At 60.9% G+C, this 56,752-nt stretch carries 59 protein-coding genes (1 of these 59 cut by a window edge); 20 read left to right on the top strand and 39 right to left on the bottom strand.

The window, feature by feature from the left end; translation table 11 throughout:
* Positions 1-403: the 3' portion of a PepSY domain-containing protein gene (locus KP701_RS00300; RefSeq protein ID WP_215745204.1), read on the top strand. It extends 1,190 nt beyond the left edge of the window; 403 of the gene's 1,593 nt are visible here — the last part of the coding sequence; its start codon lies off the left edge, out of view; its stop codon occupies positions 401-403.
* Here the strand turns inward: KP701_RS00300 and KP701_RS00295 are convergent.
* Both KP701_RS00295 and queF read right to left on the bottom strand, forming a co-directional pair.
* Complete coding sequence (locus KP701_RS00295) at positions 393-1,202, bottom strand: aminoglycoside N(3)-acetyltransferase (RefSeq protein WP_215745203.1); 810 nt, start codon at positions 1,200-1,202, stop codon at positions 393-395. The two genes, KP701_RS00300 and KP701_RS00295, sit on opposite strands and share 11 nt — an antisense overlap.
* An 8-nt stretch (positions 1,203-1,210) precedes the next feature.
* Positions 1,211-1,699, bottom strand: coding sequence for a preQ(1) synthase (gene queF / locus KP701_RS00290; protein WP_215745202.1), 489 nt, complete (start codon positions 1,697-1,699; stop codon positions 1,211-1,213).
* Positions 1,700-1,868: 169 nt separating this feature from the next.
* Between queF and typA the strand changes: the two genes are divergently transcribed.
* The 3 genes from typA to KP701_RS00275 all read left to right on the top strand — a co-directional run bounded on the left by typA (position 1,869) and on the right by KP701_RS00275 (position 6,512).
* A complete protein-coding gene (gene typA, locus KP701_RS00285; protein ID WP_215745201.1) occupies positions 1,869-3,689 on the top strand; it encodes a translational GTPase TypA in 1,821 nt (606 codons plus the stop codon).
* A 252-nt stretch (positions 3,690-3,941) separates the two neighbouring features.
* A complete protein-coding gene (locus KP701_RS00280; RefSeq protein ID WP_252345302.1) occupies positions 3,942-4,241 on the top strand; it encodes a hypothetical protein in 300 nt (99 codons plus the stop codon).
* A gap of 147 nt (positions 4,242-4,388) precedes the next feature.
* Positions 4,389-6,512: a hypothetical protein gene (locus KP701_RS00275; protein WP_215745200.1), complete on the top strand. Its 2,124-nt coding sequence runs from the start codon at positions 4,389-4,391 to the stop codon at positions 6,510-6,512.
* Between the two features lie 21 nt (positions 6,513-6,533).
* Here the strand turns inward: KP701_RS00275 and KP701_RS00270 are convergent, their stop codons facing one another.
* Positions 6,534-7,790 (bottom strand): D-amino acid dehydrogenase, encoded by a 1,257-nt coding sequence (locus KP701_RS00270; RefSeq protein WP_215745199.1) that lies wholly within the window; start codon positions 7,788-7,790, stop codon positions 6,534-6,536.
* Positions 7,791-7,880: 90 nt separating this feature from the next.
* The gene (locus KP701_RS00265; RefSeq protein WP_215745198.1) at positions 7,881-8,903 is read right to left on the bottom strand and encodes an NAD(P)/FAD-dependent oxidoreductase; all 1,023 of its coding nucleotides are present in this window, start codon (positions 8,901-8,903) and stop codon (positions 7,881-7,883) included.
* A 41-nt stretch (positions 8,904-8,944) separates the two neighbouring features.
* Between KP701_RS00265 and KP701_RS00260 the strand changes: the two genes are divergently transcribed.
* The 10 genes from KP701_RS00260 (at position 8,945) to KP701_RS00215 (ending at position 22,859) form a co-directional block, all read left to right on the top strand.
* Positions 8,945-10,024 carry a glycosyltransferase family 4 protein gene (locus KP701_RS00260; protein WP_215745197.1) on the top strand — a complete coding sequence of 360 codons (1,080 nt, stop codon included), beginning with the start codon at positions 8,945-8,947 and terminating at the stop codon, positions 10,022-10,024.
* Between the two features lie 63 nt (positions 10,025-10,087).
* Complete coding sequence (tsaE, locus tag KP701_RS00255) at positions 10,088-10,537, top strand: tRNA (adenosine(37)-N6)-threonylcarbamoyltransferase complex ATPase subunit type 1 TsaE (protein ID WP_215745196.1); 450 nt, start codon at positions 10,088-10,090, stop codon at positions 10,535-10,537.
* The gene (gene addB, locus KP701_RS00250) at positions 10,534-13,584 is read left to right on the top strand and encodes a double-strand break repair protein AddB (RefSeq protein WP_215745195.1); all 3,051 of its coding nucleotides are present in this window, start codon (positions 10,534-10,536) and stop codon (positions 13,582-13,584) included. Before tsaE ends, addB begins: the two co-directional genes overlap by 4 nt.
* Entirely contained in the window at positions 13,581-17,168 is a 3,588-nt protein-coding gene (gene addA, locus KP701_RS00245) for a double-strand break repair helicase AddA (protein WP_252345301.1), read from the top strand. Before addB ends, addA begins: the two co-directional genes overlap by 4 nt.
* 84 nt (positions 17,169-17,252) lie before the next feature.
* Entirely contained in the window at positions 17,253-17,579 is a 327-nt protein-coding gene (trxA, locus tag KP701_RS00240) for a thioredoxin TrxA (RefSeq protein ID WP_062029874.1), read from the top strand.
* Positions 17,580-17,654: 75 nt separating this feature from the next.
* A complete protein-coding gene (gene rnd, locus KP701_RS00235; RefSeq protein ID WP_215745194.1) occupies positions 17,655-18,845 on the top strand; it encodes a ribonuclease D in 1,191 nt (396 codons plus the stop codon).
* Positions 18,846-18,980: 135 nt separating this feature from the next.
* Positions 18,981-19,673 carry a GcrA family cell cycle regulator gene (locus tag KP701_RS00230; protein ID WP_215745193.1) on the top strand — a complete coding sequence of 231 codons (693 nt, stop codon included), beginning with the start codon at positions 18,981-18,983 and terminating at the stop codon, positions 19,671-19,673.
* 522 nt (positions 19,674-20,195) lie between these two features.
* Positions 20,196-20,576: a LexA family transcriptional regulator gene (locus KP701_RS00225; protein WP_215745192.1), complete on the top strand. Its 381-nt coding sequence runs from the start codon at positions 20,196-20,198 to the stop codon at positions 20,574-20,576.
* Positions 20,576-21,835 carry a Y-family DNA polymerase gene (locus KP701_RS00220; protein ID WP_215745191.1) on the top strand — a complete coding sequence of 420 codons (1,260 nt, stop codon included), beginning with the start codon at positions 20,576-20,578 and terminating at the stop codon, positions 21,833-21,835. The genes KP701_RS00225 and KP701_RS00220 overlap by 1 nt, the downstream gene beginning before the upstream one ends.
* A gap of 136 nt (positions 21,836-21,971) precedes the next feature.
* On the top strand, positions 21,972-22,859 hold the full coding sequence (locus tag KP701_RS00215) for a hypothetical protein (RefSeq protein WP_215745190.1): 888 nt from the start codon (positions 21,972-21,974) through the stop codon (positions 22,857-22,859).
* A gap of 84 nt (positions 22,860-22,943) precedes the next feature.
* Here the strand turns inward: KP701_RS00215 and KP701_RS00210 are convergent, their stop codons facing one another.
* The 34 genes from KP701_RS00210 to KP701_RS00045 form a co-directional block, all read right to left on the bottom strand.
* Positions 22,944-23,540 (bottom strand): hypothetical protein, encoded by a 597-nt coding sequence (locus KP701_RS00210; protein WP_215745189.1) that lies wholly within the window; start codon positions 23,538-23,540, stop codon positions 22,944-22,946.
* The gene (locus tag KP701_RS00205; protein WP_215745188.1) at positions 23,537-24,289 is read right to left on the bottom strand and encodes a hypothetical protein; all 753 of its coding nucleotides are present in this window, start codon (positions 24,287-24,289) and stop codon (positions 23,537-23,539) included. The genes KP701_RS00210 and KP701_RS00205 overlap by 4 nt, the downstream gene beginning before the upstream one ends.
* Before the next feature lie 52 nt (positions 24,290-24,341).
* Positions 24,342-24,593: a hypothetical protein gene (locus tag KP701_RS00200; RefSeq protein WP_215745187.1), complete on the bottom strand. Its 252-nt coding sequence runs from the start codon at positions 24,591-24,593 to the stop codon at positions 24,342-24,344.
* A 2-nt stretch (positions 24,594-24,595) separates the two neighbouring features.
* Entirely contained in the window at positions 24,596-25,132 is a 537-nt protein-coding gene (locus KP701_RS00195) for a hypothetical protein (protein WP_215745186.1), read from the bottom strand.
* 84 nt (positions 25,133-25,216) lie between these two features.
* Complete coding sequence (locus KP701_RS00190; protein WP_215745185.1) at positions 25,217-25,552, bottom strand: hypothetical protein; 336 nt, start codon at positions 25,550-25,552, stop codon at positions 25,217-25,219.
* Positions 25,553-25,579: 27 nt separating this feature from the next.
* A complete protein-coding gene (locus tag KP701_RS00185) occupies positions 25,580-26,059 on the bottom strand; it encodes a hypothetical protein (RefSeq protein ID WP_215745184.1) in 480 nt (159 codons plus the stop codon).
* Positions 26,056-26,394 (bottom strand): hypothetical protein, encoded by a 339-nt coding sequence (locus tag KP701_RS00180; protein ID WP_215745183.1) that lies wholly within the window; start codon positions 26,392-26,394, stop codon positions 26,056-26,058. Before KP701_RS00180 ends, KP701_RS00185 begins: the two co-directional genes overlap by 4 nt.
* Positions 26,395-26,460: 66 nt before the next feature.
* On the bottom strand, positions 26,461-29,130 hold the full coding sequence (locus KP701_RS00175) for a hypothetical protein (RefSeq protein ID WP_215745182.1): 2,670 nt from the start codon (positions 29,128-29,130) through the stop codon (positions 26,461-26,463).
* 18 nt (positions 29,131-29,148) lie between these two features.
* On the bottom strand, positions 29,149-30,321 hold the full coding sequence (locus KP701_RS00170; RefSeq protein WP_215745181.1) for a hypothetical protein: 1,173 nt from the start codon (positions 30,319-30,321) through the stop codon (positions 29,149-29,151).
* Entirely contained in the window at positions 30,321-31,082 is a 762-nt protein-coding gene (locus KP701_RS00165; protein WP_215745180.1) for a hypothetical protein, read from the bottom strand. The genes KP701_RS00170 and KP701_RS00165 overlap by 1 nt, the downstream gene beginning before the upstream one ends.
* A gap of 4 nt (positions 31,083-31,086) precedes the next feature.
* Positions 31,087-32,709 carry a hypothetical protein gene (locus KP701_RS00160; protein WP_215745179.1) on the bottom strand — a complete coding sequence of 541 codons (1,623 nt, stop codon included), beginning with the start codon at positions 32,707-32,709 and terminating at the stop codon, positions 31,087-31,089.
* A 17-nt stretch (positions 32,710-32,726) separates the two neighbouring features.
* Positions 32,727-37,379 (bottom strand): phage tail length tape measure family protein, encoded by a 4,653-nt coding sequence (locus tag KP701_RS00155; protein WP_215745178.1) that lies wholly within the window; start codon positions 37,377-37,379, stop codon positions 32,727-32,729.
* Positions 37,380-37,391: 12 nt separating this feature from the next.
* Positions 37,392-38,036: a hypothetical protein gene (locus tag KP701_RS00150; RefSeq protein WP_215745177.1), complete on the bottom strand. Its 645-nt coding sequence runs from the start codon at positions 38,034-38,036 to the stop codon at positions 37,392-37,394.
* A 1-nt stretch (position 38,037) separates the two neighbouring features.
* Entirely contained in the window at positions 38,038-38,232 is a 195-nt protein-coding gene (locus tag KP701_RS00145) for a hypothetical protein (protein WP_215745176.1), read from the bottom strand.
* A gap of 182 nt (positions 38,233-38,414) precedes the next feature.
* Entirely contained in the window at positions 38,415-38,852 is a 438-nt protein-coding gene (locus tag KP701_RS00140; RefSeq protein ID WP_215745175.1) for a hypothetical protein, read from the bottom strand.
* Between the two features lie 51 nt (positions 38,853-38,903).
* Positions 38,904-39,872, bottom strand: coding sequence for a phage tail tube protein (locus tag KP701_RS00135; protein WP_252345300.1), 969 nt, complete (start codon positions 39,870-39,872; stop codon positions 38,904-38,906).
* Positions 39,873-39,920: 48 nt separating this feature from the next.
* Entirely contained in the window at positions 39,921-40,343 is a 423-nt protein-coding gene (locus tag KP701_RS00130; RefSeq protein ID WP_215745174.1) for a hypothetical protein, read from the bottom strand.
* Complete coding sequence (locus KP701_RS00125; protein WP_371818852.1) at positions 40,340-40,612, bottom strand: hypothetical protein; 273 nt, start codon at positions 40,610-40,612, stop codon at positions 40,340-40,342. The genes KP701_RS00130 and KP701_RS00125 overlap by 4 nt, the downstream gene beginning before the upstream one ends.
* Before the next feature lie 53 nt (positions 40,613-40,665).
* Positions 40,666-41,316: a phage head-tail connector protein gene (locus tag KP701_RS00120; protein ID WP_215745172.1), complete on the bottom strand. Its 651-nt coding sequence runs from the start codon at positions 41,314-41,316 to the stop codon at positions 40,666-40,668.
* 21 nt (positions 41,317-41,337) lie between these two features.
* Positions 41,338-42,576 carry a phage major capsid protein gene (locus KP701_RS00115; RefSeq protein WP_252345299.1) on the bottom strand — a complete coding sequence of 413 codons (1,239 nt, stop codon included), beginning with the start codon at positions 42,574-42,576 and terminating at the stop codon, positions 41,338-41,340.
* A 108-nt stretch (positions 42,577-42,684) separates the two neighbouring features.
* Positions 42,685-43,419, bottom strand: a complete 735-nt coding sequence (locus KP701_RS00110) for a head maturation protease, ClpP-related (RefSeq protein ID WP_215745170.1) — start codon at positions 43,417-43,419, stop codon at positions 42,685-42,687.
* The gene (locus tag KP701_RS00105) at positions 43,416-44,741 is read right to left on the bottom strand and encodes a phage portal protein (protein WP_215745169.1); all 1,326 of its coding nucleotides are present in this window, start codon (positions 44,739-44,741) and stop codon (positions 43,416-43,418) included. The genes KP701_RS00110 and KP701_RS00105 overlap by 4 nt, the downstream gene beginning before the upstream one ends.
* Positions 44,729-46,303: a terminase large subunit gene (locus KP701_RS00100; protein WP_252345298.1), complete on the bottom strand. Its 1,575-nt coding sequence runs from the start codon at positions 46,301-46,303 to the stop codon at positions 44,729-44,731. Before KP701_RS00100 ends, KP701_RS00105 begins: the two co-directional genes overlap by 13 nt.
* A 208-nt stretch (positions 46,304-46,511) precedes the next feature.
* Complete coding sequence (locus KP701_RS00095; RefSeq protein WP_215745167.1) at positions 46,512-47,099, bottom strand: terminase; 588 nt, start codon at positions 47,097-47,099, stop codon at positions 46,512-46,514.
* 188 nt (positions 47,100-47,287) lie between these two features.
* Positions 47,288-47,602, bottom strand: coding sequence for an HNH endonuclease signature motif containing protein (locus tag KP701_RS00090; protein WP_215745166.1), 315 nt, complete (start codon positions 47,600-47,602; stop codon positions 47,288-47,290).
* Positions 47,603-47,622: 20 nt separating this feature from the next.
* Positions 47,623-48,426: a DNA adenine methylase gene (locus tag KP701_RS00085; RefSeq protein WP_215745165.1), complete on the bottom strand. Its 804-nt coding sequence runs from the start codon at positions 48,424-48,426 to the stop codon at positions 47,623-47,625.
* 140 nt (positions 48,427-48,566) lie between these two features.
* A complete protein-coding gene (locus KP701_RS00080; protein WP_215745164.1) occupies positions 48,567-49,178 on the bottom strand; it encodes a DUF3164 family protein in 612 nt (203 codons plus the stop codon).
* Complete coding sequence (locus tag KP701_RS00075; RefSeq protein ID WP_211506242.1) at positions 49,175-49,372, bottom strand: hypothetical protein; 198 nt, start codon at positions 49,370-49,372, stop codon at positions 49,175-49,177. Before KP701_RS00075 ends, KP701_RS00080 begins: the two co-directional genes overlap by 4 nt.
* Before the next feature lie 42 nt (positions 49,373-49,414).
* Positions 49,415-50,266, bottom strand: coding sequence for a tyrosine-type recombinase/integrase (locus KP701_RS00070; RefSeq protein WP_215745163.1), 852 nt, complete (start codon positions 50,264-50,266; stop codon positions 49,415-49,417).
* A 182-nt stretch (positions 50,267-50,448) separates the two neighbouring features.
* Positions 50,449-50,862 carry a hypothetical protein gene (locus KP701_RS00065; RefSeq protein ID WP_252345296.1) on the bottom strand — a complete coding sequence of 138 codons (414 nt, stop codon included), beginning with the start codon at positions 50,860-50,862 and terminating at the stop codon, positions 50,449-50,451.
* 123 nt (positions 50,863-50,985) lie between these two features.
* Positions 50,986-51,489: a hypothetical protein gene (locus tag KP701_RS00060; RefSeq protein WP_215745161.1), complete on the bottom strand. Its 504-nt coding sequence runs from the start codon at positions 51,487-51,489 to the stop codon at positions 50,986-50,988.
* A gap of 225 nt (positions 51,490-51,714) precedes the next feature.
* Positions 51,715-52,272 (bottom strand): hypothetical protein, encoded by a 558-nt coding sequence (locus KP701_RS00055; protein ID WP_215745160.1) that lies wholly within the window; start codon positions 52,270-52,272, stop codon positions 51,715-51,717.
* Positions 52,269-53,477 carry a hypothetical protein gene (locus KP701_RS00050; RefSeq protein WP_215745159.1) on the bottom strand — a complete coding sequence of 403 codons (1,209 nt, stop codon included), beginning with the start codon at positions 53,475-53,477 and terminating at the stop codon, positions 52,269-52,271. Before KP701_RS00050 ends, KP701_RS00055 begins: the two co-directional genes overlap by 4 nt.
* On the bottom strand, positions 53,474-53,923 hold the full coding sequence (locus tag KP701_RS00045; RefSeq protein WP_215745158.1) for a hypothetical protein: 450 nt from the start codon (positions 53,921-53,923) through the stop codon (positions 53,474-53,476). The genes KP701_RS00050 and KP701_RS00045 overlap by 4 nt, the downstream gene beginning before the upstream one ends.
* A gap of 91 nt (positions 53,924-54,014) precedes the next feature.
* Between KP701_RS00045 and KP701_RS00040 the strand changes: the two genes are divergently transcribed.
* From KP701_RS00040 to KP701_RS00010, 6 genes are all read left to right on the top strand, one after another.
* A complete protein-coding gene (locus tag KP701_RS00040; RefSeq protein ID WP_215745157.1) occupies positions 54,015-54,299 on the top strand; it encodes a hypothetical protein in 285 nt (94 codons plus the stop codon).
* Between the two features lie 395 nt (positions 54,300-54,694).
* Positions 54,695-55,060, top strand: coding sequence for a helix-turn-helix domain-containing protein (locus KP701_RS00030; RefSeq protein ID WP_063904155.1), 366 nt, complete (start codon positions 54,695-54,697; stop codon positions 55,058-55,060).
* Between the two features lie 83 nt (positions 55,061-55,143).
* Positions 55,144-55,482, top strand: coding sequence for a hypothetical protein (locus tag KP701_RS00025; RefSeq protein WP_215745155.1), 339 nt, complete (start codon positions 55,144-55,146; stop codon positions 55,480-55,482).
* On the top strand, positions 55,479-55,871 hold the full coding sequence (locus tag KP701_RS00020; protein ID WP_215745154.1) for a hypothetical protein: 393 nt from the start codon (positions 55,479-55,481) through the stop codon (positions 55,869-55,871). Before KP701_RS00025 ends, KP701_RS00020 begins: the two co-directional genes overlap by 4 nt.
* Positions 55,861-55,998 (top strand): hypothetical protein, encoded by a 138-nt coding sequence (locus KP701_RS00015; RefSeq protein ID WP_215745153.1) that lies wholly within the window; start codon positions 55,861-55,863, stop codon positions 55,996-55,998. Before KP701_RS00020 ends, KP701_RS00015 begins: the two co-directional genes overlap by 11 nt.
* Positions 55,995-56,243, top strand: a complete 249-nt coding sequence (locus tag KP701_RS00010) for a hypothetical protein (RefSeq protein ID WP_215745152.1) — start codon at positions 55,995-55,997, stop codon at positions 56,241-56,243. Before KP701_RS00015 ends, KP701_RS00010 begins: the two co-directional genes overlap by 4 nt.
* 335 nt (positions 56,244-56,578) lie before the next feature.
* On the opposite strand, the gene KP701_RS00005 is transcribed toward KP701_RS00010, so the two are convergent.
* Positions 56,579-56,752 (bottom strand): integrase core domain-containing protein (locus tag KP701_RS00005; RefSeq protein ID WP_215745429.1); only part of this gene is annotated, 174 nt, incomplete at its 5' end.

The raw sequence follows: 56,752 nt of genomic DNA, 5'->3' as shown, positions 1-56,752 counted from the left end.
CGGCACACGTCTGCTTTCGGTGCTCACGGCGGGAGGGATGCTCGGATGCGTCTGTGGTGTTTCAGCCGTTTTTGCGGCTGTTCCCCTGCTGCCGGAAGGGGGGCATTATCAGAACATCGAGGCCCTGTTTTACGCTGTCCTGTTCGGATGTGTGGTTATGGCGGTCTGGCTGGGGGGCGAGCGCAGCACGCGTCCGCTTGTGGGGCTGGCGGGTGTCCTGACCCTGCTGATCCCCGTAACTGATGGTCTGTCGCGACTGCTGCTGCTGGCACGGCCGATCACGGGAAACGTGATCGGCGTGGATATTGTCGCCCTGGTTTATGGTCTGGCGCTGGTTCTGACGGCCATGCGGGCAACGCGTGCACTGGCAGGCAGCAGTATGGAGGAGAGGGTCAGGGCCTGAAAGACGTCCAGACCGAAGCAATCTGCCGGATTGCTTCGCCGAGCGGGAAAAGCCGGGACGGGGCTGACCCCACATGCCCATGCCGGAGCATGACATGCCCATCCAGTGCGGCGCCCGCCGGGAGGAAACGTTCGGGCGTGGTGCTGGGTGTGTGGAAGCGGACCCAGCGCCGCTCCCCATCCACCATAATGGCAGTTCCATCTTCCTGCGTCGGGCCATCGGGCTCGGCGAGGCGCTCGGCCAGATGGAACGCCGTACAGCTTTCCCATCCCGTTCCGATCATCAGGACATGGGCGTCCCTGTCCGCCAGGACCGCCAGCGGAGAAGCCACACCAAACGGATCTTCAAGCGGTTGTCGGGAGAGGATGTCCGTGGCCAGCGGGCCAAGCGCCGTGAACGAGACCTGCGGATGCGCACTGCGCCGCACGCCGGGCCATGTCCTGAAGGTTTCGGCGATCTGCCCCATGCCGCGCGTGGCGGTCAGGCGCGGATCATAAGGCGGCATGGTCGCACGGATCGTTTCCCACCAGCTTTCCGGCACCGGCGGATCGCACCAGCCTGACGGATCGCTCAGTTCGCAAGACTGCGCGGGCATGACGATGGTGCCCTCCGGGCCGACCGCCAGGAGCAGGCTTTCGATCACGGTCCGCGCGCCGCCGCAGACCCACCCGATCCGGCTTAGCGACGCATGGACCAGCAGCGTCATGCCGGGCGTGATCCCGAGACGCTGGAAGTCCACCACAAGCCGTGCCTGCGTGACGGGACCGCTGGAGCGGGCAATGGCGGCAGCTTCGGTCATGGTCCGGTTCAGCCGCGACCGCGATAGCCGGGCACGTCCTGCGCGGGAATCCACACGCCCTTCGGCGGCTCGCCTGTCTGCCAGAACACGTCGATCGGGATGCCGCCGCGTGGATACCAGTATGCGCCGATGCGCAGCCACTGCGGATCGAGGAGCGCGACCAGACGCTCGGCGATGGCGATGGAACAGTCTTCATGGAAGGCGCCATGATTGCGGAAGCTGGTCAGGAAGAGCTTGAGAGACTTGCTCTCTACGATCCATTTGCCGGGGATGTAGTCGATGACGATATGCGCGAAATCCGGCTGGCCGGTGACCGGGCAGAGCGAGGTGAACTCTGGCGCCGTGAAGCGCACGACATACTGCCGGCCCTGATGGGGAGAGGGGACGCGTTCGAGGACGGCTTCCTCGGGACTCTGCGGCGTGGTGGTGGCGCGGCCGAGCTGGCTGAGGGCGTCGGTGCCGGGTGCGGAAGGACCAGTGGGCTGGTGGTCGGGCATGGTCTGAGTTCCTCAAAGGGGCGGTGTTTTGTGAGATGTGGCCCAGCTTTCCCGCTGGCTCAAGGCATCTTCAGGACGAAAAGACAGTGACAGAGTTTGCATATTGGCGGGATTCAGTGCAGAAGACGGCGCAAATCCTCTCTTCGATGCCTCCCGTCTGGAAGACCACATGGAACTCCGTAATATCGCCATCATCGCGCACGTCGATCATGGCAAAACCACGCTGGTTGACGCGCTTCTCAAACAGTCCGGCTCTTTCCGTGACAATCAGCATGTTGCTGATCGCGCCATGGACAGCAACGACCTCGAACGCGAGCGTGGCATCACCATTCTCGCCAAGTGCACGTCCGTTGTGTGGAAAGAAACCCGCATCAACATTATCGATACGCCGGGCCACGCCGATTTCGGCGGTGAGGTCGAGCGTATCCTGAGCATGGTGGATGGCGCGATCATCCTCGTCGATGCCGCTGAAGGCGCGCTGCCGCAGACCAAGTTCGTGCTTGGCAAGGCGCTGGCCCGTGGCATCCGTCCGATCGTGGTCGTCAACAAGATCGACCGTTCCGACGCCCGTCCGGACGAAGTGCACGAAGAGATCTTCGATCTGTTCGCCTCCCTCGGCGCCGACGAGCACCAGCTCGACTTCCCGATGCTTTACGCTTCGGGCCGTCAGGGCTGGGCCGATCTGGAGCTGGACGGACCGAAGAAGGATCTGGCCCCGCTGTTCGACCTGGTGCTGCGCCATGTGCCGACGCCGAACGTGGACAAGGACGCGCCGTTCGGAATGGTCTCCACCATTCTCGAGAGCGACAACTTCCTGGGCCGTATCCTGACAGGTCGTATCGACCAGGGCCGTGCGAAGGTGAACATGCCGGTGCGCGTGCTGCGTCCGGATGGCACGGTTGTCGAGACCGGCCGTCTGACGAAGCTGCTGTCTTTCCGTGGCCTGGACCGCGTGCCCGTGGACGAAGCCGAAGCCGGTGACATCGTCGCCGTGGCCGGTCTGTCCGAAGCCACGATTCCCGACACAATCGCCGATCCGTCTGTCGAGGCTCCCCTGCCGTCGCGTCCGGTTGATCCGCCGACCCTGTCCATGACCTTCCGCATCAACGATGGCCCGCTGGGCGGTCGTGAAGGCAAGAAGGTGACGTCGCGCCAGATCCGTGACCGTCTCTTCAAGGAAACCGAAGGCAACGTGGCCATCAAGGTTACGGAAAGCCCGGAAAGCGAAGCGTTCGAAGTCGCTGGTCGTGGCGAACTTCAGCTTGGCGTTCTCATCGAGACGATGCGTCGTGAAGGCTTCGAGCTGACGATCGGCCGTCCGCGCGTGCTGTTCCGCAACAACGAAGAAACAGGCGAGCGCGAAGAGCCGTTCGAAGAAGTCCTGGTTGACGTGGACGAGCCGTATTCCGGTGTCGTCGTTGAGAAGATGTCCCTGCGTAAGGGCGTCATGCAGGACATGCGTCCGTCCGGTGGCGGAAAGGTCCGTCTGACGTTCCTGATCCCGTCGCGTGGCCTGATCGGCTATCACGGCGAGTTCCTGACCGACACGCGCGGTACGGGCCTGATGAACCGTCTGTTCCATGGCTACCTGCCGTATGTCGGCCCGATCGAAGGCCGTCGTAACGGTTCGCTGATCTCGGCTGAAGATGGTCAGACGACGCAGTATGCGCTGTTTGCCCTTCAGGACCGCGGCACGATGTTCGTCGATGCCGGCGAGAAGATCTACACGGGCATGATCCTTGGCGAGCATTCCCGCGAGAACGACCTCGACATCAACGCGGTCCGCGAAAAGAAGCTGACCAACATGCGTGCATCCGGCAAGGATGAAGCTCTGCTTCTGACGCCGCCGCGCCGCATGAGTCTCGAGCAGGCCATTGCCTACATTGAGGACGATGAACTGGTCGAAGTCACGCCGTCTGCCATCCGGATCCGCAAGCGTTATCTGGATCCGCACGAGCGCAAGCGTGCATCCAAGTCCCGCGAGGGCTGATCCGTCCTTTTCAGGACTGGTTTCATGGAAAAGGCGTGTCCCGGAACTTCCGGGGCACGCCTTTTTTCATGAGTGCATAATGGAGTTTGTCTGAATTGAGGCGTCTTTGTGTATTGCACGGAAGCGGGACTGAAATTTCATAAAGTTAATGCGCGACCGTGCCCGACAGGAATGATAATGTTGCGGCCAAGGCCACTTCGGGAAAACTGAAAGCTGGCTTGTCTTTATTCTGTTGTGGAGCTCCGTTTCCAGATGCGTCTTTTCAACCGTTCCCTGATCGCTGCCGTTTCCGCCCTGGCCCTGACGGCTGCTCCGGCGTTCGCCGATCCCGCCACGACGGCTACTCCTGCTGCGCCTGCCGCTGAAGCTCCTGCCGCCCCGGCTGCCGAAGCCACGCCTGCTGCACCTGCCGCCGAGTCCGATGCTGCCACGGAGACGGGCACGAAGAAGCATCACGGCAAGGGCAAGAAGCACCACCACAAGCACAAGCACCACAAGAAGACCTCCGCTGCCACGGACGCCGCTCCGACCGAAGCTGCTCCGTCCAACTGAGGACATGTCTTCCGGCCTATCGCAGGGCCATAGGACACGGAACGGGGTCTGCTCAGGCAGGCCCCGTTTTTTTTATGACTCCGTCACATGCTGGCAGGGTGTGTGCAGGCATTTGCATGCGCCCGCAGCCCTCACTACGCTGCTCGCATGACTTCCTGTCTTCTGAGTTGGCATGGCTCGATTGTCGCGCAGCGTGGTTTCTCGCTGTCTCTGGCGTCCCTGTCCGATGTGATCGCAGGGATGGCGGACCCTGTCTCGCTGAGCGGGGGCGGCGGTCTCGTGGAACTCCAGCCGATCGATCCGTCCGGGGGACGTCCCCTGTACGCGGTACGGGCTGGTAATGTCTTTCTGACAGCGGCACCCGGCCATGGATGTGGGACCGCATCGCAGATCCAGGGCTGGGAGCAGTTCCTTGCCCTGCCGGTCGCGGGTCTGCCGGCACTGCAGCGGCTGGTATCGCGTCACTGGCATGTTGCTGCTGAACCCTTTCCGGCCCTGCGCCCTGCGATACAGGATTTCCAACTCCGGGTCGGGGACTGGGCGGCTCCTCTGGAAACGCTCAGTGTGCAGGTGAAGGAAGACGGCTCCGTCCTTCTGAGGGGCGAAAATGTGCCTCTCCTGCGGCTGGAGCCCTGTCCGTCGCCCGCAGTGGTGGCTCTTCTGGAAGATGTGCGGGATGTCGTGCGGCGCGGAGATCAGGCGCCCTGGACCCGTATCCGGGATTCGTTTGCGAGCCTTCAGTCCGAGGCCTTCAAGGTTGCCCTGTATCCCGAGGATCTGTCCCGCCTGCGATATCTGGCGCTGATCTGTGTGGATTGTGGCGAACTGGTGCTGGCGGAGCGTGCGCTGGAACTGGCGCGTCGGGCCGATGATGGCGCGGACATGCTGTATTTCTCAGCCCTTCTGGCAATGCGCTGCGGTCATCATATCCGGGCGGCTGAGCTGCTGCAGGCGGCCCTGCTGAAGCGCTTCCCGGAGGGCAGTATTCCGCAGCGGATGCAGGATCTCGACGCACGCTTACGTCAGGGTGAAAACGCCCTGTTCCTGGTGCCGGATCGCCTGCGGCATCTCCGTCTGACGCCCTTTGACGAACTGTTCGAACGGGTTCTGACGCCCATGCCGCTTTCGGAACGCGATGGGCGGGACGTCCGGCAGGCTTATGGACATCGCTTCGAGGAGACGTCCCTGCGTCTTGGGGAAAAACCCCGGCAGGCCCTGCTGGAACTGGACCGGCGTTTTAACGGGGACAGTTACTGGAGTGCTCTTTGCAGTGGGCATCAGTTCTGGCTTGCGGGCAATGTGGATGCCGCTGACGAGCAGTATGCGGCCGCCAAGGCCCTGACCATTCGGACCGGGCTCATGCCGATCCATTATAACTGTGGCGTGCTGTCCTGGCTGGGCGGGGCTGCGCGTGAGGGTATGGAGCAGCCGGTTCCTGATCGTCTGGGCATGGGAGGATGGGACTGGGAGGCCAGTATTGCTCCGGGGCCTGTTCCGGGTGCGCAGTTGCCCGCGCTCTGTCTCGTTTTCGGATGCGATTCCGGATATTTCCGTTTCCTGCCCAAGCTGCTGCTGTCGTTGCTCAGGGTCTGTGCCAGCCGCCCGGACCCGGCGTTCCGGATCCGGCTGTGTCTGGGGATCGATACGCCGACGCCGGAGCAGCTTGCTTTCATGCGCGAACTGATGGACGCCGTCTCGAAAAGGGATTTCGGCCTCGATGTTACTCTGGCTCATGGCCGGCTGACATGGCGTGATGCTGCGACCTACACGGCGATCCGGTATCTGATGCTGCCCGAAGTGGTGCGCCGTTATCCGTGCCCGGTCATTACCGCCGATTGTGACGGTTATTTCCCGAAAGACTTCCTGACGCTGTTCGATGACCTCAGGAATACCGCTGATTATGGCTTCCGGCTTTATGCCTACAATCATGAAGGGCGTCAGACGTTTGGCGAGCCGTGGGGTTTTGGGGCCGGGATTTCATGGTTCGGGGAAACGGACAGGCTGCCGGAGATTGCGGCCTTCCTGCACGATTATCTTCAGGTCGCGTATGATCCGGCCAATCCAACGAACTGGTGCATCGATCAGTGCGCGCTCGTTCAGTCGTTCCGGCGGTTCGTGGCGCCGCGCTGGAACGATCTGCGGATCCGCTTCATGGATGAAGGCACGCCGCTGATGGTCATGCCGCACCATGTGGGCGGCAAGGAGGAACTCCTGCGCCGGGACGGAACCGTCTCGATGCAGGATGTCCGGGCGTTCCTCTCCCGTCCGTAGATTTACGGACGGGAACGGACTTCAGACGCCGTAGCGGTCGAGCGACAGGTCGAGCGACGGAATGGCGGTCTGGCGGTCGGAGATCTGGTCTGCGACAATCTGGCCGGAGCCTGCCGCCATCGTCCAGCCCAGCGTGCCGTGGCCGGTGTTGAGCCACAGATTGCCGTAGCGCGGGGAGGGGCCGACGATCGGCGTGCCGTCCGGCGTGCAGGGGCGCAGGCCCGTCCAGTATTTCGCGGACGACAGGTCGCCGCCGCCATACATTTCGCTGAAGGACAGTTCCAGCGTCTCGCGACGATCCGGGCTGAGGCGCAGATTGAAGCCGTTCAGCTCCGCCGTGCCGCCGATGCGGATGCGGTCGCCAAGGCGCGTGATGGCGACCTTGTACGTCTCGTCATTGACGGTCGAGACAGGGGCACGGCTTTCATCCGTGATCGGCATGGTCAGGGAGTAACCCTTGACCGGATAGATCGGCAGACGCAGTTCCAGCGGCTTGAGGAAGCGCGGGGAGTAGCTGCCGAGGGCCAGCACATAGCGGTCGGCGGTCATGCGGCCGGCGCTTGTACGGATGCTGACGATGGCATCGCTGGCGGCTTCCAGAGCCTCGATATTGACGCCGAGATGGAACTTCACGCCCTTCTCCTCGGCCATCTTGGCCAGACGGCGCGTGAAGAGATGCGCATCGCCCGTCTGGTCGCCCGGCAGCAGCAGGCCACCCTTAAGCAGGTGCCGCGCATGGGCAAGGCCGGGCTCGCGGGCGAGGATTTCGTCCACAGTCAGCAGCTTGTGCTCGACGCCGCTTTCAGCCAGCAGGCGCATGTCTTCGGCAGCGTATTCGATCTGGCTGTCGGTGCGGAACAGCTGGATCAGACCCTTCTGGGCGCCGTCATAAGTGATGCCGGTCTCCGCACGCAGCGTGTCCAGACGGTCACGCGCATATTCCGCGATCCGCAGCATCCGGCCCTTGTTGATGTCATAGGCTTTTTCCGTGCAGTTCATGAGCAGTTCGCCCATGAAGCGGAACATGGCCGTATCGAGACGCGGACGGATCACGAGCGGGCTGTGCTTCTCGAACATCCACTTCGCGGCCTTGAACGGCAGTCCCGGCATGGCCCAGGGAGTCGAATAGCCCGGAGAGACCTGACCCGCATTGGCAAAGGACGTTTCCAGACCCACACCCGGCTGGCGGTCGATGACTTCGACTTCGTGTCCTTCCTGAGCGAGATACCAGGCCGTTGTCACGCCGATGACGCCGGCGCCCATAACGATGACTTTCATATCTGTCCTGCTGTGTTGTCGTTCGTGAAACCGCCCTGAAGCCATGAAAGCCAGCTCAGCGCTGAGAAAAAACCTGTCTGCCCCGCTCCGTCAGCCCGGCACGCCCTTGCTGGTCGAATATTCGAAATGCAGGGCCGTGTCGGGATGGACGATGGCATGGATGGCATGGGCCGCCATGGCGCCTTCGGAGAAGCCCTGAAGGATCAGTTTCAGCTTGCCCGGATAGGTCGCTACGTCTCCGATCGCGAAAATGCCCGGCGTGCTGCTCTCGAGCGTGGCCGGGGTGACGGGGACGGTGTTGCGATGCGTGTCCAGACCCCAGAGCGCAATCGGCCCCAGATCGGTGGACAGGCCATAGAACGGCAGAAGCGCATCAGCCTCGATATGCCGGGACGTGCCTTCAAGTGTCGTGACTTCCACGGTCGAGAGCACGCCGTCCGTGCCATGCAGGGCATGGAGCTGATAGGGCACGACCTTCTCGATCTTGCCGGCTGCAATCTGCTGCTCGATGCGCGAGAGCGTCTCGGGGGCGCCGCGGAAGCGGTCCCGGCGGTGCAGGAGATAGACCTGCGCGGCCACTTCGGAGAGGGACAGGGCCCAGTCCAGCGCGGAATCTCCGCCACCTGCGACCACGACGCGCTTGCCGGCAAAATCGGCGCGTTTCTTGACGTAATACTGCACGGCCCCCGTGCGCTCATAGGCTTCAAGTTCGTCGAGCGGCGGACGGTTCGGCCCGAATGCACCGGCACCGGCTGCGATGATGGCGGCCTTCGCGGTGATGACGTCGCCCCGTGCGGTTTTCAGCGTGAACGCCCCGCGCTGGCCTTCCAGTGTCTCGACCCGCGAGCCCAGCAGGCGCGGTACGTCGAAGGGTGCGATCTGCTGTTCGAGCGCCTCGATCAGCGCGCCGCCTTCGATGGCGGGATGGGCCGGGATGTCGTAGATCGGTTTTTCCGGGTAGAGCGCCGCACATTGTCCGCCTACGCTGTCGAGCGCGTCGATCAGGACGCAGGACAGTTTGAGCATGCCACATTCGAATGCGGCGAAGAGGGCGGTCGGACCGGCGCCGACAATCGCGACATCGGTGTTGAGGGTTTGAGGTGCAGTCGTCATGACCTGTTTCATAATCGGTTTGAAGGGGTTGGGGTAGGGCATTGAAGGCACGATATGCGTTTGTAATTCAGGACCTCAAGGGCCTTGGCGGGACGGAACGCTCGGCCTGCGCCGTCATGAACGGGCTGGTCCGTCAGGGCTGTGACGTGCGGCTGGTGGAGCTCGTGGGTGCGGGTGCGCCGGCCTTTCCGCTGTCGCCCGAAATCGCCGTCTCGTCTCTGTTCGACCGGCCGGTGAAGATCTTCAACTCCTGGTTCCGCATCGTCTGGCGGCTGTCGCGTCTGCTGAAACGGGAGCGGATCGACACGCTGGTCGTCGTGGAGTCCACCCACGCGCTTTACGGCGTGGCGGCCGCACGGCTTGCGGGTGTGCGCTGCATTGTGTGGGAGCATTTCAACTTCAACGTGACGCTGAACCGCCGCAAGCGTGTCTGGGGGCGGCAGATCGCCGGGCGCTGGGCTGATGATGTCGTTGTCCTGACGCAGCGGGATACGGTTCTGTGGCGTGAGGGGACAGGAGTACGGACGCGGCTGACCGCCATTCCGAACATGGCTCCACCTGTGACGGACAGGCCTTATCCGGAAGCGTCCCGTCTGGTTCTGGCGGCGGGACGGCTGACGGAGCAGAAGGGTTACGACCTGCTGCTCCGGGCCTGGGGGATTGTGGAGCAGGACCCGCGGAGTGTCGGGTGGGAGCTTCTGATCCGCGGGGACGGCCCCGATCGCGCGGCCCTGCTGCAACAGGCGGAAGGCCTGCGTCATGTGACGATCGCGCCCGCAACCGGGGGCATCGACGCCGACTACGCCCGTGCCGCGCTGTTCGTGGCGTCCTCGCGTTATGAAGGCCTGCCGATGGTACTGCTCGAAGCCATGGCGGCGGGCGTACCGGTCGTGGCGTTCGACTGCGAGACCGGGCCAGCGGAAATCGTGTGCGATGGCGAGACCGGATTTCTGGTTCCGCCCGAAGAGCCTGAGGCCCTAGCCGTCGCTTTGCTGGAGCTGATGGGCGCTCCTGAACAGCGTCAGCGTATGTCGGTCAGATCCCGTCAGCGGGCGGCGGAGTTTCAGGAAAGCCCCGTCATGGCGCGGTGGAAGACACTTCTTCAGCACACATCCGGCTGAACGGGCACGGATGTTCCCCAAACGTGCTTGCTGGCTCCGGGCAGTCGGGCCACATTGGGGTTTATGCAGATACGCCTCGATGACCAGCTTGCAACCGAAACTCTGGCGGCCCTGATCGCCGATTGCTGCGCGCCCGGAGACTGTCTCGCGCTTTCGGGGGGACTGGGCGCCGGGAAAAGCACGTTCGCCCGGGCGTTCCTGCGTCATCTGGCTCAGGACCCGCAGATGGAAGTGCCCAGCCCCAGCTTCGCGCTCGTCCAGCCTTACGAGACCCCCAAAGGGGCGGTGCATCATTATGATTTATGGCGTCTGGACGGGGCGGATGCGCTGTATGAACTGGCCTGGGACGAGGCCTGCGAAGGTATCATGCTGGTCGAATGGCCGGAACGGGCCGGGGATCTGCTGCCGGAAGGCGCGCTGCATCTTACATTCACCCCCGGAGACACTGAAGACGCTCGGGTCGTGGAACTGACGGGCTGGCCCGAAGAGCGCCTGACGGGACTGAACCCATGAGCGGCGTTGTCACCATTGCAGGCACGGAGCCGTTTTTGGACCGTGTGGCGCAGGAATGGCTTGAGCAGGACCCGGCAGCTGGCACAGATGGCCCCGGCCTGATCCTCGTCCCCAGCCGCCGTGCTGGCCGTGCGTTGATGGAAGCCTTCCTGCGGGTTCTGGACACACAGGCCGCCCTTCTGCCGCGGATTGTCGCGATCAATGACGTGGACGAGGATGCGCTGGCGTCCATCGGGATCGACGTTGTCCTGCCGCCTGCCGTGGAGCCGCAGCGTCGTCTGGCCGTGCTGTCGATGCTGATCCTCCAGACGCCGCTCGTGAGCGTTGGGGTGGACAGCACCAAGGGGATCGACCGCGCCTGGCCGCTCGCCAAGGCGCTGGCGGATCTGATGGACGAAGCCGAGCGCAGCGGTGTGGATCTGGCCGAACGTCTGCCGGACGCGGTGGAGGAGCGCTTCTCCGATCACTGGCAGCAGACGCTGAAATTTCTGGAAATCGTGACCGCCGTCTGGCCGAAATGGCTGGAAGAAGAGGGGCTCTCCAATCCCGTAGCGCGGCAGATCGCGCGCCTGAAGGCGCAGGCGCAGGCCTGGGCGGAAAAGCCGCCTTTGACTCCCGTCTGGGGTGTGGGCTTCGCGGACGGATCGGCGGCGGTGTCGGACGTGCTGGCCGTGGTGGCGCGGCTTCCTGCCGGGCTCGTGATCCTGCCGGGCGTGGATCTGGGTATGGCGGACGAGATCTGGGCCGATCTGCCGCCATCGCATCCGCAGGCGGGCCTGAAGGAAATCCTGACGGATCTGGGTCTGTCCCGCGAGGAACTGACGGACTGGGATGGCGGCCGGGATCGCGGGCGCGAACTGATGCTGCGCGAGGTCCTGTTGCCGGAGCACGGCATTGCCCATTGGGGGCAGGACAGTCGCCCCCGTGATATCAGCGGCCTCTCCATTCTCCCCGCGCAGGACCAGCAGCAGGAGGCGCAGGCCATCGCCCTGATCCTGCGCGATGCCGTGTCTGAAACCGGGAAAACCTGTGCGCTCGTCACGCCGGATCGGGCGCTGGCGCAGCGTGTGGGCACCGAGCTTCTGCGTTTTGGCATCCATGCCGATGATAGTGCGGGCGAGTCCCTGTCCCAGACTCCGGCCGCTGTCTTCCTGCGTCTGATTGCGACTGCCGCCGAAGCGCGACTGTCCCCGGTGGCGCTCTTGTCTGTTCTGAAACACCCGCTCGCCTCGTTGGGCCGCACGCCGGGTGACTGCCACGCCTCTGCTCGGCGGTTGGAGCGGCTGTTGCTGCGTGGACCAGCTCCTGCGCCGGGCATCGCGGGACTGAAAGCCGCGCTGCACGACTACACCCAGAAGAAACATGCGCCCGATCACGGCGCCAGCGCGGACGCCCCCGATGAGCCGGAAGGCCCTGCTGCCTTCATCGCACGCATCGAGCAGGCGTTCGATCCGCTCCTGTCCATCGAGGGGGCCATGCCTCTGCCGGAACTGCTTGAACGCCTGATCCACACGGCGGAAGCGTTGGCAGCCACGGCAGAAGAGTTGGACGCACCGGAAGACGAACCGCGCCATCCGGGCGCGCGTCTGTGGCTGGGTGAGGACGGTGAAGCCCTGTCGCGGCATCTAGCGGCGCTGATCGTCAATACCGGCATCCTTCCGCCACAGCGCCTGACGCATCTGGATTCGTTTCTCAACACATCCATGGCCGGGCAGATGCTGACCGGTTTGCGGGCCCATCGCGGGGGTGTGGAGCTGGCACATCCGCGCGTCTCGATCCTCGGCGTGCTGGAGGCGCGGCTTCTGGCATTCGATGTCGTGGTGCTGGGCGGTCTGAACGAGGGCGTCTGGCCGCCCGCGACCGATCCGGGCCCCTGGCTGAGCCGCCCGATGCGTGTGCGGGTCGGGCTTCCGTCTCCGGAGCGGCAGACGGGTGTGAGCGCGCATGATTTCGTCTCGACCATCCTGGCGTCGAAGGAGGCCGTGTTCGCCAGTTCGGCCCGGCGTGAGGGCGCGCCCGGCGTTCCTGCGCGCTGGATGGTGCGGATGGATGCGTTTCTTGGCGGACGGTCGCAGAGCCTGCCGGTACATCCCGCGCTGGACTGGCAGCGTTGTCTGGATCAACCGCTCGCAGGGGCCGAGGCCGTTGCGCCGCCCGAGCCGCGGCCGCCCGTTGCTCTGCGTCCGCGTGGTCTCAGCATCACTGAGATCGAGACCTGGATGCACGATCCCTATGCGATCTATGCCAAGCATGTCCTGAAGCTCCGGGCGCTCAAGCCGCTGGAGGAAGGCGCGGAACACGCTGATTTCGGCATGATCGTGCATGATGCGATGGAACGCGTCCTGAGCGACTTCCCCCAGCGCTGGCCCGCCAATGCGAGCGCCATTCTGCGTCGCGTTTTTGCCGAGGAACTGGCCAAGGCCAATATGCGCCCGGCTCTCGTGAACTGGTGGGGACCGCGTCTGGCCCGGATTGCGGACTGGGTGGCGGAAAAGGAAGCGGCTTACCGTCTGGAGATGGAAGAAAGTGGCCCGGCGCAGGGGCGGTTCGTGGAAGTCGAGGCGGCTTTCCGTCTTGAAGCGGCGTTTGCGCCGTTTCAACTGCGCGGCCGTGCGGACCGGATCGATATTGGTGCGGACGGTCTGGCGACAGTCTTCGATTACAAGACCGGGCAGCCGCCTAGCGGGAAGAACGTGGCGGAAGGCTGGTCCGTCCAGCTCGTGCTCGAAGGCGCGCTGCTGACGAAAGGGGCGTTCAAGGATGTTCCGGCCGTCGAGACGAAGAAGCTGCTCTACTGGCACCTGACCGGCGGTGACGATCCGGGCAAGGAAAGCGAGGTGCCGGGCTCACGTTCCGGCACGGACGCGCCCACCCTGATTGCGGAGGCCATGGAAAAACTCCGGACCCTCGTGGACGAATACGACAATCCCGATCAGCCCTACCGCTCCCAGCCCTGGGCCGGACATGTCCCGCGCTACACGGATTATGCCCAGCTTGCCCGCGTGGATGAATGGCGCGCGGCTTATGCGGAAGGAGAGGGCGAATGAACGATATGCCGCCTGTGACGCCCCCCGGCACACGCCCCATCACCCGCGACGAAGTCATTGCCGCCGCTGACCGCACGCAGCGTCAGGCTTCCGATCCGCGTGCTTCGGTGTTCGTCTCGGCTTCGGCCGGTTCGGGCAAGACCAAGCTGCTGATCGACCGTCTGCTGCGGCTCATGCTGCCGCTCTATGTGCAGACCGATGACGGTGACACCATTCTGGCCGATGGCGCGCATCCTTCGCGCATCCTGTGCCTGACCTACACCAAGGCCGCCGCTGCCGAGATGGCCAACCGCCTTCAGCAGAAGCTGGGAAGCTGGGTCTCGCTGCCGGATGCGAAGCTGGGTGTGGAGCTCGAAAGCCTCGACGTTCCCAACACGGACGAAACCCGCCGTCGCGCCCGCGCCCTGTTTTTGTGTGTGCTTGATCTGCCGGGCGGCCTGCGGATCGAGACGATCCACGCCTTCTGCCAGTCTTTGCTGCGCCGTTTTCCGCTGGAAGCCTCGGTCGATCCGCATTTTACGCTGATGGAAGATACCGACACCACCCTGGCGTTGCGTGAAGCGATGGAAGACGGGCTGACCCGTTCGCCGGAGCTTGCGGCCGATGTCGCGGGCACGGTGGGGCTGGATCGCTTCTTCCAGCGCATCCGCACGCTGAACATGGAGGAAAGCCGCGCCCGGCCATTGCTGGAGCGCTGGGCGACCCTGCCGGACAGCGTGGTCAGTGCCTATCGCAAGGCCCTGAAAGCCGGGCAGCAGAGCCTTGAAGACCTTGAAAGCCTCGCCTGCCAGCCGCCGAAGGAAGATGACCTGCGGGCCGGACTGCGTGACGTGCTTGGGTTCGTGACACCTGCTGCGCGCGCTAATGTCGAGCAGATGCTAGCCTGGCTCGGGACGGAACCGGCTGAACGTGCGCCCGCAATCTGGGCGAAATGCCTGCTGACGGACAAGGGGACCGTGCGGCAGATGAACCGGATCGTCGCCAAAAAGGCGCAGGAAGCCGTTCCGGGCATTGTGCCTTTGCTGGAGGACGAAGCGCAGCGGCTCGTAGATCTTCAGTCCAGCCTCAAGAGCGCGCGTCTTGTCCTGTTGAACCGTGCCCTGCTCGGTCTGGCCGCGCCCATGCTGACGGCGTTTCAGGACGGCAAATCCGCCCGTGGTCTGGTCGATTACAACGATCTCATTCAGGAAACCCGCAATCTCCTGCGCGATCCCGGTGCAGCCTGGGTGCTCTACAAGCTCGATGGTGGCATCGACCATCTGCTGCTGGACGAGGTGCAGGACAATTCCGGCCTGCAATGGGAAATCGCCGGCGCGCTCACATCCGAGTTCTTCGCAGGTGAGGGTGCGTGGGATATGGGGCCACGTCCTCGCACCATCTTTGCGGTCGGGGATTACAAGCAGTCGATCTACGGCTTTCAGGGCGCCCAGCCGGAGGAGTTTCACCGCTGGCGTCATGAATTTGCCAGCCGGGTCCGCAATGCCGGTCTGCTGTGGCGTGATCCGGAACTGAACGTCTCCTTCCGCTCGGTCCCGCCCGTGCTGTCCTTTGTGGATGCGGTATTCTCCCAGCCTCTCGCGGCGCATGGCCTGCTTCAGGACGATGAAAAGACGCTCCGCCCGCACGTCTCGGCCCGGCCGGGGCAGGGTGGTCGCGTGGAACTCTGGCCGCTCGTCCCTGTGGTGCAGGGCGAGGATGACGATGAAGGTCTGACGCCGTGGCGTGCGCCTTCCGCTAATACGGGACAGCGCAGCGCCCCCCAGCGTCTTGCCGAAGCCCTTGCGGAATGGATCGATCAGCAGATCGGGCGCCCCCCGCAACCGGGACAGGCACCTCTGACCGCAGGAGACGTGCTGATCCTCGTCCCCCGACGCTCGCCGTTTCTCCGTTCGCTGATCCGGGCTCTGAAATCGCGTAATGTGCCAGTGGCAACGCTGGTCCGGGTCGGGCTGACGCAGCAGGTCGCGGTCCGCGATCTTATGACGCTCTGTGCGGCTCTGCTCCTACCGCAGGATGATCTGACGCTGGCTTCCGTTCTCACATCCCCGCTCGGTGGTCTGACGGACGACTCGCTGATGGCGCTCGCGACCCGCAATGGCACGGCCCATGCCCTCGGCCCGAAAGGACAGCCGCTCTGGACCGTTCTGCGGGAGCGTCATCGGGAGCGCGAGGACTGGCGTGCGGCCTGGGAGATGCTGTCCACGCTCTATGCGCGCGTTGATTATGCGTCTCCCTATCGTCTGCTCGCCGAAACGCTGGGCCAGCATGGCGGTCGCACACGTCTGCTGCGGCGTCTGGGGCCGGAAGCAGCCGAACCGGTGGACGAACTGCTGACGGCGGCCCTGCGCTATGAAGGGCTGCATCCGCCATCGCTTCAGGGTTTCCTGCACTGGCTCGAAGCCAGCGAGATCACCAGCAAGCGCGAAGCTGAAAGTGAACTCGGTGCTGTTCGCGTCATGACCGTGCACGGCTCCAAGGGACTTCAGGCGCGTCTGGTCGTCATGCCGGACACGACGTCAAAGCCGCCGCCGGGCAGCGATTTCCTGTGGGAAGAGGCGGGGTCGCTCGAACTCCCGCTCTGGGTGCCGAAAAAGGACATGGGAACGGCCGTCACGACTGCCCTGTCCGAACGGGACGCCGAAAAGTCCCGCGCCGAGAGCAATCGCCTGCTTTACGTCGCCCTGACCCGGGCCAGTGACTGGCTGGTGATCTGCGGGGCCGGGGCCAAACGCGAGCCTGCGGATACAAGCTGGTATCGGCAGTGCGAGGCTGGTTTCCAGCAACTGGCCAATGCCCGGTCCGAACCGATGAATCTCGGCTGGGAGGGCGAGCGTCTTGTTTTGGAAGAGGCGCGTACCCTTGCCCCCGTTGCTTTCCAGCCCGGATCTGTCGAGCCGCCCTGCGCAACCCTGCCGGACTGGATGGGACATGCGCCGGACTGGAAGCCTGTCATTACGCCGCATGAGGATGCCATGACGCGTCCGCTCGCGCCCAGTCGTCCGGATGGTGCGGAGTTCGGTGATCTTCCGGCTGTACGTTCGCCGCTGGAGCTTCTGGCTGGTCGTCCTACGCCGGTGCGCGAACAGGCCATGCGACGCGGTACGATGATCCATCGTCTGCTCCAGCTCCTACCCGAAGCTCCGGCCGCAGAACGCGAGGATGTGGCTCTGCGCTGGCTGTCGCGCCGGGCGCTTGGCCTGACGGAACCGGAAATCGATCGTCTGGCCCAGCAGGTTCTGGGTGTCCTGTCCCATCCCGACCTTGCGCGGCTTTTTGCGCCCGGAAGTCGTGCGGAGCAGCCGATTTCCGGTGTCAGCGCGGGGCGCGTGGTGCTGGGGCAGGTGGACCGTCTGCGGATTGGGGACGGACAGATCTGGGTCTGCGACTACAAGACGAATCGCAATCCCCCTCTGCGGGCCGAGCGTACGCCGGTCGCCTATCTGCGGCAGATGGCGGCCTATCGTGCCGTGCTGGAGCAACTTCATCCCGGCTACGACATTCACTGTTCTCTGGTCTGGACGGAAGGACCGGCCGTTGTCACACTTTCGTCCTCGCTGCTGGATCAGGTCCGTCCCGGAGCTTGATGCAGGTCAAAAGCCCCTTGCAGTGAGGGGCAGGGCAGCCGATATCCGTTTTCAGAAACTTCATTCGCCACAAGGAATACCCTCATGAGCGCAAACACCGTCGCCGTCAGCGACAGCAGCTTCGACGCAGACGTCCTGAAGTCCGAAGGTCCGGTTCTGGTCGATTTCTGGGCGGAATGGTGCGGCCCATGCAAGATGATCGCACCGGCACTTGAGGAAATCGGCGCCGAGTATCAGGGGCGCCTGAAGGTCGCCAAGGTCAACATCGACTCCAATCCCGAAGCCCCGACCAAATATGGTGTGCGCAGCATCCCGACGCTGATCGTCTTCAAGGACGGCAAGCCGGTGGCCCAGCAGATGGGGGCGCTGCCGAAGAGCCAGCTCAAGGCCTGGATCGACCAGTCTCTCTGATCGATCCGAAAACGGGGCAGGGAAGGACGTTTAGAGGGCGTGGTAACGATCCTGCGCTTTGTGTAGGATCATGTCATGCGCTCGAAAGCTCCGACCTTCCCGACCCCCGTTCTCCTGACCTCCAGCGAGGAGGTGGCCCGTATCTGCGAAAAACTGCAGAACGAGCCTTTCGTGACCATCGACACGGAATTTGTCCGGGAACGGACCTACTGGCCCGAGCTGTGCCTCGTCCAGCTTGCCGGAACTGAAGATGTTGTCCTGATCGACACACTGGCTCCGGGTATTGATCTTGCCCCCCTCGGCGCGCTGCTGGCCAAGCCAGACTGCACCAAGGTTTTTCATGCCGCCCGGCAGGATCTTGAGATTTTCCTCCACATTTTCGACCGCCTTCCGGTCTCGGTTTTCGATACGCAGGTTGCTGCCATGGTGGCCGGTTTCGGCGATCAGGTTGGCTATGACAGTCTGGTTGGCGCGATTACTGGTCGTAGCATCGACAAGGCGCACCGTTTCAGTGACTGGTCAGCCCGTCCGCTGAGCAAGGCGCAGATCGCCTATGCCGCGGCTGATGTCACGCATCTGCGCACGGTTTACGACGCTCTGCGCAAACAGCTTGCCGAACAGGACCGTCTGCACTGGGCCGACTCCGAACAGGCTATCCTGACGGAAGAAAAGACCTTCCGTCCCGATCCCCGTCGCCTGTGGGAAAAGCTGAAGGCCCGCACCAGCAACCGCCGGATGCTCGGTATCCTGCGCGAAGTCACAGCCTGGCGCGAACAGGAGGCCCAGAACGCCGATATCCCCCGCCAGCGCGTCATCCGTGACGAAAGCCTGCTGGAAATCGCGGCCGTTCATCCGGATACGGTCGAGGCTCTCTCCCGCATCCGGGGCGTGACCCGGGGTTTTGCCGAGGGCAAGATGGGCAAAGGCCTGCTCGAAGCAATCCGTATCGCGCAGGAACTGCCTGAGTCCGAGCTTCCCAAGGCCCCTTCCAAATCCGACCGGCCCCGTCCGTCCACAGCCCTCGTGGCGCTTCTGCGGGTCCTGCTGGCCGCCAAGTGTGAACAGCACAAGGTGGCGCCCCGTCTGGTGGCTTCTTCGGACGATCTGGACCTGATTGCGCTTGGTGAAACCGATGTCGGTGCGCTGAAGGGCTGGCGTCGCGAACTTTTCGGTCTGGATGCCCAGGCGCTGGTCCGTGGTAAAATCGCGCTGGCCGTCGTGAACGGCCTTGTGGAGCTTCAGCGGGTCGCCGAACCGGCCTCGTAAGAACCGCCTTCGACGTGGCGGGGAGTTTCTGGTAAGAAACGTCCCGAAGATGTTCCGGGTCCGGTGGTCCGGGATTGAAAATCAACAGGATATCGGGCCGGTTCAGGCACCGAAGCGGGACAGGGAAACGAACATATGGAGTGGACGGACGAGACGATCGCCAGACTTCGCGATCTGTGGAGTCAGGGACTTTCGACCGCCGAAATCGGCCGCCAGCTCTCCATCACCAAAAATGCCGTCGTCGGCAAGGCGCACCGTCTGGGCCTGCCGCCCCGCCCGTCTCCCATCCGCAACCGCAAGGTTAAGGACGGTGAAACTGGTACGACGGAAGCCACCCCCCGTCGTAAAAGCCCCTCTCGCGCCAAGGCTGCCGAACCTGCGGCAGTGGACCTGTTTGCGGATAAGGATGCGGCTCCCGCCAAGGTGTCTGCAAGTGTTGCGGAGAAGGTGGCAGAAAAGCCGGCTGCTCCGGTCCGTAAGGCACCGTCTGTCGCCCCTGAAGCCGCAAAGCCGACGCCCCAGCCCGTCGCCGCCACACGTCCCCTTCCGGCGGCTGCCAAGGAGCCTGTCGCAGCCCGTCGGGAGCCTGCTGCAGCCCCCAAACCGGAACCCCGCGTTGCTCCTGTGCCGCGTCCGGCCATGCCGCCCCGCTTTTCGACCGCTGGCATCGACCGCCCGACCCGCCGTGGCCCGTCCTGCTGCTGGCCTATCGGCGATCCTGGCACACCGGGTTTTCATTTCTGCGGCGCGACACCGCTTCCCGGAAAGCCATATTGTGCCGAGCATGCGGCTATTGCCTATGTAAAGATCCGCGACCGTCGCGATTAAAAGGCGCACCACCCCGAAAAGCCGCCCTCCGGTTGGAGAGGCGGCTTTTTTTACGCCGCTGCTTCTGCCCGGGCATCATTCAGCGATTGTGGGGAGTTTTGCAGATGGCTTTCGCCAAGATGATCCACATTCCGCTTGCGGAAGTGATTCACGACAACCATGCGCTGCGGTCTGCGATGATGGGGGATCTGAGACTGCTCGAACTGCCAAGTCTCTGAAAAGAAGGAAAAATGGTGCTGCTGGACAGGATTGAACTGTCGACCTCTCCCTTACCAAAACACTGTTTTACCGGGAAAGCGGCCAAAAACCCCAGATCCAGCGATCCAATAAGGGCTGTTTTATCCATCCTGTACGGAATTTTCTGGGCCACTGGCACAGACTGTCTAAGCATGGATTCTTAGTAGGGGAGAAAGCTGGATCTCTATCCCATTGCAAACAAATGACTTCCCAGAATCGTTCTCACAAAACCATTGACGTGCCCTGATATGTTCTCTTTCTGTTCTCATTATGGAGGCCAGAAACATGAATTACCAAGGCGACCGCACGACCGGCTTCGCATCCCCCGCAGGCGATAACATCGAGGGTACGATTGACCTGATGTCGGTCGCCCTGGATCTTCGGCAGCCCAGTCGGTACCCGGTCCGGGTGGAAGGCGATGCGCTTCTGGGCCGCTCTATCCGGCACGGAGACATTCTTGTCGTTGATTCTGCCGTCTCCCCCCGGGCTGGCGTCGTGGTCGTGGCGAGCGTGGGGGATGAGCTGCGGGTCTGCGAACTGACCCAGCGTGCCGGAGAATGGTGGCTGCGGTCGTCTTCTCCCCAGGCGTCGTCCGTTCAGGTCGATGACGATACGGATGTCGCCATCTGGGCCGTGGCCACCGGCCTGGTCCGAACGGACGTGTGATGCGTGTCTACGGGCTGATCGACGGCAATTCGTTCTACTGCTCCTGCCAGCGCGCGTTTGAGCCTCGCCTGAAGCACAGGCCCGTTGTGGTGCTCAGCAACAATGACGGTTGCGCCATTGCGCGGACCCGCGAGGCCAAGGCGCTTGGTGTCAAAATGGGAGATGCCTGGCACATCGCCCGCAAACGTCCCGAGAGCCAGTCGGTCGTCTGGTACTCCTCGAACTATGCGCTGTATGCTGACATGTCGCGGCGAATGTATCAGGTCCTGGCAGAGCGACTGCCAGCCGTAGAGCCATATTCGATCGATGAGATGTTTCTCGATCTGAGTGACCTGCCCGGAGATCTGCATGAGCGCTGCCGTCAGATCCGCCAGGACGTGGCCGAGCACGCGAAGATCCCCACCTGCATCGGCTGGGGGCCGACCAAGACGATTGCCAAGCTGGCGAATGGTCTTGCGAAGGATCATCCGCATCTGGATGGTCTGTGCGATCTGATGGACCCGGTCGTACGCCAGGACTGGTACCGCCGCACCGGGATCGAGGAAGTCTGGGGAATCGGCCGGCAGACAAAACAGAAACTTCAGGACAGAGGCATCGAGACGATTGCTGATTTCGTGGCGCTTGATACAAAGAGCGTTCAGCAGATGCTGACGGTTGTGGGTGGCCGCGTTCAGGCGGAACTGCGCGGGCAATCCTGCCTGCCTCTGTCGGATATCTCTGCTACCCGCAAAAGTATCGCCTCAACCCGGACATTCGGTCGCCTGTTGCTGAAATGGGACGAGATCCGTGAGGCGATTGCACACTACGCCACACGCGCCGCGGAGAAGCTGCGAGAGGATAGACTGGAAGCGGCGCATCTCTCCGTCCTGATGCAGACCAATCCGCACAATGGCGATCCCTGGTACGCCAAACACGCAGCCATCACGATCGAGCCCACGTCCGATGCCCGGGATCTGATCCGTCATGCGACAGAACTCGGCCGCGCCCTCTGGCTCCCGGGCTATCGTTACTTCAAGGCAGGCGTCATCCTGTCGGACCTTCGTCCTGCTGGCAGCCAGGGCCTGATGTTCGCATCCCGGGATCCAATTCAGTCCGCCACGGTCATGGCGGCACTCGATGCGGTGAACGCCCGTTTCGGAAGCGGGACGCTCCGGCCGGGATCAACGGGACTGAAGCGGACATGGTCGCCGCGACAGTCTCTGTTATCGGCGCGTTACACGACCAGGCTGGAGGAGATCGTAAGGGCGAGAAGTTGGTAACGTTCTCTTACATCGGCCCCTCTCGGAAATTGACAATAATTGTATAAGTTTTAACATCCAGATTCTAATATGAAATCAAGAAACAAACTATATTTTAACCAAAATTACAACATATCACAGAATAGAGCCCGAATAAATGAAAGATTATTTGAGAAGACATAAATTAAACATAAGACATATAAAAAGAGCTGAAAGATGCTGCCGGCCTATTATATATCATAGTGGTACTGGAGATTTTATTGATACATGGAGAGGGGGAACTTGCTTCATAATAAAATGGTCTTATGGATTAAGAAAGAGATACTTTATTATAACAGCATTGCACGTTATATCGAATAGACTAACCAATACAATTGATTCAGATTCATTAGACAAAATTAAAATATTAAAACGAAGAATTACAATCGATAGAAAAAAACTCACTGATCAAGATTGGGTTCCCGTTATCGCTTATCATCCAATTCAGAATGTTGAAGAGTATATTGATATATATGATGATGAAGATGTTTCGGATGTAGCTATATTTGAAGCAGACTCAAATGCATTTGATGGTGACGTAGATGTATTTAAGATAGATGCTAGAAAAATAGGTATAGACAATATTTATGTAGAAAAAGAAATTGATATAAAAAAATGTTTTCTTTTCCTAGTTACGGGATATCCAGAAGCTTTTAATACAATAGACTACGAAAAAGAGGGTATTGTGTTGGATCAAAGGAGTTTGATATGCGAACGCGCGAACATAAAAGATAATGGTGCATTGACAGAGGTTAGGGTAACAAACCCAAAATCGGTACTATTTCCCATTAATGGGCTTAGCGGATCGCCTGTATTTTCTGCTTACGATGGCATAACAAAATTGTGTGGAATGGTAGTGAGGGGCGGAGGGCCACACAATAATATAATAAGGTTTTTAAGAATTTCTGCAATTATACCATTAATATTTATTACCGCCGTTAAATCAGAAAGAATAATGGTAAAACAATTCAAGAAGATAAAGAATAATTATCGTATAATAAAATAACTATAATTATATTATTATACGATACATTATTGAATAAACTTCTCGACCCAATCCGAATGTGCCACTCAGTAGCAACAATTCCTATTACTTCTTAACGCCCACAAATGTTCGGATCTGCTTATCAAAACAGCTTAGCACATACGAGATCAGCACCTCGACATGCGTTGCCAGTGCCGTCCGGTCTGCCTCAATCCGAGCAGCCACTCCCTCCCGCACGGCATCACTCTGCGCCAATAGCGCCCCGGCATAGCCGACCTGCCGCCCGGCCTCCGCATCAGCCAGGGCGGAAAGCGGCACGAACTGGACGGGCACGTTCAAGGTCTGGCCTTTCGTCCGGCTGGCATCGGCCTGGAGCCCGAAGACCGGAACGGCCGACGATGCCGATACGGAGAACGAGCCCGACTGGCTGAACGTCCCTGACAGATTCATCGTCACCGGCCCGGCAATCATTGCCACGACCGGATCCGACGTCTGCTGCGCGCACTGAAGCGCCCGGACGTTCGCGTCGAACCGGGCGGCCTGATCGGCCGTCCAGTGCTGCACGCCCGAGACACTGACGACACCGGCCTGTGTCAGGTCCGATTGCACGCCTGCAATCGCCTGACTGATCGTGACGGGCGCAACGGATCCGGTCGAACAGGCCGACAGAGCCAGCAGGCCGCAAAGCGTCAGAGTCCTCATGCGGCCCTCACTTCCGCCAGCAGGGCGTCGAAGTCCTCACCGGTCGGGGCCGTGCCAGGAACGCCCAGCCAGTTCTCCCGCGACAGCAGGCCGTAAGCCTCGTCTGCAATCCGCGTGAAGGTGTCCCATGGCATGAATGTGCGAGCGCCCCAAGTATTGAAGAACACGCCATCCGGATTGTATCCGACAAGTGCGATCGCATGCCCCCCGGCAGGCGTGTGATCGGTGATGGCATTCCAGTCCCAGGTCTCGCCGAGACCCAGTTCAAGGAATCCGCGTGGCACCTGCACACCGGCCAGCACGCCGCCGAGATAGGCGATGGCGCGGCGGATTGCGACGACATCCGTGGGCACAATCGAGCCATAGGCCGTGAGGTAATCGCGCGTCTGCCCCGGCCGCAGGAGACCCTCACGGCGCCAGGCGTTCAGCTCGTCCAGAAGGATGGTGCCGTTATCATTGGCCCCGGTTGCAGGGTCGAAGCCCGTGAGCGCCGCATAATTCGCCAGCACCGTCTCGGTCGAGAGCATGACCAGACCCTGTGCGGCCTTCGTCCAGGTCGCCACCAGGGCGGCGTGAGCCGCAAAGGCACAGCAGCCGAAGCGGTCATTGCCCCACATCTGATAGGGCACGTTTTGCGACCAGTCCTGCGCAGCGGGTACGGCTGGCAGACGCACGGCCAGCACCCGGCTGAGGCGATAGGTGCGCGGATCGTGTTTCGGGGCGCGCTTGCCTAGTTTTCTGTCCTGCATGGGATCTCCGGAAACAAAAAAAGGGGAGCAGCCGAAGCCGCTCCCCCTGTCGTCAGGACGTGAGTTCCTTCACCGCCCACATGATCGCGGCCTCAAGGTCAGTCATCGCCAAGCTGCGATAACGGCCCGGCTTGATCTCTTCGATTAGCGATTCTAGCTCGACGGCCTTCGCCTTCAGCCGGTCGTGCAGTTCCTTTTCCTCATCGGTAAGCGCTCGATATTTGGGACGAAACCTGGACATCTTTTCACAAGTGTCAGCGGACTGGCGGCCATCCGGAACACCGGAAAAAACATGCTGCGACATCCTCAAACCCCCTGATAGATCCGGGCGCGGATCAGCTCCGGAGACTGGATGGGTGCGGCATAGGGTGCGGCCGTGACACCGGCCAGCGCTTCGACCAGCGGGATCATTGCGGATACCGTGCTCATGTAACCGGCCGTCGACGGCGAATAGGCCTTCACGATCGGCGTTGCGATCGCCAGCAGGGTTTCGAGATCGGCTCCGAGGCTCCGGGCCCAGTCCCTGCCGGTGGAAACGGTGATGGCGCCGTTCGAGTTGGCGGCGACCTGTGCCGTCACGCTCCTGATCTGGGCAATCAGGTTGTCGAACTTCGCCTTGTCCGCAGCAGACAGGTGGCTTTCCAGTTCCGGAATGCCCTCGATCGCCTGCACGGCATAGGCGATGGCCGTGGCGTCATTGTTGAGCGCGGCCGTGTTGAAGGTGGCTGTATTCGGCGTGGTCTGACAAGCCGCCAGCCCGAAGCACCCAACGAGAAGGAGGGCGCAGAGCGAACGGGCCGGACGGCCAAACCAGCCCTCAAGAAACGAAAAGAGATTACGCATGATGTCTCCAGACACAAAAAAAACCGCCTCAAAGGGCGGTGGAAGAAAGAGCGGTCTGACAGGCGGAAGCCCATCTCCTTCGGGTCAGGCGGTCGGTTTGGGAGGCTCGCCGGACTTCGGATGGGTCGAGGCCGGATCGAGGCCCAGCTTGACCGCCTCAATCGTGCGGCTGGCATCGGCTGGGATCATCAGCGCCTTGGCATCGGGCTGATAGGCGTTGGTGTTCCAGCCCTTCGACTGTGCCAGAGCAGAAAGAGCCTTGTAGAGCAGCGCCAGTTTGCTGCCCAAGGCGGGCGGCTTCCAGAAGCGCATGGCCAGTGCGGCCGCCGCGATCAGGAAGGTCAGGATCGAGACGAGATCGCCGGCATACTTGGCAGGCAGGTACGGCAGGACCGTCTGGAACAGGGTTGTCCAGTCCATGGTGTTCTCCAGATTTTTGAGGAAGAGTCAGGCGGTGATCGCGGCCTGAAAGTCCGAGATGTTGGCCATCACAGAGGCCGCGCCAAGCGGGCTGTTGTACCAGCGCTTGTGATACCGCGCCTGACCGGCCGCGTCGTCAGCGGCCGGAATCGGTTCAGGCGCCAGAAGGACTTTGACCGCACACATGCCCGCGCCATACAGCGGGAGCGCGATCATCAGATCGGCGGAATGAGGCTGGCCGTACAACAGACGGTTCAATCCGGACGCGATCTTCGACCGGCACGGTGCCGGCAACGAGTTTTTCCAGATGTCGTCATGGGAGGCAGGTTCCATCTGCCAGAACCCCCTGGCAGGTCCACCGTGCAGCTGCTCCAGCCAGACATAGCCGCTCTCGACCAGCCCGATGCCCGTCACGATATTGACGTGAGCCGGATCGTCCAGGCCGATGGCCTGCAAGGCGGGACGGATCCACAGACGTTTGATCTGTGAAAGATTGAGGCCCGTCATTGTCCGATCGACACCACCAAATGAACCACCCCGGATCCGAGGATCGAGGTCGCCAGAGTGACGAGCGCCGTGACCACGGCTTTGCCGCCTATGACGCGATCGACCTTGGAGCCGAGCGCTTTGATCCCGGCTTCCAGATCTTCCTTCAGATCGTTGATCTGGTTGCGCAGGGATGCGATTTCCGATCGCATCTCCGCTCGCAGATCAGACTGATTATCTCCCAGAGCCGAGACCAAAGTTTCCAGCTTGAGAACCCGATCTTCCAGGGCACGGATGATGATGTCTTTTTCGGTGAGGGCTTGGTCGGTCGGTGTGGCCGTGACGGTATCAGGCATCGTTTTTCCATAAAAAAAGCCGCCCGGAGGCAGCATGAAGACAGGATCGGAAAGCCATCTGTGCGGTCATTCCGATCCGTAATTCAGCATGTACAGAGACAGGGCATCGAGGATTTCCCCGGCCCAGAATGAGTAGAACTGATGTCCGTCCGGATTGGGCGAAAGCGATCCTGCCATGTCGCCCACGGTAACAACGGCAGCATCGAGCATGCCGATCAGACGGTCGATTACGGTGGCACAGACCGTGCTGTCATAGCCCGCCATCTTGCACCACAGGGCACCCTTGAGCGCTAGTGCCACCTGATGCGGCTCCGCCATAACCTCGGACGGATCCTGCGCGGCCTGAAACTGTGTGGGTAGAGATAAGGCTTGCGGATTCAGACCCAGCCAGCTGTTCAGCCATCCCAGAAATGCTCCCGCCACGTCCTGCGCGAGCGCCGTGGCCTGCTCAGCCTCAGATCCGCCCGTGTCGGCCAGATATCCCGACAGAATGCAGCGCTGCCAGAAATCGGCCGCATGCGCAAAAGCCCGATACGTGTAGCCGCCCCAGAACCAGTTTGGATCCGGACCACCAAATACAAACGTACCGCCCGCGCCATACTGTTCAGAGTCCCACTGATGAAACAGCCAAGTCGGAACGAAAGGCCCACTGGCTCCACTGGGCGACTGCGCCGTGTAGGCTTTCTGGCTGTCCCGCATCATCTGGAGCATGTTTTTCGCTGCGCCAAAATCGCCAATCAGGAACCAGACGGCAGGTTGCTGGTAGCCCATATAAGCCGGACCCTGCCAGGTTCCACCTCCTCCGGACGCATACTGACCGGTTGATGACGACCCCCATCCAAATGGCAGTGCTCCAGGCGTGTAAGGCTGGTTCACCGTTGTCGCCCCGGTCACCTGAACATCGCCAATAGTCAGGGTATGGGCATCAGTGATCGTGTCGACAATCTCTGCACGGGAGAGGACTGCCCTGGCTCCGAGACTGTACGGAGCCGCGCTGTAAACCGCGATAACCTGTAGAGTACAGGGCGTGGTCGCAGACGTGTTACCCCACTGGATGGTCTGCAACGCTCCCGTGGCAGTTCCGGCCTGCGCCGGAGGGCTGCCGGTGTTCGTCTGATAGGACGACGCGCGGAAATTGCTCCACGACAGAACCAGAGGATCCGCCGTGCTCCGCGACGGAAGAGAGTATTCCCACCGCCATCCCGCCGCATCGACCACCGTCAGAACACCTGTGACCTGTGAGGTCAGATAAGCCAGAACAGGTGCCGTTCCGTCTGACCACCCCGGAACAGACGAAACCGAGAAACCCGCTCCGGCGCCTGTATCCGCAATGACATAGGTCCGCGTCAGGACAGACTGGCCCGTATCCGTCTGCGCAGACACTGTCGATGCCTGAACCGATCCAAAGGTGAATTCCGTGGTCCCTGGCAACCATGCCAGAACACCCCCCATGCCAAAGTCTGCCAGAGACAGTATTGTGGTCTGCAAGGCTGTCGTCGCCTGAAGAGAGGCTGTCCAGGTCCCGCTTTCTCCCGTGGCCAGGCGGGCTGTCAGACGTAGGGACAATGTCTGCGCCACAGTACTGCTGACCTCTGCACGGATCCCGGATTCGGCACCGAGCGACAGGCTGGCAGCATCCTGGACAAACCGGAACGCAGCCCGGTTGACGTCTGCAGGCAAGGTAAAGACTGCCAGTCCGCTCCCCGCCTCACGCGCATAGGTCAGTGCCGACGTGGGGGCGGCTTTCGTGGACCCGTCCGTCATGAGCACATTCAGATAGGTCAGAGGCCAGCTGTCGTAGGTGACCCCGTCTGGATCCCTGCGAAACAGAAATGGAACTGATGAGGTCAGAACGCAGACCTTCTGCCAGATGCCCAGAAGGGCATCACGGGCCTGTCCCCAGCGCGTCGGTGTCAGGGTGTCATGCCTGGCCAGCAGGTCAAAAAGATCCACAAACCAACCAAGTGCATCCGGTGCTGTATTGAAGGTCGTGTCATCCACGGCATGCCACAGCGGCCATGCATCGAACCGGGCCGCATAGTCGACTGAAATCGTATCGTCCCACAGGGCATAACTGACCCTGAAGTTTCCCGAGAGCGTCGTGTCCTTCAGTCTAAGAGTGCCAGGGGCAATCGCACTCTGGGTTTCGTTTGGAACACTGAATTCGATACTGTCAGCCGCGCCACTGACATAGGTAAACAGATAACCGTCCCGGTCGACAAAACAGTCGATCTCATGGAACTGTCCGCCGTCCTGAAGTTTGGAGAAAACATTCCCCCAGACAGGCACCCCCGTAAACACACCGTACACATTCGAGAGTGTGGCCGGAAGGTTTGCTACGCCGTCTGTAAACGTCACATCCGCTGCCACAACACCATCGAACGCATGGCCATCGGGGGAGACGGGCCCCTTGATGTTGAAGCTGTCTCCGGCATTGACCACCCAGTGATGATTCCAAGGGGTGGAGGGGTCATCGGGTGGATCGCCCAGAAAGAAATACCGGATGGCGGCATTAGCTAGGGTCCGGGCATTTGCCAGGGATGCCGCGCGTCCGGTCGCCAGATAATGCCGGACGTAGCCGCGTGCCAGAAGCGCCTGGCTTTCAGACGTGGAAGCGTCGTTGGGGAGATATCCGGCACGCCCGCTTTCGTAATGCATGTTGTTGCGACAGATTCCGTCTCCCGAGACCAGGTAGATCTCCGGATCGGCTGTGTAGGGATGCGGCGTACGTGTCATGCGTCCCGGCCTCCGATGTCAGGAAAGGGAATCATTCGAATAATTGCGGATAAAGGTGGTCAGGTTCGCAGCCATTGTTCCGGCCGCAGCTGCCGAGCCGGAACCGCCTCCGCCATTGCTGCCACCCCCCGTAGTCGTATCGTTGTCCGGGTAGGAGGTGCGCATGATGAACCATACCCGCACCGAGGGTGGTGTCAGGTCGATCTCCGGAATGTCGTGGCTATGCGCCTGACCACCCCCAGTGGCTGATGTATCGAAAGACCCCGCTGCACTGGTAGCATCAGACACAATATTATGGGCCGTATCGCGCCCGGAATCCGACCAGCTGCGATAGGAATACCGATGCGTATGTGACGGGATCTCGTCCACCGTCAGGGTATGATCGCCCGTCTTGCCGGACCAGGTCTTCTGTCCTGTTTTTGAGCCTTTCTCATCGTCGGATGAGGCGCCCATGGGCAGCTGCCCGCGCATGTCCGGCGTGCCGTTGCTGCCGTCGCAAACGCTCCACCCTTTGGGTACATCGGCCTGTGCGCCGTACCACATGAGAATGGTCCCGATCGGTAGACGCTGCTGCCCCCAGCCACGCGTGACGATTGAGAGGATCTCCAGATCCACCGAAGACGTACCATCCGTAAACCTTAGACGGCCTGAAGGCGCGGATCCGGCACCATTGACGGTCAGCCAGGCGCGGGCTGTCAGAGCTTCTCCCGTCAGGAGCCCCGCCCCGATATTGGGAGAGAGGGTATCCGTACTGTTGCGGGGAGCCACGAAGAGATCGGAACGGACAGCGCCATCGCGCTGCCCCACGAAATTCTGGGTCATCCAGTCCCGATCAGCCAGAACCTTCCCGCCTGCTGTTACAAATCCGTCTTCACCCACAAGCGGTAGAGATTCAGCGGGGACCTCACTGTAGACCCGCACTGTTCCTGTGAAATTTAACGGGACAGTTGTTCCGGCTGTATTGCCCTTGATCACGCTACGGGTCAGGGTCACAGGGCCGGTCACGTCCAGCGTACCAATCCCCCATTCGGACTGTGCACCGTCATCGGCAAAATAGAACACGCTGCCCCCCTTGGGGAAAGCCGCCGCAAAGCTTCGCCGTGCTTCAACTGCGCCATTGAGCGTGATGACGCCTGTGCCGGGCGCGTTCGCCGTTTCCAGAACGAAATCTGCCAGTTGGGGGGCTGCCATTATAGACGCTCCGTCAGGTCGAGGGTCAGGGCGTGGCGGTCGGCCACGCCAAAAGGATTGGACAGGTCATTGCCGGACAGACGTCCGAACACGGCTTTGGCCGCCAGATCCGCACCACTGGCAGCGGGATCGGGGAGGAACAGAATGTTCTGGCCAGTAGCCGCCACCCGCAGGATCTGGTCCATGACCACAGCATCTGCGTCGCCAAGGGACTGGTGAACGATAGACAGTTTGCGCTGGAACCAGCGGCTTTCCACGAACTCCGTCCCTGCCAGAGAGGTAATCGTATCCTGCCCCAGCGTGCGGCCCGCCGTGCTGGAAGTTGAGAAATTGCGGACCGGTTGAAACAGGGGCCCCGCATAGGCGAGAGGAAGATCCAGCCAGCCATCGGGATTGGTGGGATCTGAAACTGTCATTCTCACGGTGTCCGCCAGGAGCACTGAAGGCGACACCAAAAGGGTCTGTCCGTTGGCCACCGGCCCTCCTGGCATCCGCCAGATGATGACACCGCCACGAGATGCCGTGACAGACCAGGTGGCTGAAGTCGTCAGGTTGGTCCGGTGCAGGCTAAACGCGCGGAAGGACACGGCATCCGTAAGGGTCAGCGTTAGTCCCGCCGTTGTTCCGGGAATACGCCAGCCGAGACTGGGCGCGCCCTGCTGGCTGCGCAGGTTTGAGACTGGCAGACGCGGCATCTGGGCATCGGCTGCAAGGGCCGCGTCCAGGATACGGTTCTGCCAGCCGAAGCCACAGTTTTCCATGAAGTCATACCAATATCTGAAAGGTAACAGTCTGATCGGCTGACCGGATCTGTTCGCTGATCACCACGCCCGGAGCCCCACCTGTCAGACCAGGAGCCGGGGCCTGCAACCAGACGGCATCGCCCAGATCCAGAGCCCAAGCCGCATCCTGTGGAACAACGACGACCCAGAGTCGCCGTTGCGTGCCCCATAGAGCGCCGTGACGACTGGCAGATGCAATGGCATCTTCCTGCCGGGAAAGTGCCGTGGTGATCAGAGCGGGATCGTTTGGCACCCGCCAGCGGGAACGCACATCCGTTGACCACCAGACCGCCGCCCGGTCTGCCAGGGCCACAAGGGACTGACGATCGGCCGGGATCAAGGGATGCAGGGTGGAGCCGGGGTCCTGCACCGTGAAGTTATGCTGCCAACCGATCCGCCACCGCCATGTCGGTGGGCTGAGGGAACTGTCCAGCGTCCCGGCTGACAGGTTCGTGATCATATCAGAGGTCAGGGCTGCGACAGGAGCGGCATTCCGTGACGGCACGGACAGCACTATGGGCCGCAGGGTGCCAGTGCGGGTCGGCACCAGGGACAGACCCAGTCCTGACAGGAGAGTACTGACGGCTGCCGCGCCCGTTACACTGGCAGAACCATCCCAGTACCAGCCTCCCGGCCAATTCCAGACAGAGGTTTCCCCCCAAGTCGCATCGATATAGGCCGCCGGAAAGACCAGGTCTTCCAACAGTAGCTGTCGCAGGATGTCCACAACAGCTGCCGGTGCAGCGCCCGACCGGAACCGGCCCACCGCATCGACCGTGATGGTGTAAACGGGTTTCGTGCCCAGCCGGAACCAGGTCCCGGCAGGACCAGTCTGGACCGTATAGGTTCCGGCCTGTGGACTGGCGGCATAGAGATCGTCCACTACGCCTGAGAAGGCGATTCCGGTATAACCGCCTTCATAGAGCGTGGTGATGTCGGCCGGACCATCCGAGACCTGATAAACATCATTCGTGCTATCGATCAGGACGGGCGTGATGTTGCACGCTGTCCCACGCAGCCGGGGCATGGCACGGCCGGAAACGTTACTGTCTCCGTCCAGTTTTCCGGTTCCACCATACAGACTGACAGGCATGGTGCTGGCCAGCCAGTAGGTGGCATCCAGAAGATCCACACCTACGCTGGTACGGTTAATCGCCCAGCCTTTCCCAAGACCTGCGAAGACCGGCTTCAGGCTGGACATCGCAGGGTCGACATCTAGGCCACGACTGGCATCCCAAACCTTGCGCCCTGTCCTGATTCTGACAGGAAGATGATCATTCACGCGGGTCAGGACTGTGCTGTCCAGAACGCCCTCAGGATTGGCCAGAGTGATCGATCCCACCGAACGCGAACCTCCCAGGGCATCTGCCGTCAGGGTCAGGCCACGGTCGAGTGCGAAAGCGTCCGCCACATAGGGAGGATAGGGGATACCATCCGCATCTACGAAACCAGCATCTGAAAAGCGCAGGGTTTCCACGCTTTCCAGAACTTCCTGATCTCCGGACAATACGCCATGAGGCTGCGTTCCGTAACCGGGAGGCGTGACGTCTCCCGACGTCGTGGCAGGCCGGACAATATCCAGCTCAACCGTCCGAAATACCGTCATGTCTGGGAAATATCCTGTCAGGCTGATTTGGTAATCATGACCCGTGCCAGCTGCTGGATCTCGGTCTGCAACGCAGTTTTCAGGGCGTTGACGGCCTGCGTTGTCTGCGTGGAGGCATTGACCTGTTGCTGGGCGAGCTTCTGCATCAGGCTGGATGTCACTTTCTGGGTGTCCATTCCGGCCAGGGACTGCAGCAGGCTCAGGGTCTTCTGGTAGGCACTGGCATATGCCGTCCCCGATCCCAGCTGGGTCTTTGCCAGAGACAGATAGGTGGAGGCATCGCTCTGAATCCGCGACAGCGCATCGTAATCTCCACCCTTTGCCGCCCGGTAATCCGACTGGAGGTTGTCGTTCGCAACCTGATACTGATCCTGTGAGGACAGCGGAGAAGCATCTGACGTCAAAAGCCCCTGGGCATAGCTGGACAGATTCGAGAAGACCGATGCGACAGACTGGTCGGCCTGCGACAGGTATTCTTTCTGCTGGGCCAGACTGGTACCCTGATAGGACGCTTGAATCTGAAGGCGTTCTGCAGCCAGAGTTTTTTGCAGATCCGTCATTTGCGCCTGATAGGTCGCATTATCGGCGTAACTATCGCCCAGATAAGACTGCCAGCTGTCTTTCAGCTGCTGGACCTGCTGATCGGCCGAAACCTGCTGATTAAGCAGCGCGGCTCCCTCATCATCGCCCGTGGCTGTCAGATAGCGTGCCTGCACGGACTGCTCCGACTGGGCCAGTTTCGTGGTCTCAGCATCGATCATCTGCTTCGCAATGGCGTTGCCTTTATCCAACAGGACCTGAGCGTCCATCCCATAGGCTGCGGCGTCGCGGGCTGCATTCTGATAACTGCGCTGGAGATCTTCCACCTGAGACGTCAAACTCTCAGAGCCGCTATCGGTAATGTCGAGCAGGCCTTTTAACGTGCTGATTTCGTTACTCAGAGCAGATGTGGAAATGGATTTACCATCCAGACCCGACAACATGGTGGCGAGATCGCCCGTATAGCCATCAAGATGGCCGACCGTGATCTTCGTTGCGCTATCAAATTTCGTGACATGCACACCGAGATTATCCAGCGCATCGGCTGTCTGCTTGAGGGATGACAGAGTGCTTTCGTAGCTCTCGACGCTATCAAAGCTGGACGGCAATCCGCCCTGCAGTGCCTTGTTGAACGTATCATCGCTGCTGGTGAGATCCACATTCCCCAGCAGTTCAGCCAGCGTCTTTGTGCTTTTGTGCTTACCCTTATGATAATGCCCGACGTCACCATAACTGCCATCGGAGACTGAAATCCCGAGGTCACCATAGGTGCCGTTGAGGTCATCAAGCTGACCTTGCAAGCCTGCCGTCACGTCGTCGCTGGCGTGCTTGGTGCGCGTGCTGCCGATCGAAAGCTGTCCGCCTGATCCTTGTACGCTATCGTAAACATAATGGGTCTTGGAGAAGAGGCCGCCGAGCAGGCCGCCGAGACCACCGCCAATGACGCCACCCAGCATGGTGCCGATCACCGGAATAAATGAACCTGCAACAGCACCCGCTGCTGCACCTAAGCCACTTCCGATAAGACCATTCGTCTGTGACCCGCCACCGATTCCTGACAGTGCCGATCCGATCCCAAAACCGCCACCGATGCCGCCGAGGAGGTTGCCCACCGTGGCCGTGCCGAACAGGTTGGTCTTGAGGCCAGAAGACAACCAGGACGTGGAACCGCCAGATCCGCCCGTTGCTGTCAGGGGATTCCATCCCCAGCCACCCGTGTCTGTACTGATCGCAGCCGCGCCAGAGCTGATTGAAGACGACGAGCCACCAGACAGAATGGAAGAGACATCGCCCAGTGTCGTCCGGCTCTTGCCATCGATCGCGCTCAGGAGCGGATTGATCAGCGCCAGCTTGACGATCACGGAGATCAGCTGGCTTTCCACACCCTGCATGGCAGACTTGAACGTCACCCCGCCATTGGAGGCGTTGACCAGAGCCTGCGTGAAGCTGCTCGACAGCGTGTCGGCTGCCGAGGAGATATCGCTGGTCAGTTCATTCAGCGTGTCCTGCTGATGCTGATAGGCGTTCGTGGCCGTCTGGATCGCTGCGACGTTCTCCAGATCGGTCTGCGATGCTTTAGACGTCAGATCTTTGCCGTTCTTCAGGAGTTCATTTCGTTCTCTAAGAACCGCCATCTGAACGGAAACAGCATCGGAATCCTGTCCGAGCGCAGCCGTCTCCGCCTTGATGTAATCCAGATCGAGGCTCTGGCCGTAAAGCTTCCCAGCAGTAGCAAGGTCACCCTGAACTTCCGCTGCACGCTTCATCGCATCAGTTTTTTCCTGAATCTGCCTGGTCTGTTCCTTATCCTTGGGAAGAGATGTGTCCTGAACGCTTTGATAGGCCTCCACAGAGCGCAGATAATCGTCCAGGCTCCCTTTGCTGGCATCATATCCCTTAAGAACATTCTCCTGGGCCGCAGTCTTGCGGTTCATGGCCTCGATGCTGCTGTTAAACTCGCCCGTCAGGACCTGCTGCTCGTTGGCTTCCGCCTCCAGAACCTGCGCTGCCGTTGCATGGGACTGCCCCATCTTGCGAGCGGCTTCCTCGACCTGCTGATCCACCTGGACCATGGCCTTCTGCGCGGCCGTACCAGCCCAGGCGGCATCCGTTGCCTGCTGCTGCTGATGAGCCAGTTCCTGAAGCGGATCCCGCAGGTCATTCAGTACGCCTTTATGCGCCATCAGCCGTTCGGTCAGAGCCTGCGTTCTCGCCGCATAATCCGCGTCCGTGACCACGCCCGCCTTGTGCAGCGTATCCAGCGCCTCCTGGGCAGAGGTCAGCTGCTTGATGGCGTTGGTCTGTTCTTCGTACTTCGCATTTGTCGAGTCATCTGACGTCTTTGTCGCGTCATCGACCTTCCCCTGCATCGTGGCGATGGTGGTGGCACCATACATCTGGCCGCCCGTAACCTTCTGGGCATAGTCCTGCACGGACTGAGGGACTGCGCCTTGTCCTTGCAGGTATTTGTCGACGTTCCCTTCGCCCCAGTTATAGGCCATGGCGACAAGCTGCTCATTGCCGCCGTATTTGGAATAGAGCCGGACCAAAAGACGCTCGGCCGCCGTGACGTTGCCGGTCGGATCCGTCAGGTCATTGCCGGCCGCATTGGACGGCATGACCTGCATGCCACCGATCGCCCCAGCCGAGGACATCACGACCGCGCCCGTGCGATCATACTGCCCCGTCGCACTTTCGACCGGCTGGATCCGGTGCGCCAGGGAGATAACGTCCGAGTTCGCGCCGATCTGCTGGCCGACCGTATCGATCAGCCCCGACATGCCCGAACTGGTGCCCTGCTGGATCTGCTGTTGCTGGGCCTCATAGGCGACATGGGCGGGCTGGAAACTGTCCATCCAGCCCTTGAGTTCTTTGACCTTGTTGATCAGGCCCGTCAGGCCGTCGATGCTTTTGGTGGCCTGCGAGACCAGGAAGTCCCCGATCTTGTTGCCGTAATTTTCGACCCCTTCCATCGGACCGGCCCAGGCATCCTTGAGATTGCGAACCGCCTGCTGAAAGGGTGTCAGTCCCTGATCGACCGCGCCGCGCGTGGCCGATTCAAGCTGTCCCATCAGAAGCTGCCAGGCTTCCATCCGGTTGCCGCTGTCCTGAAGATCCTTGACCTGACTGACCAGCCCCTGATGCACGCCCAGCAGCCCTTTATCGGCAAAGTCCTGCGCCGCCTTGGCAGGATCGGCATAGGCGCCCGCCATTTCCTTGGCAGCTGCCGGGACTGTTTCTCCCATGACTTCCGCCAGATCCCGCGCTTCCTGCGTCAGAGACGCCAGGCTGGAACTGTCGACCGTGGGCACGGCCGCAAAGGTCGTGGTCACGCTGCGACTGTCATCGAGCGACAGGCCGCTGCTGGCGGAAAGCTGGCGAGAGGCGGATTCCGCCGCGCTGGCCATGGCAGTGTAATCGTCACGGGTAGCCCGCAGGTGCTGAGACAGCGTCGCCAGCTGTTCCTGTTCGGCCTCGGCCGAGGATCCGACCTTGTAGACGGCCGCAGCAGCTGCCGCGCCCGCCAGCGCCAGACCGGCCGGTCCGATCAGAAAGCCCGTGACGGTCTCGATCGTGCTGCCGAACCCACCCATGACCTGGACCATGTTCGGCACCTGGTAAAAGGCGGCCTGGAACGCGGATCCGCCCGCCATGATCTGATCGAAGAATTTGTGTGCTTCGTCCGCCAGGATACCCATCTGCTGGCTGGAAAGACGTGCGGTCTCTGTCGTCTCGGCCACAGCGACCGTGGCGCCCTTCGACGCTTGCACGGCCGCTTCATGGGCCTGCGTCAGTTTCTGGACCTTGGCGGCCTGTGCATCGATTGTGCGAGCTGCCTCGGCCTGCGTGATCTCACCACGGCGCACGCCGTCAGACACAGTCTGCTGGACTTCGGCCAGCTTGTTCTGCGCATTCTGCAGGGCATTGGCCGACTTTGTGACAGTATCGAGGGAGTTGACCCATCCCGTAGCACTTTTGGTGCTGCGCTGGATTTTTGCATCCGTGACCTCGACGCTGTCGGCGACCTTGTCCAGGCTATCCGCGACCGCATCGAGCGCAGCAGCATCAGCCTGAGCTGGTGATGCGATCTGGCTACGGTAGGAAACTTCGATCTCTTCAACCGTTGCCATGGTCGCGTTCCTTCAGAGGCGTTTTGTCAGGATCATTGCCGGATAGGTCAGGGCCGTTCCGGCGGCTCGGCTTTTGCTACGGCCCTTGCTACGCCGCAGGATGTAGGGAGCATTTTCCATCAGGCCGGAGGGAATGCTCACAAAGGCGCGGGCTGCGTTCACGGTCGGGAATTTGCGCTGCACCAGCTTGCGCACGGCATCGACGATGCCCGGAGGCACAGACATGTTCTTCATCGCGCCCGTATCGATCTTGCGCGCATAGGGTTGCGGGTTGACGATCATGACGGATGCGCCTTCTGGAATGTCCGCCACGTCCTGCGTCCAGGGCTTGCCGTCGACGACAACCATCCAGCTGTCGCGATAGCGGCCCGATCGTACCGGAGAGCGATCCCTGCACAGCTGAAGCGCAGCCTTGGCCGCCAGCCCCATGACGTTGAACTTGTAGAGAATGAAGCCGTCCGGCCGCACGTCCGTTTCTGGCACGCCCTGTCGACCATCCACGATCGTGAGCCAGTGGGGCGGCGCATCTCCGCTCTGGACAGCCTGATCCCGCATCTTGATGGCCACAGCCGCCAGCCGTGCGGATTGCGCAGCCGGAGACAGTGCCTGATCGCGGAACAGGCGGATATTGCGAGCCACGCTGCGCGCAGACGCCATGTCATTTCCTCATGAGGGTCTGGATGTCCTGAGTGATCGCGTTGTTGCGATGCTGCAGGAAGACGGCATCAAGGGCGCGGATCAGGTCATGGACGTAAACCCGTTCCTCGTCCGTCACGCGGTTGGCCTCACACCAGCGATCGATCGCCAGCCAGGAGATTGGTCCCGGCCGTGAGACGACGCGGATCATCCCCATCGATGCGCCGAGCCCGTCTGTGATCCAGACGCGGTCATGCTGGAGCTCATGCCACGCCCGCCAGGGGACTTCGTTCCAGGGATCGGGAAGGACCCGGTATTGCAGGGCCGTTTCCCGCAGTTCGGGGAGTTCATTCTCCCCGGTAAAGGCACCCCATTCCAGTTCCCACTGGAGTGCTGCAATCAGTTTCCCGCTGCGGCCTTGGCCTGTTCGGCGCGGTCACTGCCAACGCGGCCAGCCGCCATAATGGCCAGCGTGGTCAGAGCCGGGTAGTTGCCGCTTTCCAGCATGCTGCGGAAATCCTCGACAGAAACCGGCTGATCATCAGCTCCATCCAGACCCCGCACACCCTGGACGCATTCACGGGCAATCGCCTTGCCCTGACAGACATCGTCTGTGGTCGGTGGCAGCGCGTCGGGCGCGTAGAAGCCGGCACCGGCACGCTGAGTGCGGTTCAGATCGCGGGCGGCTTCGAGACGCAGCGCATAGAGCGTGTCACGATAGGCCGGTGTGAAGCCGCGCGTGGTGATGAAGAAGGTGCTGCCTTCCGGGCCGACTTCGATTTCCTCGCCTTCGGAAACCCTGGCGAGATCGCGCGAAAAGGTAGAGAGCTTGGCCATGTTAATTTTTCCAGTCTGAAATGAGGGATAAAAAGCGCGGAGATCCGGGGATCAGCCGCCAGAAGGCGCGGCTGGAGGTGCCGCCGGGATGCGCTGGATCTTGAACGTGCCACCGCCAGCCTGCGGATTGCCCTCGATGTCGAAGGTGGCGACGATCGAGGTGTTCTTGCTGCCGGCATTGATGACCGGATTACGCAGCGCCGCATTCAGGAAGGTCAGGACATAGCTGTTGCCGTCCGCGTCCTTGACCGTAGTGACGATCGGACCCTGCGTGCCATTGGCCCAGACCTGATACATGTCCCAGGTCTTGAAGAAGATCTGCGCCGAGCCCGAAGCGAGGATCTGACCGACACGGATGCCACAGGCATCGGCATGTCCCATCCCATAATCCGAACCTGCGCCATCGCGGGCCAGCGTGATCTGGACCTGCTTGACGCAGCCATCCGGAGCCACGCCGTTCACGGTCATGCCGACGAAGTTGTCGACCGTGTTGAAGACACGACCCGTGGGCGCGTCGGTGTAGGTCGTGGCCGGATCGGCGTCCGCGAGCGTCTGCTGCTTGCAGGAGAAGTCAAAAGACGTCGACGCAAAGCTGCCCTGGGCAAAGGTCAGCTGCGCCTGGGTGCAGTAGCTGCCTGGACGCACCAGCCATTTGGCGTTCATCTTTTCGATGAGCGTCCAGGTCTTCACGACCGCCCCGTTCTGCACGACGTTGTCATCCCAGTCTGCGCCCAGCACGGCCGCCAGCATGTCGTCATAGGTACCGTAAGACAGCGCGCCCGACAGTGTGCCGGCCACGGAGGTCTGCGTCAGAACGGCCTGTGCGGCCTCGATATCGGCATTGATTTCGTCCGGACGCTGGGTCGTGTCTGTCTGCTTGAAGTTTTCACCCGTAAAGCGGGTGCGCTGGTAATTTCCTGTAGCCGCAACGCCGTAAGTTGGCTCCATGGCATAGGAAATGGCGGTATCGTTCGCCTGCGCGGCGGCCTGATAGCCCGCCGTGGCACCGGTAAAGACCATGTCTCACCTCATAAAAAAAGCCACCCGGAGGTGGCTGTGTCAGGAATTTCAAGACGCCGACAGGACCATGTCCTGGTAGCGATAATCCACCATCAAAGAGAAGCGGACCCAGTTGCCGGTCTGATCGTCGTCAGGCGGATCGAAGCCCTGATCGTCGTAGAACAGACCGGCAGGCAGCGGCGCGACCGGAACCCGAAACGCGACGGACAGAGCCTTGCGTTTCGTAATGGCGTCGATCGCGCCCGTTCCGCGCCGCACCATCAGGTGCAGCCAGATCTGGCCGGTTTCTTCGTCGACGATCTCACCCACGCCCAGACGTCCGGAGGAGGCGCTCGCCGTCTCGAAATAGACCCATGGACTGCTGTTCGTCTCTTGATCCTGTGCCAGTGCATCCTTGACCACCAGTCCCAGCGGCGTGGCGGCGGCCGTGGCGCGATCAAAGGCATCCTGCCAGACGACGGGTGAGGTCATGTTCCACCTGCTGCAATGAGTTTCCAGCCGCAGAGCTCGCTGCCGTCATAGACGGGTGCGGCATCTGTCAGCGCGTATTGGCGGCCACCATCCGTCAGGATGTCCGCGTTGGCGGGCTGTCCGTAGGCTGCTGCTGCCAGTTCGTCGTTCAGGGTTTCCGCCACGAAAGGCATGACGGATACGCCTGTTTCCAGTGCCGCCGTCGCAGGCGGCGCGGCATAGGCCATCAGTGTGACCGGTTTGGTCCCGCTCGGCCGTGTCAGCGTCATCAGCCGGCCTTTCCTGCGGATCTGCCGGCGACGGCAGGCTTCCTGATATCCCATTATCCTATCCCCGAAGACTGGTAGCGCTGGACCAGACCAGCCGCTTCAGGTGTCAGCCCGCCCAGGGTTGGATCTGGTGTGACCCAGCTGGTCGATCCGATGCCCTGAGCACTTTCTGACTTCAGGGCCGGGTCGCGACCTTCGGCATAATAGGACGCTGCTGCGACCCTTCGGATGGCAAGCTGGATCGGTCGGGGAATATTCCCGGGAAGCGCTGTGCCATCGTCCTGCGTGGCCGGTGGCTGGTATCCAGCCTGATAGGTGATCTCATAGCGGCCCGGTGGCCAGAACGGCCGTTCCGTATCGGGCCGGTAGATCTCGCCGCACTCATCCGCGATGACGAGGTCATCGACTTCGTCCTGCGACAGCGCTGTCCCGTTGCGGAGTATCCCCAGAACCTTCTGGACGGGGTAGGCCCCGACCAGAAGGGACAGTGTGCGTGGAAAATGAGGCACAAAGACCTGATCCTGCCAGGTCTGGGACAGGACCGGCCGGCCGATGAATGCCAGGACGACTTGCGTGGCATCCATAAGAAAGCGCTGAAGAGCCTGGTCAGACTGGGCATCCGTGATGCCCAGATCTGCCTTCAGGTCTTCCAGAGAGGCCAGAGGCACCAGTGCAGGAGCTGACCCGACGGAAATGCTTCTCACTGATCAGTCTCCTGCACTGGATCAGCCGCCAGCGGGTGCTGCGGTGCCCGTCTGGAGGGCCTTGATGGCGGCCCCAGGTGTCGGCATGCCCCCGCCGTAGCGGCCGTATCCGAAGAATGCCGTCTGCAAGGAGTCTGCGTAACGCTCATTGAGGCGGACGACGGACATGCCCTTCACGTTGCGGAACTTATAGTTCTTGAAGTTGCCGAACAGCATGGCCTTATTGCCGGCCGCGATGTCCGGCATGCTCTGGTTGATGTTCAGCGGAGAGCCCGCGAACGTGTCCGGTGCGCCCGCAGCGATGGACGGAGACCACAGCGGACGGCCTTCGTCATCCTTCAGCTTGCGCAGAGCCTTGAACGTCGTGTCGTTCAGCATGAACGAAGCGCCCTGACGATAGGCCGGATCCACGCTGTGCTGCAGGTCGAGGATGTCGTCATAGCCAATGGCGACGGTTGCCGTGGTTGCACCCACGCCAGCGGCCGTGCAGACACCCTGCGGCATGTTCGTTCCGGTGCCATTGGTCAGATCATCTGCCAGCGTGCGGCCGAAGCGCGTAGCCAGAGCAGTGCGCAGGAAGGCATCCAGATCCAGGAAGGAATCCTGCATCAGCGTCCAGGGCACCAGGACGGCATCCGTGGCATACAGATAGGCCAGGACGCTGGAGATCCCGAACTTCAGGTCGCTGGTGCCGATCGTGGTGTTCTCACCGATGATCTTGGCACGGGCTGCCGTGTCGTCATTGGTCGGCCAGGGCAGCGGTGCGCCAGTTGCGGTGGGAATCTCGTCGAACAGATCCAGTGCCGTGAAATAGGCCTTCAGGGCCACCAGCAGCTGATCAGCGAAGAGCGGGGGCACGAGGTAGCCGCCAGCCTGGCCGGTCTGGGTGCTCTGGGCAGCGCGGAACTCGGTCCCCAGTCGCGCCTGGTTCAGCGCGAACACACGGTCCTCTCCGGAGAGGTTGTCCATGCCGCCACGCAGCCAGGCACCGAAGACGCGGACTTCCTGCGTCTCACGGTCGCGCTGTTCATCAGCGCCACGGCCTTCGTGTTCGCCACGGGCAGCGATCTGGCCAGCCAGTTCTGCTTCGGCTGCCTCTGCGGCCTCGATGCGGTCGATCCGCGCCTTGAGCTCGTCAGCTTCGGCCATCATGGCATCGAACTGGGCGTTCTGTTCGGCAGTGACGGTTTCGCCGTTGATCGAAGCGCGGGCGTCAGAAATCAGCTTTGCACGCTTGGCGCGCAGTTCCTTGGAACGCATGGGTATTCCTGTTTTGCAATGAAAGGAGGACCTGCCGCGCTTCGTGCGCGGCATTCCAGAAAAGTCATGGCCTGATGCCACCTCGTCGGAAGGTCGGTCAGGGCATGGTCAGAGAGCGTTCTCGGCTTCGGCCAGACGGGCCATGCGCCGGCGTGAGGCGAGGGCGATTTCCCCGGCCTGCGCGAGCAGATCCTCAGGCGGCGGCTGAATTGCCCTGGCTGAGGGAGATCCACCCCCGGAGCGGTCATCATCGATGATGACGTCCGCCAGACCTGCATCCAGGGCCTCCTGGGCCGTAAACCAGGTCTCGGCATCCATTAGGGCCGAAATGTCATCGACGCTCTGGCCTGTCTTGCCTGAGTAGAGCGCTGCCATCTGGCCATCGATCTTGCCCATGACATCTGCCGTAGCCGTCATGTCGGCCTTGTTGCCGATCACAAGCCCCCAGGCATTGTGGATCATCATGAAGGCATTGGGCGCGATCGAGACCGTATCGCCGGCAAGGGCGATATAGGAGGCGGCCGAGGCGGCCAGGCCGTCGATGATGACGTTGACCGTGCCATCATGCTGCTTGAGCGACGAATAAATCGCGAGGCCATCGAAGACGTCACCGCCTGGGCTGTTGATGCGCAGATTGATCGGTCCGGGACCGACCTGCGCCAGCTGGGTGGCGAAATCCTTGGCTGTCACGCCCCAGAAGCCGATTTCGTCATAGAGCAGGATCTCGGCCGGCTGGCCGTCGGCCCGTGGCCGGCTACTCAGAGTCTGTGGAAGCCCTGCCTGCGTGAAGGCCAGCAGCGCCCGGTTCGAGAACCGGCCCGCCTGGGCATTGTAGCGTTTCATTCCTGTTGCCCTGGTGAAGGTTGAGGAACAGGCGCAGGCTTGTCTGGCCCTTTCGCCGCCTGTGTCGTCAACGGCACGTTGGTGCTGTTGATCAGCGGAATATCGCCGCCCTTCACGGGTGGACGATTTTTCTTCCGGCGTGCCTCGTTGATCGTGCTGACACCGCTGGAGATCTCGCTCTGCATGACCGTCGCGGTTTTCTCCGGATCCATGGAGAGCAGCCCATCGCGGTCAAATTCCACGAAAAGGCGCGTGTTGGAGAACAGCTTGTAGTTCAGCTCGCTTTCGATCCGGCGCAGGTCCGCATCGAGCGAGAAGATCAGATAAGCCAGCGTGTTCTCGGCCAGACCCGTTCCCCAAGACGACGTTTTGTCCGTCTCGTTCAGCAGATGCAGCGGTACGCCGAAAAAGCGCGATATGTCGGCCACCTGGTAACGTCTGGCCTCGATCGTTTGGAGATCCTGCGGCGACAGCTGAAAGGGCGTGTATTTCGACCCTTCATCCGCGATGACGGTCTTTCCCCAGTTGGCGACACCGGAATGGGCTTCCTGGAGCTGTCGTCTGAGACGACGAAACCCGTCATCCGACATCTTGCCCTGTACCTGCATGATGCCGCTCGGCATTGAGGCGTTCTGATGGACTCGGCCGGTGCGTTCTTCCATAGAGCGCGCCAGACCGACAGAGCCACGCGCAAAAGACTGGATCCGGGACAGACCCTTGATTCCGTCAAAGCCCGGACCGGGGATATGCAGCACGTCTTCCTGATGCAGCACCTCGCTGGTGCCATCATCATGGGTGCAGACGTAGAAGTTCACCCCGGCCTTGCCCGGCAGGCGCACCACCTGGACCTGCCAGGGCATGAAGGCTTCAAACCCGATGACCCGGCCAGCCCCATCATAGCGGATGGCGCTGTAGTGGTTGCCCCACAGCAGGACATTCACACCCCAGAGTTCCCGCCAGGAGAACGCCGTCAGAGAGCGGCCCGGAAATGGCGCGGTCTGAAGCAACGGAATCAGCCGGTGGTTCGGCAGCTCTTCGCGCTGGCCATCGTCAGAAAGCCGGTAAATCCTCAGGGGTAGGCCTGCGATGACGCCGGCTTCCAGAGTGACGCAGCGATAGACGGCCGAGCAGGCCATTGCCGTGCGCTCACTGGTGGGCGGAATCCAGTCATCACTGGTCCCCGGCAAGCCCAGAAACTCGCTCCAGTTGCCGATGTCAGACAGTGGCGTGCCGGGGTTTTCGAGGCTCTGGGCCAGAACAGGCTCTTTGCGCTCCGGGGGAGGACGCTGAGAGCCGCCGAAAATAGTATTCAGGAATCCCATAGATCCTCACGATCAAAAATGCTCTTCGATCCGGGCGGCTCCGGGTTTTTGGACATGCAGGCCACGGCATCAAACAACGCCATCAGGGGATCGATCTTCTTTCCGCCTGCCAGCTGCTTGGTGATCTCGATGTTGTTGCCTTTGGCCTGGGCTTTCGCATTGCCAACGGCCCAGGCCATGATCGGCCGGCCGCCATGGTGGAAAGACCCGTCCGCCAGCTTGCGCTCGAGGGTCTTGATCGGTCCGGTGAGCTTCCAGCCCTGGCTGACGCCGACAATCTGGCCTTCCTCGATCCCCTGCCGGCGCAGCTCGAAGACAATTTCCGCCACACCGGCCGGATCGAGGCCGATCAGCGCCAGCTTGCCCGACCGATTGAGATCTGCAGCGATTTCGCCCAGCTCGATGATGTCGTCCTGCATGACCTCGACCAGCACGAGATCATGCTGTTTCTCAAAATCGAGATAGCGAGGCGCTTCCTCTTTTCGGGTCTTCAGAACGTCGCGGAATACCCAGCTTCGCTGCCAGTGCAGCCAGTCGTCGGTCTCGGTATCGCAGCCCAGCACGGCCATGGACAGAAAGTCGTCCAGGCCACCGCCATCGATGCCCACGACCAGAACACTGGAGCGGCTGACCACGTCTTCCAGGGTGAGGGTGGGGTTTCCTCGCTGTTCCCAGTATTTCGCACCTGCCCAGGCCTTCTCTCGCAGGGAGAGCCCGACTTGGACGTTGAGGTGCTTGGCCATCCAGACGCGAAGCGGGCCTTCACCGGCTTCCTTCTGCTGGTCATACTGGCTGATCAGGAACTCAGTCCCGACCGATAGGCCGAGGTTCGGGTTGGTGACGTACCAGTAGTCCGGATCCTTGTGTTTCTCGGCCTCGATCAGCGCGGCCGGGAACTCGTAGATGACCGGGAAGAACTTCCTGTTCTGGATTTTCCCGTCACGGACGGAACGGGCATAGTCCAGCTTCGATTTGAAGACGCCGGCCGGCTCTTCCTCGGACTGGGTGGTCAAATAGATCACGAAACCTTCAGGGCGCGACGAGATGCCGCCCATGGCTTCCATGAGCATGTTCTCGCCTGTCGGCTTCTTGCCAAACTCCCAGAGTTCGTCGACGAGAATGCCGGTCGCCTTCTTGCCGACCACCGACTGGCCGTCAGCAGCCACGACTTTGAGCGTCGCCCCGGTCTGCCGATGGGTGATGATGCGGTTGTACTGCTGGACGTGAAAGATCGCGTCCAGATCCGGGTCATTCAGGACCATGTCCCTCGCTGGTTTGAAGGCGTTGTCGGCCGCTTCCTTGGTCGGTGCCAGGATCAGAAATTCAGCAGATCGACGCCAGTTCAGCACCAGCTGGGTCAACATGACGCCGGCCGCGATGGTCGATTTGGTGTTCTTCTTGCTGACCAGCAGGAAAAACTCGCTGATGTGCCGAACGCCGGTGTCCGGGTCGTAGGATCCGAAGAAGGATGCCGCGAAGTCCTTCAGCCAGGGCCGGCAGGACTCACCGATGGTTGGCTCGCCCATCACGTCGACGAGCTTCAGGGCATTGAAGACATCCATGCCCTGCTTGGCCGCTTCAGGAAAAAGCGGTGCGCAGGGGATCAGGCTTTCGCCGGCAAAAATGCGCTTTTCCCAGGCCGGACAGGCTGTCGACCAGGTGAGCGTGGTAACGGCAGCGCCAATGGCAGCAGCCTGCTTGACCGCTTTCCTGACCCCGGTCCGCTTTGGCGCAGTTTTCCGCGTTCGTGAGGTGGTTTTGACCGTCCCATCACTTGCCATTGTTCACCACGAGCTTTGGCTGATGCATGGGAGCAAAGCGGCCGGAGGACGCCGTTTCTGCCGCGTCCTTCAGCTGCTCTTTCTTGCCCTTTTTGCTGGCACCTTTGCCGCCCAGCAGTGCCACAGTCTGCGCAATCGTCTTGAGCGAATTGGCCCGGACCGGATGGCTAATGGCTTTCTGCATTGCCTCACGCCGGCGCGGGTTTTCGTCGTCCATCGTCTCGATTTCGATGGCTTCCGAGATCTCGCCATGGTGTGCGGTGATCTGCTCCAGTTCGTCGGTCATTCGCTCTGCCAGGCAGAGCAGACGGCCCTCGATGTCGTCCGGTATGGCTTCCGCGACGATTGGGGCGGCACGTTTTGGCGCAGCCGTCCCGGCGTGCGCATCGGTGCGCACTTTTGGAGCGCGGGTGCGCACCTTTTGCGCACCTGTTTTCTCCCATCCTTCGGACACAATGCGCTTGCGCAGGGTGCTTTCGGCAATCCCGAACTGCTTGGCAATCTGGCGGTTTGACAGCGTTCCCGCGCAGTAGGCGCTTGCAATCTCTCCCCAGTTTGCTGGCGGTTTCTTCGACATTCTGGACCGTCCTGCGCAGGATGGTGCGCACCTCATTTCGTAATTTCAGGAAAATTTTTCACGCGTGTGACTGGCGCGGTTACGCCCCCGGGGTCGGGCCGAAGATTTGCCCCACCCCCCTTAATCGGGACCGTTTCGGTCGCCTTTCGGGTCAAAAACGCGAGAAAATGGCGGTTTTYCGCCGTTTTTCACCAGTGATTTGCAGCGCGCTGCGCTTTGGCCCGCGCCGTCTTGGCCGTGTGGCACGAGCCGCAGAGCAGCTGGACGTTCGCGGGATCGAGCTTGGCGCCACCGTCCTTCAGCTCGACGATGTGATCGCCGAAGATCCGGCAGCCAGACCGGCCGCAGCCTTCGCAGACGCGTCCACGCTGCTTCAGGATGGTGCCCATCAGGGCGCGCCATTCCTTCGAGACGTAGAACGCGTCTGCGCGCTTGGGTGGTTCGCGGGCGATGCTGGTGTCCAGCACTGTCAGCCCGCTGTTGATGCAACGCAGCAGTGCCATGACACCCTTTCATCGTCAGTTCAGTTGGAGATCAAGACTTCGCCACGCTTACCCTGTGAAGAAGGATTGATGGAATAGTGCGCCAGGACGCTTTCAATCTCGAAAGACTTGAACGTCTCTCGGACTTCAGGTCGATCATTCAGAGAGAGAATGAACCGGCCTTGGATCGAGGCTAGAACGTCTGCCATCTGCTCAAACTGATCACGGCTGAAAGGTGCTCTGTAATCCGTTTCATTCCCCCAATATGGCGGGTCGAGATAGAACAGCGTTCCTGGCTTATCGTAGCGCTTGATGATGTCCTGCCAAGGCAGGCACTCGATCACCACGCGCGAAAGGCGGGCATGTACGTCTTCCAGGATCGGACCGAGCTTGGCGACGTCAAACCGTGCTGATGCGCTGGCAGTAACACCGAAGGCTGTCCACTTTGGGTTGCCGCCAAAGGCTGTGCGCTGGAGATACAGGAACCGGACGGCTCGCTCGAGATCCGTCAGGGTGTCGCGTTCTGCGCTTCGGAGTCGCTCGAAGTGCTCACGGCTGGTCACCTGCCAGCGCAGCATGTCCATCAGAGGCACATAATGCCGCTGCAGGATTCGGAACAGGTTGGCGATGTCACCATTCAGGTCATTAATGACCTCACACTTCGCCTGGAAAGGACGCCGCAGAAAAATGCCACCCATGCCCGAAAAAGGTTCGATATAGGCGACGTGCGGGACGTTCTGGATGCGAGCAATGACAGTCTTTGCCAGACTGCGTTTTCCACCCAGATAAGCCGCAACAGGACGCACTGGTGCGACAGGGATTAGACCCTGATTCGACTCCCTCATTCATTTACCCGATAAAAAGCCCCGCCACTGCAGTGGTCGGTGGGGCAGCTTCGCTGTGGGTGTTGGTAGCACCCGGATCAGCTGTGTATGCAGCTTATCCCCCACCACAGACTGCGTCCAATCAAATGGCGGGAAGCTGGTCAGGCCTTGGCGATGTCCAAGGGAACCTGAATGAACGCGCTGTCCGGCGATGCGCGTTCGTGGAACCGGATGTAGCTGCGCGACGCATTCACCTTCACCGCGTCGGTGATGGCCTGCATGGCGCGCTGCCATTCTTCATCATCGATCGAAAGCCGGCGCAGCCCAAGGATCTTGGACACGTTCAGCTTGCCTTCCTTGCCGACGTCAAAGGCATCGGTAACGACGGCGCGGATGTTGGCGTTGCCGCCTTCCGTCCAGCGTGTCAGGCAGCTGTCCACCAGTTCCTTGGCGATCTGAAGTTCAGGGCCGAACGTGATGGTGTCGCTGATGGCGATGGTCACGCGCTCGCAGCCATCATAGGTCGCCAGCGTAAGATTGCCCTTCGCGCCGCCTTTCTTGGCTCCATACTGCTCGGCCAGAAGATCCAGAAAGGCGCGAATGTCGCTGTCCGCGTCCTCACGAAACTGGCGCATGATCTCACGAATGGAGCGCGCACGTTCGAACAGCTTGCGCACCAGCTCGTCCTGCAGAAGGTCTTCAGGCTTCACGTTCGCCCGTGGCACCAGCCGTCCTGCGGAATCCTTCATGTAGTCGTCGGGATTGTGGTTCATGCCTGTTCTCGCTTGCGATCGGCTTCGATTGCGCGGGCGCGGCGCGCTTCAGCTGCTGCCCAGATCTTCATTCCAGGCATCCGCGCATGCTGCGCCGTGCGTTCGTAACGCTCGGCCGCCCGGGTCCAGAAATCGACATGCTCCGCCCGGATCTCGGCAGGCGTTTCAGGTCGGCGTCGGTATCGAGTGCTCACTTTGCTCTCCAATAATGGCCGACGCCGCCTTTTCATGAGGCGTCAGTCTTTCAGGTAATTGCCGCCACCGTCGCCTTCGCGGACGTGGGCGTATCTTGTCGTGGTCTTCAGGTCGGAATGTCCCAAAGTCTGCTGGACGACATGCGCGGGCGCGCCATTGTCCAAGGCGTGTGATGCGTGGGCGTGCCGGAACCAGTGCGCCGAGGCATCTGGCAATCCGGCACGCTTCGCCGCCCGCTTCACGAGGCGATGTGCAGCTCTCAAGTGAAGCGGGCTCCCATCGTGGCCGGGGACAACAGGCGTTTCAGGGCGCCAGTCGTCAGCTCTCACAGCCACGATCTCTTTCCACAGCTTTGCGGGCACAAGCACATGGCGTGTCTTGTTCCCCTTGCCGAACACGGAGGCCACGCCTCCCTGCTGACGCCGTGTCATATCTCGCCAGGTGAGGGCGCACATTTCAGAAATGCGCAGACCCATGAAGTAGAGAACTCGGAGCGCGACCCGCTTTCGTGGGCACGGCTCCTGGTCGATAATGCGCCGCACATCCTCTTCCGTGAGGATGCGCTCACTGAGACGATCCCGCCCGCGCTCGAGGCGCAGCGCTGCGCCAACGTCCACATCCAGAAAACCGACGCGGACCCCAAAGGCCAGAGCCGATTTGACGGAGGCCAGCTTTCGGCGGCGCGTGGCGTCCGATCCCTTGAGGCTGTCAAACCACCCTTGCAGGTCATCCAGCACCACATCCGCCAGCGCCTTGTCGGCCCACTGGCGAAAGGCATCCACGTCCGCACGATAGGCGCGGGCCGTGTTCGCGGAGCGGTTGTGAAGCCACATATTCACGAGGCGATCGTCATCAGAGATACGGGGCCTTTTCGCGGCCGTTGCTGGTGCCATGGGCCCAGTTCTCCGACAAGTCATTGAATTATAAAGGTTTCCGATCCTGCGGACACCCTGAAAAACCGTCAGATAACTGTAATTATCTGACGGGTTATGAACCCTTGCGGCGGGTTATCTGACACTCTGCCCAGGTGGGCCTGTCAGATAACTCCGGGTTATCGCGTCGCTTTTCGCGCCTGTCAGTCAGATGGCGAACCACCCTTCTTGCGCCCTCGGTCACCCAGTTTGGGACCGCGTGCCAGGACGGATTGATACAATCCTGGCTGACCAGCCTCAATCGCCTGGGCTTCGAGATCCCGGCATAGGCTGACAAGGATTTTTCGCATGGATGCGGGCGTAGCCTGCATGATGCGGCTATCCCAGCCGTTGCGATGCCAGCGATGATCTGTGCACCGGACGACTGTCGTCCCCAAAAGTTGGAGCGATTTTTCGCGGCGGCTGTCCCATAGCGAAACGTCCGCGCGATGAATGAATGTGCGGTTGAAGATGACGGGCACGCAAAGCGCCCGTTTTCCCTCGACCGCAAGCACAAGGAAGTGCTGCGCGCCGCGACGGCACACGTCGCCTGCGCTCGCAGGTGCGAGTGTCCGCATTTCTGATTCGCTTTTGGCAGGAAGGCGAAAACGCCAACAAAAAAGGCGTGGACCTTCAATGGTCACACGCCTCTGTAGAGCTTAGATGTTTACTGTCTGTTCCTGTTTCAGGTCAACAGGTTTTTAATGGATTTGGTTTCCTTCGTAGTAATCAGCCAACTGTTCGAGAAGCAATTCGACTGCTCCCGTCATGCCTTGACGGTTCTTTCCGTACAGTTCAGCGATTTTTGCAACAGACAATCCGTCCAAGACGAGTAGAACGAGCAAGTCAGACGCATATCGCCCCAATGTTCGCCTCACGCCCTCACAGCGCGTGACAGCTGCCGATCGCGCCAGCATCATGTCTTCCAGCGTGCCTTGACCGGTTGAGCGCCTTTCCGGGTCTGCTGCGCCCATAATGCCAGTCTCGAAATCACGCGCCCATCGTTGGGCACCGTCTACGTGGCGCTGCGTGATCGTTCCATTGCGGAGAAGACTGTAAAGTCCGACGCCGCGTCGGATGACTTCGATTGATGGTCTGTTTTTACCTAAGTCCAGTTCAGTAAAGGTGAAACGGTTATTCCAAGCCCCGACAAGCGGGACGATATCTTCTCTAACTTCTTCAGTAGCCTTGGAGGCAATAGTCATTTGCATTCCACGTCATGTGGGGTTGCGCTTACAAAAACGGCCGTTGTCGTCCCGGTTCGAGGTGAACCGCGCTAGACGGGCCTGAAGAGTGACAATCTCCAGGGCTTGATTCGCTACTGTCTTCGCCATGGTGTCAGCGCGCTGTTGCGCCTGGTCGCGTTCGAGACAGACAGTGTCGAATTCGGAATAGATGAGGCGGGCAAGAGCACGACGGAGCATCATGCGTCAGATCAAGCCCAGGGCAGCATTGCCGGTGAAGCCATGCTCGAAGACGAACCAAGCATAGGCGATTGAGCCGTTCTTCGCCTTCACGCCAGATCCTCCAGGTGGCATCGAGATGCGACGGCTTGAGACCCAGACACGGGCGAGCGGCTTATCCTGAAACCAAACCTTCTTTTTTATTCCCTCCAGGAAGGCGAGGCGCAAAAGAACGACGACACGATCGACCGTGTGAGACAGCGCTGTCTCAATGAATTCCCGCTCTTCCCCGCCGTAAGGAGGATTGCTGATCACGCTATCGGGCTTCATGGCTGCAAGCGTGATGCCGTAGTCACCAATGCGAAAACGTCCATCTGATCTGTCGATGAGATCACTTCCAATACACTTGCGAACACGGCTGCATGATGGATGCTTCGCCACAAGATCCGGTATCGTACCCTTACCGCAGCATGGGTCCATCACCTTTCCATGAAAGGGACGCTCGGCATCCAGCAGCGCTTCGACTGCCCACTGCTCTTCGACATACCAGTTGTGCTGCTGCCGTTCGTACCCTGAAGCCCTCACGCTGCCTGCTCCTGCGGGCGATGCCAGTCCAGATAGGCAGACCGATCGTAAGAGCACGGGGGAAGGTCATGGGCCTTCGCCAGATCTGGCCATGCTCGTTGCACGGCGGAGAAATCCCGTTTTTCGCGGAATGCCTCGTTCCAGACTTCCTGCGCCTTGGCAAAGGCGGCATGTGCCTGCTCCTCCCAGGCTTCCCGCACAACCGGCTCTGGCCTTTGCTCTGGAAGGACTGACACTCCTGCCTGATGATCGGCCCAGAACCGCTCGATCGGTTTACAGAACGCGCCCATTTTGTTGGCAGTATCGCCATTAAGGGCCATTTTCTCGGTATGCTGCTTTACAGCCTCGACCAGGACATCGGCCGGAAGGCCCTGCCGAAGGAAGCGACCGCAGATGCTCTTGGCAAACCCAGCCTGACCGTCTGGCAGGCGCCCGATCTTGAGGACACGGGCCACAGTCTGGGAGATCAGGCTCTCTGAAATCTCCAGAACCGGTTTGTCGGTTTGGGTTTCTGCCGGTTTCGTAGATTTAGAACTAGAAGGGGATATATCTTTCTCTGATTCTAGATCTACGGAAACCTCAAAACCGGTTTCAAAACCTAAACCCTCGGAAACCAAAACCTCTTTTGAAAACTGGTTTTGGTTTCCGGTTTCCGAATTCTTTCCACCGGTCACAGGCGTCAGCAGGCGCATTTCCCGCTGCTGGTTCGCTTCACGCTCCCGACGTTCCCGTGCCTGTTCTGCTGTCTCGCCCTTACGTGGACGACCGCCCCGAAACGCATTGGTGCGGGAGGTCATAGCCTTCACACTCGCACCAGGAGCGAATTCTCCGGCCTCCTGACGCGCCTGGAATTCTTCCAGCCTGCGCTGCTGCTCTGCACGGACTGCAGCACGCTCTGCACGCCGGATCTGCCGTTCCACGAGGTGTGGGCTGTAGAGCGCGCCGTCTTCGTCCCGAAGGATGAACCGCGTGACCTCAAGTTCCGGCAGGTTACGGCGCAACACCTCGACGTTCTCACACGCCATCTGCGCCACCTGAACGTCATCGAGCGCGCGACCGCCAACGCGGAACACCACGTCACGGGCAGATTTCAGGGCGTCCATCAGGGAATGGAAAACACCACGCAGTTCGGCGGGCAGAACCTTCAGAAAGGCCATGGCCGGAATGTCATCACGATCGAACGTGGCAGGGACCTGGAACGTCATGGCGTCCCTCCCGTCTTGATGCGGGCACGAACAGCGCGGAGACCATGGCTTACGGCCATCTGGAGCTTGCAGAGATCCGCTTCAAGTTCGATGGCCTCACCGTCATCGATGACGCCGTCCGCCATGATGCGCAGGGTGGTCGCCATTGTATCGCCTGACCGTTTGGCAACGGCTTCCATGCTTTGCGGGATATGCCCTTCACCGACATGGATCGGTACCAGGACATAACCGAGATGCTGGGCCATGACCGTGAGGATCAGCGGCTCCTGGGCAAACTCGTCCAGTGCTACAGCAACGTCGACCGGAATGACCGAGCTGCTATGCCGCTTCTGATACTCCGAGATCCGGGCGCGACTGACGCGGGACGCCTCGGCTGCAGGATCGACGCCACCGATGGCTTTGACGGCCATCTGGGTCGCTGTCTTGATACGGGAAAGCAGCGTCATGCGCGTCCTCCCATTGCCATGGCCGAGGACTCGCGTCCTCGACCACGATCGTCCATCCTGTGTTTGCAACAACAAACAGGAGACGATTCCGGTGACCATCGAAACAGATATCGACGAACTAAAAGCAGAATCCCGAGCAACCATTGAAGTGTTAAACACGCTCCTCTTCGTTTGCTTGAAGAACGTAAATAATCCTGTGAAATTTCTTGAGGATTTTCGTGTTGCTTCACAGGAAGATTGTAAAAGTCGCGCAAAGGTGGCTCAGGAAATTCTCCTAAGTGGCCGGGGGGATATTTATGCCCAGGTGGAAGACTTGAACGACGCGTACAAGCGGATCTCTGATGAGATGGTCGAGAAGATCTCGATAGGAGATTGATCGTCTCCTCGCATGTTCTCAGCCTTCTGGTCACTGAAAGGCCAGAAGATGCCGAGACAGCATCTTGCAGACAGCGATGTGAGCGCGACCTACGATTGAAAGGATGAAAAATGCTCATGCAGCTTTGCTGTCTGGAAAGAGGTCAGGGCGAAGTTGATCCACCGAAAAACCCGTCAATTTCGAAACTGGCTCAAGGTGTTTGCGCGGAACTCTCTCCCACTGCGAAACAGCCTGCGTTGTTACATTGCAGGCTGCTGCGATGTCCCTGACGGCATACCGTCGACTTCTGATCTGAGAAAGGATTTCCGTGCACATACGTCACCCTTACCGCCGGTAAGGTTTTTATGCAACAGAACTAAGAAGGCAGGACCGAAAAGCTCTGCCATGCCGGTCTCATGACTGATCGCAAGCCCTCTCGAAAAAATCCGCCGACTCCAGCTGCGATAGCGATGGGGAAGCGGATAAGAACACAACGAGAACATTTGGGGTTTACCCAAGCGGAACTTGCCGCCATGTTGGGCGTCAGCGAGAATGCCGTTACACAGTATGAATCCGGGCGTTCCTCGCCCAGGAGGGAGCGTGTCCCAGCGCTTTTGAAAATATTGGGTAAATCGATCAACTGGCTACTGACTGGTGAAGAGCCGGAAGAAGAGGTCAAGGCGCAGACTCGACAGGAACAGGCGATTCTCATTAAGGCCCGCCAACTGTCGCCTGAAAGCCAAGAAATCCTTCTTCGGATGATAGATGCGCTAAAAAAATAACTTACCGCCGGTAAGTTTTTCCTTGCTGTTAAACATTACCGCCGGTAATGCTTCTTCATCGCACCGACGCGATGGAGATCGATATGTCATTGCCCGCAGGTGAGACGCGCCAGTCTCACACAGTCATCAGTTTCGATGTTGCGAAAGCGCACCTCATCCTGCGCCGCAGCATGCCGGATAGCCTTCACAGCCTCTTAAAGCCGAAGCACGTTGCGTCTTCGGCTCCTGTCCCTGCCTTCGTCATGCTCGCCGAAGCTGATCACTGGGATCGGTCTGCGGATTATGCGGCCTGTCATCGTGACGCGATGCTGTCGAGCGGAATCCGGTGGGCGTTCGTCACGGCTTTTCGGGACATCGCCACGACATGGCGCTGCCGCGCTCCGTCCCGCCAGCTGACCCATGACATGGGAGCAGCCGCATGATGCGCCAGCTTCATCCCCTCCTGCGTGGTCATACGGACCAGTCTTTCGCCGAGTTCCTGTCCGATCGCCCGGTCGCAGTCCAGATGAAGGCGCGTGAGCGCCGCGTGTGCCTGGTCCATGCCCGTCAGCGGGCAGAAGACGCGCCCAATGCGGGCATTGCTGCGGCCTACACTAAGACAGCCGAGGCCGTCGAAGAAGAGCTGGTGCAGCTGCTCCACGCTACGCGCCCCGCAGATCCGGTGCCCTTTCCGGAACCGCCTGCTTCGTCTGGCCCGCAGACCCTGGAAGATCTGCTCGAGCGTTCAGCGCCACAGCCCCGCAATCTGCGGATCTCGAACTTCCTGCGCTTCTGCACGGACCTTTTCCCAGGAGGGCGCGATGTCCACTGAGATCATGGATGTGCTGGTTCCGTGCGGTCTGGTGATCACGCTGTACGGTGCCGGAATCATCACCGGGCTTGTGATCGCAAAGGCCGACGAATGGCTCCAGGGCTTCAGCCCAAAGGAGTCATCATGAGGACTTCATCCCGTTCGCCGGATCTCTTCCGCGTCACTCTGTTGGGGATGAGGCCCAATCCCCGACGTGATCAGGGCTTTGCCGAATACCGGGACGCCGAACGCCGCGCCAAAGAAGACACGCGCCGCACGATCTGCGCCCACGACATATATCTCGGCAGCCGTCTGGTCGCCACCGTCAGCGCCCCGTCTTTCGCCGGGAAGATCTCGGTGGACCTGACGGACTTCGGGAGCCGTTACGCATGAGCGAGCGCACAGACACGGAACGGCTCGATTGGTTTGATCAGAACTGCGCGCGAGCCCGGTCAAGATGGAATGATTCCACCAAAGGTGTGGAGTGGGACGTCCGAGGCGGTAATTGGCGCGCTTCATTCCGCGCCGCCATCGAGGCAGCTATGGACGCGGAGGAACGGGGATGAGTGAAGCGCTTTTGCCAGTAAAACTGCTTCGCGTGACTACCGTAGCGGAACGATGGGATGTCTCGAAACAGTCTGTTCATAATCTGATTCGGTCGGGGAAGTTGAGGTGGTCCCGTCCGTTCGGACAGTTTTGCGGGCTTGATAAGCTATACCCGGTTGTTGTTATGCCGCCCTTCTGACGGCGTTGCTGTTGGCCATCTGGTCCGGGGTTAACCCCGGACCAGATGGCGTCGGCACGTCATGATACGCCTCATCGGGCGTACGTCCAGCCAGCGCCGTATGCGGACGCCTTTCGTTATAATGGGCGATCCATCTGCCAAGCCCGGCCCTCAGCTC

The organism is Gluconobacter sp. P1C6_b, from assembly GCF_018811945.1.
GTDB lineage: Bacteria > Pseudomonadota > Alphaproteobacteria > Acetobacterales > Acetobacteraceae > Gluconobacter.
Note: the sequence above shows the minus strand (reverse complement) of the source record. Positions and strands in the feature narration are given on the sequence as shown.

Coding starts and splice junctions, on each gene's coding strand:
- addA (WP_252345301.1), top strand. CDS start 13,581: ATGAACGATATGCCGCCTGTGACGCCCCCCGGCACACGCCCCATCACC.
- KP701_RS00205 (WP_215745188.1), bottom strand. CDS start 24,289: ATGCAGGACAGAAAACTAGGCAAGCGCGCCCCGAAACACGATCCGCGC.
- KP701_RS00200 (WP_215745187.1), bottom strand. CDS start 24,593: ATGTCGCAGCATGTTTTTTCCGGTGTTCCGGATGGCCGCCAGTCCGCT.
- KP701_RS00195 (WP_215745186.1), bottom strand. CDS start 25,132: ATGCGTAATCTCTTTTCGTTTCTTGAGGGCTGGTTTGGCCGTCCGGCC.
- KP701_RS00125 (WP_371818852.1), bottom strand. CDS start 40,612: ATGACGCTGACACGGCCGAGCGGGACCAAACCGGTCACACTGATGGCC.
- KP701_RS00050 (WP_215745159.1), bottom strand. CDS start 53,477: ATGACGTTCCAGGTCCCTGCCACGTTCGATCGTGATGACATTCCGGCC.
- KP701_RS00275 (WP_215745200.1), top strand. CDS start 4,389: ATGACTTCCTGTCTTCTGAGTTGGCATGGCTCGATTGTCGCGCAGCGT.
- KP701_RS00060 (WP_215745161.1), bottom strand. CDS start 51,489: ATGACTATTGCCTCCAAGGCTACTGAAGAAGTTAGAGAAGATATCGTC.
- KP701_RS00090 (WP_215745166.1), bottom strand. CDS start 47,602: ATGGCACTGCTGCGTTGCATCAACAGCGGGCTGACAGTGCTGGACACC.
- KP701_RS00110 (WP_215745170.1), bottom strand. CDS start 43,419: ATGAAACGCTACAATGCCCAGGCGGGCCGGTTCTCGAACCGGGCGCTG.
- KP701_RS00045 (WP_215745158.1), bottom strand. CDS start 53,923: ATGACGCTGCTTTCCCGTATCAAGACAGCGACCCAGATGGCCGTCAAA.
- KP701_RS00190 (WP_215745185.1), bottom strand. CDS start 25,552: ATGGACTGGACAACCCTGTTCCAGACGGTCCTGCCGTACCTGCCTGCC.
- KP701_RS00080 (WP_215745164.1), bottom strand. CDS start 49,178: ATGAACCACAATCCCGACGACTACATGAAGGATTCCGCAGGACGGCTG.
- KP701_RS00070 (WP_215745163.1), bottom strand. CDS start 50,266: ATGGCACCAGCAACGGCCGCGAAAAGGCCCCGTATCTCTGATGACGAT.
- KP701_RS00100 (WP_252345298.1), bottom strand. CDS start 46,303: ATGGATGTCTTCAATGCCCTGAAGCTCGTCGACGTGATGGGCGAGCCA.
- KP701_RS00225 (WP_215745192.1), top strand. CDS start 20,196: ATGAATTACCAAGGCGACCGCACGACCGGCTTCGCATCCCCCGCAGGC.
- KP701_RS00180 (WP_215745183.1), bottom strand. CDS start 26,394: ATGCCTGATACCGTCACGGCCACACCGACCGACCAAGCCCTCACCGAA.
- addB (WP_215745195.1), top strand. CDS start 10,534: ATGAGCGGCGTTGTCACCATTGCAGGCACGGAGCCGTTTTTGGACCGT.
- KP701_RS00115 (WP_252345299.1), bottom strand. CDS start 42,576: ATGCGTTCCAAGGAACTGCGCGCCAAGCGTGCAAAGCTGATTTCTGAC.
- KP701_RS00165 (WP_215745180.1), bottom strand. CDS start 31,082: ATGGAAAACTGTGGCTTCGGCTGGCAGAACCGTATCCTGGACGCGGCC.
- KP701_RS00025 (WP_215745155.1), top strand. CDS start 55,144: ATGTCATTGCCCGCAGGTGAGACGCGCCAGTCTCACACAGTCATCAGT.
- KP701_RS00295 (WP_215745203.1), bottom strand. CDS start 1,202: ATGACCGAAGCTGCCGCCATTGCCCGCTCCAGCGGTCCCGTCACGCAG.
- typA (WP_215745201.1), top strand. CDS start 1,869: ATGGAACTCCGTAATATCGCCATCATCGCGCACGTCGATCATGGCAAA.
- tsaE (WP_215745196.1), top strand. CDS start 10,088: ATGCAGATACGCCTCGATGACCAGCTTGCAACCGAAACTCTGGCGGCC.
- KP701_RS00220 (WP_215745191.1), top strand. CDS start 20,576: ATGCGTGTCTACGGGCTGATCGACGGCAATTCGTTCTACTGCTCCTGC.
- KP701_RS00210 (WP_215745189.1), bottom strand. CDS start 23,540: ATGAGGACTCTGACGCTTTGCGGCCTGCTGGCTCTGTCGGCCTGTTCG.
- KP701_RS00230 (WP_215745193.1), top strand. CDS start 18,981: ATGGAGTGGACGGACGAGACGATCGCCAGACTTCGCGATCTGTGGAGT.
- KP701_RS00135 (WP_252345300.1), bottom strand. CDS start 39,872: ATGGTCTTTACCGGTGCCACGGCGGGCTATCAGGCCGCCGCGCAGGCG.
- KP701_RS00085 (WP_215745165.1), bottom strand. CDS start 48,426: ATGAGGGAGTCGAATCAGGGTCTAATCCCTGTCGCACCAGTGCGTCCT.
- KP701_RS00010 (WP_215745152.1), top strand. CDS start 55,995: ATGAGGACTTCATCCCGTTCGCCGGATCTCTTCCGCGTCACTCTGTTG.
- KP701_RS00130 (WP_215745174.1), bottom strand. CDS start 40,343: ATGACCTCACCCGTCGTCTGGCAGGATGCCTTTGATCGCGCCACGGCC.
- KP701_RS00145 (WP_215745176.1), bottom strand. CDS start 38,232: ATGGGGATGATCCGCGTCGTCTCACGGCCGGGACCAATCTCCTGGCTG.
- KP701_RS00140 (WP_215745175.1), bottom strand. CDS start 38,852: ATGGCCAAGCTCTCTACCTTTTCGCGCGATCTCGCCAGGGTTTCCGAA.
- KP701_RS00150 (WP_215745177.1), bottom strand. CDS start 38,036: ATGGCGTCTGCGCGCAGCGTGGCTCGCAATATCCGCCTGTTCCGCGAT.
- KP701_RS00160 (WP_215745179.1), bottom strand. CDS start 32,709: ATGACGGTATTTCGGACGGTTGAGCTGGATATTGTCCGGCCTGCCACG.
- KP701_RS00170 (WP_215745181.1), bottom strand. CDS start 30,321: ATGGCAGCCCCCCAACTGGCAGATTTCGTTCTGGAAACGGCGAACGCG.
- KP701_RS00270 (WP_215745199.1), bottom strand. CDS start 7,790: ATGAAAGTCATCGTTATGGGCGCCGGCGTCATCGGCGTGACAACGGCC.
- KP701_RS00155 (WP_215745178.1), bottom strand. CDS start 37,379: ATGGCAACGGTTGAAGAGATCGAAGTTTCCTACCGTAGCCAGATCGCA.
- KP701_RS00065 (WP_252345296.1), bottom strand. CDS start 50,862: ATGCGGACACTCGCACCTGCGAGCGCAGGCGACGTGTGCCGTCGCGGC.
- queF (WP_215745202.1), bottom strand. CDS start 1,699: ATGCCCGACCACCAGCCCACTGGTCCTTCCGCACCCGGCACCGACGCC.
- KP701_RS00185 (WP_215745184.1), bottom strand. CDS start 26,059: ATGACGGGCCTCAATCTTTCACAGATCAAACGTCTGTGGATCCGTCCC.
- KP701_RS00280 (WP_252345302.1), top strand. CDS start 3,942: ATGCGTCTTTTCAACCGTTCCCTGATCGCTGCCGTTTCCGCCCTGGCC.
- KP701_RS00265 (WP_215745198.1), bottom strand. CDS start 8,903: ATGACGACTGCACCTCAAACCCTCAACACCGATGTCGCGATTGTCGGC.
- KP701_RS00175 (WP_215745182.1), bottom strand. CDS start 29,130: ATGACACGTACGCCGCATCCCTACACAGCCGATCCGGAGATCTACCTG.
- KP701_RS00030 (WP_063904155.1), top strand. CDS start 54,695: ATGACTGATCGCAAGCCCTCTCGAAAAAATCCGCCGACTCCAGCTGCG.
- trxA (WP_062029874.1), top strand. CDS start 17,253: ATGAGCGCAAACACCGTCGCCGTCAGCGACAGCAGCTTCGACGCAGAC.
- KP701_RS00105 (WP_215745169.1), bottom strand. CDS start 44,741: ATGGGATTCCTGAATACTATTTTCGGCGGCTCTCAGCGTCCTCCCCCG.
- KP701_RS00095 (WP_215745167.1), bottom strand. CDS start 47,099: ATGTCGAAGAAACCGCCAGCAAACTGGGGAGAGATTGCAAGCGCCTAC.
- rnd (WP_215745194.1), top strand. CDS start 17,655: ATGCGCTCGAAAGCTCCGACCTTCCCGACCCCCGTTCTCCTGACCTCC.
- KP701_RS00015 (WP_215745153.1), top strand. CDS start 55,861: ATGTCCACTGAGATCATGGATGTGCTGGTTCCGTGCGGTCTGGTGATC.
- KP701_RS00020 (WP_215745154.1), top strand. CDS start 55,479: ATGATGCGCCAGCTTCATCCCCTCCTGCGTGGTCATACGGACCAGTCT.
- KP701_RS00215 (WP_215745190.1), top strand. CDS start 21,972: ATGAAAGATTATTTGAGAAGACATAAATTAAACATAAGACATATAAAA.